The 57,671-nt window shown below is 41.1% G+C and carries 42 protein-coding genes and 1 tRNA gene (2 of these 43 running past the window's edge); 6 read left to right on the forward strand and 37 right to left on the reverse strand.

All coding sequences use genetic code 11. The annotated features are described in order from the left end of the window. The 3 genes from glgB to manA all read right to left on the reverse strand — a co-directional run. Nucleotides 1–967, reverse strand: partial view of a 1,4-alpha-glucan branching protein GlgB gene (glgB, locus tag RsY01_RS06905; protein ID WP_094784828.1) — the start only. It extends 1,235 nt beyond the left edge of the window; 967 of the gene's 2,202 nt are visible here — the first part of the coding sequence; its start codon is at nucleotides 965–967; its stop codon lies beyond the left edge, outside the window. Between the two features lie 126 nt (nucleotides 968–1,093). Further along, nucleotides 1,094–2,875: a glycoside hydrolase family 13 protein gene (locus RsY01_RS06910; protein ID WP_238594959.1), complete on the reverse strand. Its 1,782-nt coding sequence runs from the start codon at nucleotides 2,873–2,875 to the stop codon at nucleotides 1,094–1,096. A gap of 2 nt (nucleotides 2,876–2,877) precedes the next feature. Then, the gene (manA, locus tag RsY01_RS06915; protein WP_094784829.1) at nucleotides 2,878–3,822 is read right to left on the reverse strand and encodes a mannose-6-phosphate isomerase, class I; all 945 of its coding nucleotides are present in this window, start codon (nucleotides 3,820–3,822) and stop codon (nucleotides 2,878–2,880) included. Between the two features lie 161 nt (nucleotides 3,823–3,983). On the opposite strand from manA, the gene RsY01_RS06920 reads away from it, so the two are divergent. Both RsY01_RS06920 and RsY01_RS06925 read left to right on the forward strand, forming a co-directional pair. Further along, complete coding sequence (locus tag RsY01_RS06920) at nucleotides 3,984–4,322, forward strand: ArsR/SmtB family transcription factor (RefSeq protein ID WP_094784830.1); 339 nt, start codon at nucleotides 3,984–3,986, stop codon at nucleotides 4,320–4,322. Continuing rightward, entirely contained in the window at nucleotides 4,291–5,175 is an 885-nt protein-coding gene (locus RsY01_RS06925; protein ID WP_094784831.1) for a cation diffusion facilitator family transporter, read from the forward strand. Before RsY01_RS06920 ends, RsY01_RS06925 begins: the two co-directional genes overlap by 32 nt. Before the next feature lie 130 nt (nucleotides 5,176–5,305). Here RsY01_RS06925 and RsY01_RS06930 read toward each other — a convergent pair whose 3' ends face one another. The 10 genes from RsY01_RS06930 to recU form a co-directional block, all read right to left on the reverse strand. After that, a complete protein-coding gene (locus RsY01_RS06930) occupies nucleotides 5,306–5,788 on the reverse strand; it encodes an LURP-one-related/scramblase family protein (RefSeq protein ID WP_094784832.1) in 483 nt (160 codons plus the stop codon). 602 nt (nucleotides 5,789–6,390) lie between these two features. Further along, on the reverse strand, nucleotides 6,391–7,008 hold the full coding sequence (gene nusB, locus RsY01_RS06935) for a transcription antitermination factor NusB (protein WP_157905794.1): 618 nt from the start codon (nucleotides 7,006–7,008) through the stop codon (nucleotides 6,391–6,393). Then, a complete protein-coding gene (locus RsY01_RS06940) occupies nucleotides 6,998–7,408 on the reverse strand; it encodes an Asp23/Gls24 family envelope stress response protein (RefSeq protein WP_094784834.1) in 411 nt (136 codons plus the stop codon). The genes nusB and RsY01_RS06940 overlap by 11 nt, the downstream gene beginning before the upstream one ends. A 91-nt stretch (nucleotides 7,409–7,499) precedes the next feature. Continuing rightward, entirely contained in the window at nucleotides 7,500–8,057 is a 558-nt protein-coding gene (efp, locus tag RsY01_RS06945; RefSeq protein WP_094784835.1) for an elongation factor P, read from the reverse strand. Between the two features lie 99 nt (nucleotides 8,058–8,156). Further along, entirely contained in the window at nucleotides 8,157–9,215 is a 1,059-nt protein-coding gene (locus tag RsY01_RS06950; RefSeq protein WP_094784836.1) for a M24 family metallopeptidase, read from the reverse strand. Further along, nucleotides 9,208–11,727 carry a bifunctional lysylphosphatidylglycerol flippase/synthetase MprF gene (gene mprF / locus RsY01_RS06955; RefSeq protein WP_094784837.1) on the reverse strand — a complete coding sequence of 840 codons (2,520 nt, stop codon included), beginning with the start codon at nucleotides 11,725–11,727 and terminating at the stop codon, nucleotides 9,208–9,210. The genes RsY01_RS06950 and mprF overlap by 8 nt, the downstream gene beginning before the upstream one ends. Before the next feature lie 18 nt (nucleotides 11,728–11,745). Next, the gene (locus tag RsY01_RS06960; RefSeq protein ID WP_094784838.1) at nucleotides 11,746–12,507 is read right to left on the reverse strand and encodes an alpha/beta fold hydrolase; all 762 of its coding nucleotides are present in this window, start codon (nucleotides 12,505–12,507) and stop codon (nucleotides 11,746–11,748) included. Between the two features lie 295 nt (nucleotides 12,508–12,802). Next, a tRNA-Cys gene (locus tag RsY01_RS06965) sits at nucleotides 12,803–12,873 on the reverse strand. Nucleotides 12,874–12,940: 67 nt separating this feature from the next. Beyond that, a complete protein-coding gene (locus RsY01_RS06970; RefSeq protein ID WP_238594960.1) occupies nucleotides 12,941–14,953 on the reverse strand; it encodes a PBP1A family penicillin-binding protein in 2,013 nt (670 codons plus the stop codon). Then, complete coding sequence (gene recU / locus RsY01_RS06975; RefSeq protein WP_094784839.1) at nucleotides 14,937–15,536, reverse strand: Holliday junction resolvase RecU; 600 nt, start codon at nucleotides 15,534–15,536, stop codon at nucleotides 14,937–14,939. Before recU ends, RsY01_RS06970 begins: the two co-directional genes overlap by 17 nt. Before the next feature lie 266 nt (nucleotides 15,537–15,802). On the opposite strand from recU, the gene RsY01_RS06980 reads away from it, so the two are divergent. Beyond that, a complete protein-coding gene (locus RsY01_RS06980; protein WP_094784840.1) occupies nucleotides 15,803–16,330 on the forward strand; it encodes an SLOG family protein in 528 nt (175 codons plus the stop codon). Nucleotides 16,331–16,387: 57 nt separating this feature from the next. Here the strand turns inward: RsY01_RS06980 and RsY01_RS06985 are convergent, their stop codons facing one another. The 5 genes from RsY01_RS06985 to rpoB all read right to left on the reverse strand — a co-directional run bounded on the left by RsY01_RS06985 (nucleotide 16,388) and on the right by rpoB (nucleotide 27,461). Further along, the gene (locus RsY01_RS06985) at nucleotides 16,388–18,829 is read right to left on the reverse strand and encodes a lectin-like domain-containing protein (protein ID WP_094784841.1); all 2,442 of its coding nucleotides are present in this window, start codon (nucleotides 18,827–18,829) and stop codon (nucleotides 16,388–16,390) included. 600 nt (nucleotides 18,830–19,429) lie between these two features. Then, nucleotides 19,430–19,708, reverse strand: a complete 279-nt coding sequence (locus RsY01_RS06990; protein WP_094784842.1) for a hypothetical protein — start codon at nucleotides 19,706–19,708, stop codon at nucleotides 19,430–19,432. Next, nucleotides 19,683–20,042 (reverse strand): hypothetical protein, encoded by a 360-nt coding sequence (locus RsY01_RS06995; protein ID WP_094784843.1) that lies wholly within the window; start codon nucleotides 20,040–20,042, stop codon nucleotides 19,683–19,685. Before RsY01_RS06995 ends, RsY01_RS06990 begins: the two co-directional genes overlap by 26 nt. 64 nt (nucleotides 20,043–20,106) lie before the next feature. After that, complete coding sequence (gene rpoC / locus RsY01_RS07000) at nucleotides 20,107–23,724, reverse strand: DNA-directed RNA polymerase subunit beta' (protein WP_094784844.1); 3,618 nt, start codon at nucleotides 23,722–23,724, stop codon at nucleotides 20,107–20,109. Between the two features lie 149 nt (nucleotides 23,725–23,873). Further along, entirely contained in the window at nucleotides 23,874–27,461 is a 3,588-nt protein-coding gene (gene rpoB / locus RsY01_RS07005) for a DNA-directed RNA polymerase subunit beta (protein WP_094784845.1), read from the reverse strand. A gap of 716 nt (nucleotides 27,462–28,177) precedes the next feature. Between rpoB and RsY01_RS07010 the strand changes: the two genes are divergently transcribed. Next, the gene (locus tag RsY01_RS07010; protein ID WP_094784846.1) at nucleotides 28,178–29,647 is read left to right on the forward strand and encodes an ABC transporter permease; all 1,470 of its coding nucleotides are present in this window, start codon (nucleotides 28,178–28,180) and stop codon (nucleotides 29,645–29,647) included. Between the two features lie 33 nt (nucleotides 29,648–29,680). Beyond that, nucleotides 29,681–30,340: an ABC transporter ATP-binding protein gene (locus RsY01_RS07015; RefSeq protein WP_094784847.1), complete on the forward strand. Its 660-nt coding sequence runs from the start codon at nucleotides 29,681–29,683 to the stop codon at nucleotides 30,338–30,340. Between the two features lie 56 nt (nucleotides 30,341–30,396). On the opposite strand, the gene RsY01_RS07020 is transcribed toward RsY01_RS07015, so the two are convergent. The 18 genes from RsY01_RS07020 to RsY01_RS07100 form a co-directional block, all read right to left on the reverse strand. Continuing rightward, entirely contained in the window at nucleotides 30,397–32,049 is a 1,653-nt protein-coding gene (locus RsY01_RS07020) for a phosphoenolpyruvate carboxykinase (ATP) (RefSeq protein WP_167373241.1), read from the reverse strand. Nucleotides 32,050–32,222: 173 nt separating this feature from the next. Further along, nucleotides 32,223–34,106 (reverse strand): endopeptidase PepO, encoded by a 1,884-nt coding sequence (gene pepO / locus RsY01_RS07025; protein ID WP_094784848.1) that lies wholly within the window; start codon nucleotides 34,104–34,106, stop codon nucleotides 32,223–32,225. Then, nucleotides 34,099–35,130, reverse strand: a complete 1,032-nt coding sequence (locus tag RsY01_RS07030) for a Gfo/Idh/MocA family oxidoreductase (protein WP_094784849.1) — start codon at nucleotides 35,128–35,130, stop codon at nucleotides 34,099–34,101. The genes pepO and RsY01_RS07030 overlap by 8 nt, the downstream gene beginning before the upstream one ends. Nucleotides 35,131–35,180: 50 nt before the next feature. Next, a complete protein-coding gene (locus tag RsY01_RS07035) occupies nucleotides 35,181–35,687 on the reverse strand; it encodes a hypothetical protein (RefSeq protein ID WP_094784850.1) in 507 nt (168 codons plus the stop codon). A gap of 1 nt (nucleotide 35,688) precedes the next feature. After that, the gene (locus tag RsY01_RS07040) at nucleotides 35,689–35,994 is read right to left on the reverse strand and encodes a nucleotide pyrophosphohydrolase (RefSeq protein WP_094784851.1); all 306 of its coding nucleotides are present in this window, start codon (nucleotides 35,992–35,994) and stop codon (nucleotides 35,689–35,691) included. Nucleotides 35,995–36,049: 55 nt separating this feature from the next. Then, nucleotides 36,050–38,533, reverse strand: a complete 2,484-nt coding sequence (locus RsY01_RS07045; RefSeq protein ID WP_432205770.1) for a TOTE conflict system archaeo-eukaryotic primase domain-containing protein — start codon at nucleotides 38,531–38,533, stop codon at nucleotides 36,050–36,052. A gap of 98 nt (nucleotides 38,534–38,631) precedes the next feature. Next, complete coding sequence (locus RsY01_RS07050) at nucleotides 38,632–39,192, reverse strand: Fic family protein (protein ID WP_157905795.1); 561 nt, start codon at nucleotides 39,190–39,192, stop codon at nucleotides 38,632–38,634. A 187-nt stretch (nucleotides 39,193–39,379) separates the two neighbouring features. Continuing rightward, complete coding sequence (locus RsY01_RS07055; RefSeq protein ID WP_094784854.1) at nucleotides 39,380–40,699, reverse strand: carbohydrate-binding domain-containing protein; 1,320 nt, start codon at nucleotides 40,697–40,699, stop codon at nucleotides 39,380–39,382. Between the two features lie 15 nt (nucleotides 40,700–40,714). Next, on the reverse strand, nucleotides 40,715–41,395 hold the full coding sequence (locus RsY01_RS07060) for a DUF4956 domain-containing protein (RefSeq protein ID WP_094784855.1): 681 nt from the start codon (nucleotides 41,393–41,395) through the stop codon (nucleotides 40,715–40,717). Continuing rightward, nucleotides 41,373–42,158 carry a polyphosphate polymerase domain-containing protein gene (locus RsY01_RS07065; protein WP_094784856.1) on the reverse strand — a complete coding sequence of 262 codons (786 nt, stop codon included), beginning with the start codon at nucleotides 42,156–42,158 and terminating at the stop codon, nucleotides 41,373–41,375. Before RsY01_RS07065 ends, RsY01_RS07060 begins: the two co-directional genes overlap by 23 nt. Nucleotides 42,159–42,491: 333 nt before the next feature. Next, nucleotides 42,492–43,091 carry an anaerobic ribonucleoside-triphosphate reductase activating protein gene (gene nrdG, locus RsY01_RS07070; RefSeq protein WP_094784857.1) on the reverse strand — a complete coding sequence of 200 codons (600 nt, stop codon included), beginning with the start codon at nucleotides 43,089–43,091 and terminating at the stop codon, nucleotides 42,492–42,494. Next, nucleotides 43,088–43,231: a hypothetical protein gene (locus RsY01_RS11010; protein ID WP_167373242.1), complete on the reverse strand. Its 144-nt coding sequence runs from the start codon at nucleotides 43,229–43,231 to the stop codon at nucleotides 43,088–43,090. The genes nrdG and RsY01_RS11010 overlap by 4 nt, the downstream gene beginning before the upstream one ends. A gap of 29 nt (nucleotides 43,232–43,260) precedes the next feature. Beyond that, nucleotides 43,261–44,889, reverse strand: a complete 1,629-nt coding sequence (locus tag RsY01_RS07075) for a putative polysaccharide biosynthesis protein (protein WP_094784858.1) — start codon at nucleotides 44,887–44,889, stop codon at nucleotides 43,261–43,263. 15 nt (nucleotides 44,890–44,904) lie between these two features. Beyond that, entirely contained in the window at nucleotides 44,905–45,804 is a 900-nt protein-coding gene (gene era, locus RsY01_RS07080; RefSeq protein WP_094784859.1) for a GTPase Era, read from the reverse strand. Nucleotides 45,805–45,966: 162 nt separating this feature from the next. Then, nucleotides 45,967–47,967 (reverse strand): NACHT domain-containing protein, encoded by a 2,001-nt coding sequence (locus RsY01_RS07085; RefSeq protein ID WP_094784860.1) that lies wholly within the window; start codon nucleotides 47,965–47,967, stop codon nucleotides 45,967–45,969. A 131-nt stretch (nucleotides 47,968–48,098) separates the two neighbouring features. Further along, nucleotides 48,099–49,640: a degradosome RNA helicase CshA gene (gene cshA / locus RsY01_RS07090; protein ID WP_094784861.1), complete on the reverse strand. Its 1,542-nt coding sequence runs from the start codon at nucleotides 49,638–49,640 to the stop codon at nucleotides 48,099–48,101. Nucleotides 49,641–49,949: 309 nt separating this feature from the next. Next, entirely contained in the window at nucleotides 49,950–52,376 is a 2,427-nt protein-coding gene (locus RsY01_RS07095; RefSeq protein WP_157905796.1) for an nSTAND3 domain-containing NTPase, read from the reverse strand. Between the two features lie 203 nt (nucleotides 52,377–52,579). Continuing rightward, nucleotides 52,580–54,136, reverse strand: a complete 1,557-nt coding sequence (locus RsY01_RS07100; RefSeq protein ID WP_094784863.1) for a peptide chain release factor 3 — start codon at nucleotides 54,134–54,136, stop codon at nucleotides 52,580–52,582. A 206-nt stretch (nucleotides 54,137–54,342) separates the two neighbouring features. On the opposite strand from RsY01_RS07100, the gene apf reads away from it, so the two are divergent. After that, nucleotides 54,343–54,963 (forward strand): aggregation-promoting factor, encoded by a 621-nt coding sequence (gene apf, locus RsY01_RS07105; protein WP_094784864.1) that lies wholly within the window; start codon nucleotides 54,343–54,345, stop codon nucleotides 54,961–54,963. 130 nt (nucleotides 54,964–55,093) lie between these two features. Here apf and RsY01_RS07110 read toward each other — a convergent pair whose 3' ends face one another. Beyond that, nucleotides 55,094–57,671, reverse strand: the 3' portion of a protein-coding gene (locus RsY01_RS07110) for a beta strand repeat-containing protein (protein ID WP_274519420.1). Its footprint extends 1,034 nt past the window's final position; 2,578 of the gene's 3,612 nt are visible here — the last part of the coding sequence; the start codon falls outside the window, past its right edge — the gene reads right to left on this strand; the stop codon is at nucleotides 55,094–55,096.

Raw genomic sequence — 57,671 nt, forward strand, 5'->3', positions numbered from 1 at the left:
TGGGTGTCCAAGGGCCTTGATCGTAGTCCAGATAGAGCATGTTAGACACGGCGTCAATCCGAACCCCATCAATATGATAGAAGTCAATCCAAAATTTAAGTGATGAGATGAGGAAGGCTTGAACTTGTGGTTTAGATAAGTCAAAATTCAGGGCTTGCCACCCAACATTGCGGGCACGATTACCATCTTGATATTCATAAGTCGGTGTGCCATCGAAATAAGCGAGCGCATCATCATTTTGTGAGAAATGTCCCGGTACCCAATCAACGATAACGCCTAGGCCTGCCAAGTGTGCTGCCTCGACAAATGCCTGAAATTCTTCTGGTGTGCCATAGGTATGTTCCAAGGCGAAATAACCCGTCAACTGATAGCCCCAGCTCATGCCTAAAGGATGAGTCATCAGCGGCATAAACTCAATGTGGGTATAACCGAGTGATTTGACATAAGGGATAAGTGTTGTCGTCAAATCTGCAAAGGTATAAAGTCTGCCGTCTTCATGACGTTGCCACGAACCTGCATGCACTTCGTAAATATTTAAAGGCGCACGAAACATATCGGTCTTGCGACGCGTTGCCAACCAAGTTTCATCTTGCCAGTCTTTAGGTTTAACATCATAAATCTGTGCCGCTGTATCTGGTCGCTCACCAAAACGGATGGCATAAGGATCCATTTTTTCTATCACTTGCCCTGATGATCGCGTCACCAAATACTTGTAATAAAAACCTAACTGAGCTTGTTCATCTGGCAAAGTCACTTCCCAGACACCTTGGTCATTGCGTGACATCGGTATCGGATGCTCCCACCAATCTGTCATATCACCAATCAATTGGACTTGTTGCGCATGTGGTGCCCAAACTCGAAAAACACGGCCACTTTCGGTTTGATGACAACCTAAATAATGTTGCGCATGGAAGTTTTCCCCCGTCGTAAACGTCCTCAGCGCCTCATCTACTAATTTTTGATTCATACTTATCCCCCTTCTCGTCATTTATTTCTTAGTTTCTATACTTATCTTACCATATTATACTCGTTATGACAAAATATATAGCTAAAAATTAGAAAAGACTATCTATTCAGACAGTCTTCGTTTTTGTTATTTAAATTTATAGACACTTTCAAAAGCTCCCAAAAAGAAAGCGGGATAATCAACTTTTTTACTTAAAAAAGTTAACGCATCAAAATCAACCATCAGACCTTGATCTGATATATTAAATATAAAGACAGCTGTTTCATTCAAACTCTCCCTAATAAGTCCGAAAATTCTGTCAGAATAGAAGAGTGACAGATCGCCCGTCGCTAAAACAGGGGCAGATTGTCTAATTTTGATCCATTTCTGATAAATTTTGCTTGTCGTCTCATTGCTATTTTCCCAAGGGAAAAACGCCCGATTTTCAGGGTCTTTATGACCTGTTAGACCCGCTTCATCCCCATAATAAATGGTCGGCACACCCGGCAAAGTCATCAGTAAGCCAACTGCCAAATCTAATTTCGTCAGACTTTGATCTAATGTCGTCAAAATACGTTCGGTATCATGGGTGCCAATGTTGTTAAAGTTGTTTAAAAAGACATCTGCTGGATAGTTTTCAGACAGCTGCATGAGTTTTCTCGCAGCCGTTTCAGGCGTCATCTCTCCCATGACAAGACCTAAAATAATATCTCGGAAAGGATAGTTCATCGTGGCATGTAAGGCATCTCCATAGACATACTTACGATGTTGTTCATAGGCGACCTTACGTGACGCATCTTCCCAGACTTCACCGATTAAAACTTGCTCAGGATAGTTTTCAAGCGTATCGCGGATGCCTTTGATGAAATTATCCGGCAGCTCATCTGCGACATCCAAGCGCCAACCGTCAACCCCTAAACTGTTCCATTTGCTCAGCACACTATCACTTTCCCCATAGATATACTGCTGAAAGTTGGCGTTCGTTTTGTCAATGGTTGGTAAATCTTTAATCCCCCACCAAGATTTATAATCATCAGGATATTGATGAAATGTAAACCAATCAAAGTAAGGAGATTGAGCCGTTTGATAAGCGCCTTGACCGCCAGACTTGCCATCAAAATCAAAGTATTTGGAATTTCTACCGACATGGGAAAAAACGCCGTCCAAAATTAGGTGCATCCCCTCTTGGTGCAAGGTATCCACCAATTCTTTAAAGTCCGCTTCAGAGCCTAAAACAGGATCAATTTTCATGTAATCACTGGTATCATAGCGATGAGAACTTCTCGCTTCAAAAATCGGATTGAGATAAAGCGCCGTGACACCGAGCGATTTCAGATAAGGAATTTTATCAATAATCCCCGCTAAATTGCCACCATAATAAGTCCAATGTGTAATGTCGCCATTGGCTTCTCTGATATAGTAAGGGTCATCTGTTTCTTTTCCATAGAAGAAAATATTGTCCTTGGGATTTTCTAGATGACCTTTTCTAGCAAATGAATCCGGAAATATCTGATAGAAAATCGCTTGCCGATACCAGTCGGGAGCTGCTTCGCGTTTCAGAAAAACGGTTTGTGTATAGGGAATGACTGAGATTTCATCCACATAAGTCGTCCCTGGTCCACCACCAATGTCAGTAGCCCCATAAAAATAACGGTACTCATGTGCGTCGTCATACTCAGTAATTTGAAAATAATAATTATAATAGCCAATTTCTGACAAATTAGGCAAGGTCATGCGAAAAACGCCATCAGAAATAGCGGTCATTTTTTCATAGGATTTAAAGCCATTTTCAAACTGTAAAACAATATTAACTGCAACCTGATGATTGGTTTGAATTATCAAGTCAAATTCAACTGGTGTGCCAACAAGGACGGCACCAAATGGCCGTTTATAGTCCTGCAACCATGAATTGTAGGTGATTTCAGCCATCCTTATTCTCCATCATGACTGGCAATGATGCTGAGTTGTCCATCAAATTGCCAGTCTGAAATATCACTTGTTAGGATGAAGTGGTCGCCTTTTTTAACCGGATAACTTGCGCCTGCAACCGTCAAGCTACCTTGCCCCGCCAAAACAGAGCACAATGTATAAGGGGCAGTCTTAACAAAGGCTACCGGACCAGAAATCTCCCATTTTTCAACTGTGAAAAAGTCGTTCGACACATAAGATGTTTTGACAAGATTTGTCAACTCTGTCACGACTGGTGTCGTATTGGCAGGCGCACCAAAATTCAGCACATCGATTGATTTGTCGATATGTAGTTCACGCAGATTGCCCGCATCATCTTTCCGATCAAAGTCATAAACACGATAAGTCGTATCTGATGACTGCTGTGTTTCGAGGATTAAAATCCCTTTACCGATGGCATGCATCGTCCCGCTCGGCACGTAGAAGAAATCGCCCGCCTTGACTTTGACTTTCGTCAACAAATGCTCCCAGTCACCCGCCTCAATCATGGCACGTAACTCTGCCTTATCTTTGGCATGGTGGCCGTAGATGATTTCAGCATCAGGCTCCGCTGCGATAATGTACCAGCACTCCGTTTTCCCTAACTCGCCTTCATGGGCTAGACCATAGGCATCATCCGGATGGACTTGGACACTCAGCCAGTCATTGGCATCTAAAATTTTTGTTAGCAAAGGAAAAACTGCTTTTTTTGAGTTACCAAATAACTCCCGATGTTCAGCATAGAGCTTGTCAAGGCTTACCCCCGCATAGTTGCCATTTTTAATCGTTGAAACACCATTTGGGTGGGCTGAAATCGCCCAATACTCACCGATTTTGTCTGACGGCAAGTCATAACCGAAAGCTTTTAAGTGGTCGCCGCCCCAGATTTTTTCCTGAAAAACCGAGTTAAGAAATAGTGGTTGTGTCATGTCTATCTTCTTTCTATGTTACGCTTTATTGTGATTGAAAACGCTCTATTTCTATTTTAACAAATATCTCTGAAAAAATGGGAATTAATGCGAACTATTCTTACCATTTTTTAATGGGCTATCGACTTGCTTTCATTTCATACATATGATAAAATATTCATATGAAAAATATTTCAAATGAAGTCCTGACAGAAATTGTCCATATTCATAAAATTTTAGCCAATCCCTCTCGCGTTAAAATTTTATTACGCTTATCAGAGGGACAACAAAACGTCTCGCAAATTTCTGAGACTATCGGTTTAGAGCAATCTGCCGTTTCCCATCAGCTGAAAATTCTCAAAGCACATCATCTCGTAACCCAAGCCAGAGCCGGTAAAGCCATCAATTATCAGCTTGGCGATAGCCACATCTTACAACTCCTCCAACTCTCCATTGCCCATGCGCAAGAATTAGAAAGCGAGCATATCCATGACCCACAACCACCCGCACACAACACCTGACGCAGCATCTGGCAAACGGATTACGATTGTTTTTGTGCTCAACATCGTATTTGCCGTCCTCGAATTTATTTTTGGCGCCATGTTTGGCTCTGTCGCCATTCTCTCAGACGCCGTTCATGACACGGGCGATGCGATTGCTGTTGGTTTTGCCTGGTTTTTCGAGAAAATTTCCCGTAAAAAATCGAACCCATCCTATACGTTAGGCTACCGCCGTTTTTCCTTACTCGGCGCCTTGATTACCAGCGTTATCCTACTTGTCGGCTCCACCCTCGTCATCTTAGAGGCCATCCCCCGCTTGCTCCATCCGACACCTGTCCAAACGACAGGGATGTTCTGGCTTGCCATTGTTGCGATTATGGCTAATGGTTATGGCGCTTATTTGATGACACGTGGCACCTCTCGCAACGAAAGCATTCTCAACCTCCATATGTTAGAAGACGTCCTCGGATGGATTGCAGTGCTGATTTTGTCAATTGTCATGCACTTTCAACCCTGGTATTGGTTAGACCCACTTTTATCACTTTCCATTTCCATTTTTATCCTTACTCAGGCCGTTCCGAAATTTATTGGGACTTTACGGATCTTAATGGAAGCAGCACCTGAAACAGTCAACTACACTGCCTTGGTTGCTGAACTAGAAAATGCGCCTGAAATTGATCAGGCGACTGAACTCTGTATCTGGTCAATTGACGGTGAAAAACACGCAGCGATGTTGCATATGACTATTACCATCGCTGACCAAGCCCAGGCCAAAGCTGCAGCACGTGTCATTTTAGAAAAGCATAATGTCGCTTATTCTGCTATTGAAGTAGATGGGGATATACAGGAACATCAGGCCCATCAGGACAGTTGAGCATTAATTATACAAAAGATACTGTACAAATAATACTATATCCTAACATAGAATACTAATTCTTATAAACCCAAACTAGCAAATACACTAAACCGAGTAGTAAATTATTTCTATATTATAATGAATGGAGTTACACTCTAACAACATAGTGTTCATTTTCATAAATTAAAGCTAATATATAGATGAATCCAATGAGTAGCTCATCCATACCTTCATCACTTATATCTAGGTTAAATGTAAAGTCATTTCTATTTTTCTCAACTCTAACAGTCACATATTTTTTTTCTTTGATGTAAATGCTAAAAACATCGCCTAGAAATTCACCTTTAATAGAAATATATTGCCCATCTATCACATATTTGGAATGAAACTGCTCCATATCCTTTCTAACAGTCACTTCTTTTTTATTATCAAAACTTAATGTGTAGCGTGGTAAATCATAAAGGCCAAAGCTATTCCTCAAACGTTTAATTTCTCCAATTGTACGACTAGTCTCATATGTAATGATGTATTTTTCTCTAGTCGGAATCGTTGGTATCGCTTTCATTTTGCTGGAAATTTTACCTTCTTCGTTTTGTGCTAAAAACTCATCTCCAAGTTTTACAATTTTCATTTTTTCTTCCTCTCTCTACTATACTAGGAATCATGGCTAAGATATAAATACAGGACTGAGATGTTAGTGTATTTAAGATATATTTAAAATTAAAATATCATCGACTATATTACTCTCATTTCTTGCCTACATATTATCATTCTTTTATACATCTGTCAAGTTTTTATTAAAAATAATATATTTTTAATAAAAAGCTTGATATATATATATCCTTCTTTTAAACGTTAAATATCCAAACTAATGTTTTTATTTTTTTATAACATTTGAATTTAGAATCCAAATCTTTGATTTTTATAACTAAAGTATGTTGTAAGCATATCCTAAAAATTATCATAAAAGGTTCAAACGAATGTTTGGAAATTATGAATATGTAGACTATAGTTTTAACGACTTCAAGAGATACATTCCATTCATGAATAAAACTTTGAATAACTACAAGAGGAGCTAAGATAAAAGTCAAAATTTTTGCTAATTATAAAAATAAAAAAGCTTTCCCATACAATTTGATAAAAATCTACTCATACTGATTCACCATCATTAACAAAAAACCAGCACAAGTCACCTCAGACCTATACTGGTTTTATAGTATTTTTAATAAAGTATTAGTCACCGATTTTTGTCAAAATCGCATTGATAAACTTGGCATCTTTTTCATCATTAAAAGCTTTAGCCAATTCAATTGCTTCATTGATTGCCACGATACGTGGTGTTTCAGCAAATAAAATCTCAAAAGCGCCTAGTCTTAAAATCACACGATTGATTGGCGATAGACGTTTGACTGACCAATTTTTCGCTAAATAGGTCGTGATTTTTTCATCAAGATCTGATTTTTTAGCACGCACACCATAAACCAAGGCCATCATAAACTCTAGGTTAGGTTTATGCGCATCATCAAAGCGATCTGTTAAGATATAAGCTGATGCTGGAATTTCAACCGTTGGTTCTGGACTGACAACTGCACCATCTGAGCCCAAGGCTTGTTTCGTCACACCACCTTCGCGGTTGGGTGTGAACGAATAAGTCGTTCCTGGCCCTTTTCGCTTAGGTTTAACAGCTACTGGCGTTTCATCCACCAGTTCTTGACTTACAAGTCTATCGTCATTGGTCAAGGCAAAAACCATGGCATCTTCCACAGTTTCGTCTGGTGTCATTTCCAGTTGATAGAGGGTTTGCACAGCACGAATGCGAATTTCATGCTGGCTTAATGGCTTAGTCGACATCCAAAAAGTCCTCATCAAAGAGTTCTTTGAAGTCTGGTTTTGGTGTCTTTTCAGGTACAACACCCGCGACATGGATATTGACCTCGTCAATGACGATATCGCTCATGTCAAGGACGTTATCTTTGACCACACGTTGCATTTCCATAGCAACATTTGGCACAGAAACACCGTAAGTCAAGTAAACATAGATGTCGACAACAACTTTATCATCTTCTTGACGGACATAAACGCCACGACCGTCGGCTTTTTTGCCAATCCGGTCTGCAAACCGTTTATTGCGTAGGCCATAGACACCGTCAATTTTCGCTGCAGCAACTGCGACAATGGTTTCAACAACTTGTGGTGCGATGACGATTTCGCCAAGTGTTTCAGCATTTGTATTTATTTTTGTATCTGTCATAATTTTTCCCCGTTTCTTCAGGACATCGGTATCATGGTAGCGATTGGCTCAGGAAAGACCAAAAGTCACCAGTTGGCTCATCACAGTGTGATTAAGCACGTTTCAAGTAAGCACCTGTCTCAGTGTTAATTTCAAGTTTTTGCCCCACTTCGATAAAGTCTGGAACATTGACCACAAGACCTGTCTCCATCACAGCTGGTTTACCAGAACCTGTTACCGTTGCGCCTTTGATAGACGGTTGTGTTTCAGTTACAGTCAAAACAACTGTTGTTGGCACTTGAACACCAATCACTTCTGAGCCGAAGAATTGGATTTTCACTTCTTCATTTTCAAGGATAAATTTCAATTCGTCTGCCACATTTGCCACTGGAATTTCATATTGGTCGTAAGTTTCATTATCCATGAAATAAGCCGTGTCGTCCATTTGGTAGAGGTATTGTGCGTTATGTGTTTCGATAATCGCTTGGTCAAATTTTTCCTCAGGACGATAAGACGTATCAAAAGTCGAACCAGTCCGGACATCACGGAGTTTCATGCGCATGATGGTATTGCCTTTACCAGGTTTGTGGTGGCTGGCTTCCAAGACGCGCAAAAGTTTGCCGTCTGTTTCAAAAGTCATGCCCGCCTTAAGTTCGTTTGCTGCTACCATTTTTTATGTTCTCACTTTCATTTTTTACGTATTGATAGGTTCTCTCAATTTTATCATATTTTCAAGTATTTCGCTAGATTTTCAATCATTTCCTTGAATTTAGAGAATAATTAATGCTTTTGGCGCCTTCGTTAGCACTTCAACACCTTGTTTTGTGATGAGTAAATCGTCTTCGATTCGGACACCACCGATATTTTCGACATAGATGCCCGGTTCATTTGTGATAACCATGTTTTCAAGCAATCGGTCTTCCGATACCTTTGGAAAATACGGTAATTCATGCACATCAAGTCCTAGGCCATGACCGATACCATGTGAGAAAGCTTCACCGTAACCTGCCGCCTCGATGATGTCACGCGCCGCACGGTCATAGTCGCCATAAGTCAAGCCAGCTGAGCTGACATCGGTCACGGCTTGCTGGGCTTTTTGCACAATCTGATAAATGGCCCGCATTTGAGGACTGGCGCTACCGACAAAGAAAGTCCGTGTCATATCGCTGGCATAATGGTCATAATAACAACCAAAATCAACGGTCACAGTATCGCCAAATTCAATCGGCTTATGCGTTGCACGACCATGTGGCAGGGCACTGCGCTTGCCTGAGGCCACAATCGTATCAAAACTAATCCCTGATGCGCCTAAATCACGCATTTTAAAGTCTAGGAAGTTGGCGATTTCAATTTCTGTTTTACCCGGCTCTACAAATTTCAGCAAATCATTAAAAGCTTGATCTGAAATGGCACAGGCTTTTTTAATCGTTGCGATTTCGCTTGGATTTTTAATCTGTCTGAATACTTCGATGAAATTGCTCGTCGCTCTGAGCGTCAGACCCGCTAACTGCGTTTGCATGGCTTGAAACTCGGCATAAGTCACACCGTCTTCAAAACCGACTTGTGTCAATGCTTCTTTTTTCAGCAACTTGGCAATTTCGGTCAATGCTTCGCGGGTCTCAACGATGTCAAAATCCACCGCAACCTCACGCGCCGCAATACTATAGCGAGAATCCGTTAATAAATACTGAGCTTTTGCTGTTACCAAAATCGTGCCAGCAGTTCCCCAGAACCCACTCAAATAGTAGATATTTTTCAAATTTGTGATGATGACGGCATCCAAGTTTTCTGCTTGCATGCGTATTCTAACGTCTGATAGTCTAGTCATTTATTTCTTCCTTACCTGATGATTTAATACTTTGATTATCTTGGAGCAATAGGGCTAACATGACAAAAGCGATGTTAGAACTATGCGAGTAAGCAGTGTATCTTGACGCCCAAGAGGTCACATATTTTTTCTTATAGTTGCGTAAGCCTTCGAAATTGTAAAGGGAATCTCCAAACTGATAAATCAAATTGGCAATTCTTTCTGAGACGAAAGCGCTGCGAGCTGTTCCGACATTAGCAAGTGGTGTCATCCCTAAATCAAATTTAGCGATGCCTTCTGCTTGGAAATGTTCAAATAGCTTGATGAAAAGGAAATCCATCACCCCTTTGGGTGCCTGCTGACTATGGCGCATCAAGTCAATGGTAACGAAGTCCTTGGTGTAAGTCGGCATGATATTGGCAAAGGCAACAATTTCATCATCTGACCGCACAATCGCAATCGGCGCTTTCGAGAGATAAGTCTCATCAAAATACCCGAGAGAGAAACCTTTTTCACGTCTGCCATCTAACCATTCATCAGAAATCGCCCGTAATCTCGCAAAGAGCTCCGGGGTCAAATCTGCTTGTTCAATCATTTCCAATCTAAAGCCAGCTTTTTCAACTTGATTAACCGCTTGACGTTTGCTTTTATTTTTTGAGCCTGTCAACGTGAAATCAGTCAGATTAACATGACCTTCTTCGCCTTGCTTGATGAAATGATAGCCTAATTCATGCAAGATTAACGTTGTCTTTTTATCAATTTCATAAAAGACTGGTCGGTAACCTAAGCGGTCAGACTCTTTGATAAAAGCTGTCAAGGCAGCTAACAGACACGACCGATCACCAGATGGCGTCCCCATGACCAAAACCTTATCCTGACGAATGGCGAATTGAATAACTAAACGGTCATCATAGACCCACATCCGCTTGTCTCCCATGAAAATGAGTTGACTTTGCGTATTACCACCATAGGTCGTCAAAATATCGAGAGCAACCGCTTCATCTAATGCTGTGCCAATCCTTTGGAACTTTCCTTGCAAATAGTGCATGTAAAACATCCAGACGCCTGCGACGATAAAGATGGCAATCAAACCACTTGCCCACATTTTTTCCGATGGGAAAAAGAGAAACTCACTGACTTTATGGTGGAGATGATAAGCTGGGCGTGACATGGTACCGACAACGATATAAAGCACCATGAGAATAATGACAAAGAAACTATCAAACATAATCGTTTCATAACTCAAGACCAGTTGCTCACGATAAAGTTCACTTTTGATGAAAATGGTTAATAAGAGCAAGACCGTCAATAAAACAATCGAATACCAAGAGAAATCATCTAAGAAAATATAAACAACGGTCAATAATTCAATGATGAGTGTCGGGATATAGGCACGCGATACCCGATTTTTAACGGCCCGACTGGTAATAATCAAGAGGAAGCCGAGAATGATTTTGGGCGACTCAGCGATTAAGTTCGCATTCCACGGCGAAATCTGGCGTAACCATCGCAGTTCTAGAAAGGCTTCCGGCACTGTCGCTGTCAAAACAAGAAAGCCACCGGTTAGGGCAGTCATAAAAGTCACGACCTTATGCAGAATCTCCCGGCTCAGATTTATCGGTATCCCGCTGAAGCGGGCATCGAACTGGCGTCCAGCCGTCATGACCCAAGAAATCAGTGCAATCGCAAGTGGCAAGAGATAATAGGCGAGGCGGTAGAGCAGGAGCCAGACGAGGATGATTTCGCGCGGGACGCCGAGATGTAGGAGCCCGAGCATCATCATGACGTCGAAAGACCCGAGCGCGCCCGGAATCATCGACAAGATACCGATAACTGAGCTAGCTGTGATCAGGACGATTAGGCTCGCCACTGAAATTCTCACATCAAGAACATGGCCAATGACGATGAAAGTCAGCATAACGCCACTCCACTCGAGGAAACTGGTCAGTAATAGTTCTGCTTGGAGACGTTTTTTGAGCCCACCTAGATTTTTCCGCGTGAAAAGGATGACAAGGACGAAATAAACGGCTGCACCAATGAGCCAAATCGTGTATTGGCTGAGGAATTGGTCGACCTGTCCCAACTGCACCAAAATAAAACCAATCAGACCGTAAATTGACAGACCCGAAAGGGCGAAGAAAAAGACTTTTGAAATGTTGGCAAGGAGCTTTTCTTTAACGTTTTTACCGTAATAATGACTGCGCAGACCAACAGAAACTGCACCGCCAAAACCTGCGATATTATTGAGCGTATTAATCAACCACGACATTTTAATCAGCTTGGAGAGTGGATAATCCGTGCCAACAAGCTGATTGAGCACGCGATCGTAATTGAGCATTGGCACGACGCTGATTAAGCCTGTGATAATCACCAGTACAATATCAAATAGGTTCAGCCGATCAAAAATCAGGCTGATTTTATCAGGTTGGACTTGTTTGAGTAGGCCAGTGATTTGGGTCACTGCGATGAAAGCCACTGCTATCACAAAAATGAGTTTGAAATACTTTTGATTTTTCTTTAAAAACTGGATCATTCCGGTCTCTTTCTATTTTTAGGGATTAGGATGAGCGTTTAAGGTTTCGTGTGTCTCTTGCAAAAATGTGGTCACCACGGCATTAAAGGTTTTAGGTCGCGTTTGAGAGACCTTATGAAAGGCATCTGGTATCTCTATAAATTCACCATGACAGGCTTTGGCAATCTTTCTTGACGACGATAGCTTAATCAAATCGTATTGCCCTGCAATCACGAGAACTGGCATTTTGAACTTTTTGAGGTCAGCCGTTGTCACACCGACATCTTTCACCAGCAATTCCGAAACAGGCGTATTAAAAAAAATATTTTGTAAAATAGAGGTCAGTCTCGGGAAAAAATGGAGGTCTGATAGGGATAGATTACCTGAATTTAAGATGAGTTTATCAACCCGTTCAGGATGATGTTTGGCAAAGACCATGGCTAAATTGGCACCGTCTGAAAAGCCTAAAATATCAGCCTTTTGTATGTTGAGCTGATCCATAACCTCTAAGACATCCTGCGCCATCAGTTCAAAATTTAATTTCTGCGAACTACTGGATTTGCCATGATTTCTCGAATCAATAGCAATCACATCAAAAGGCAAATCCATCTGTGGCTTGAAATATCGAGCGCTCTGACCATTGCCATGCAGCAAAATCAGCGGTGTTCCTGTTCCTTTGCGGACATAATGTATTTTTTCGCCATCATGGGTCTTGATATAGCCCGATGTCACGCTATTGGCTTTCACTTGTGTTGCCATCAGACTTACTCCTAAAATAAAAAGTGCGATTAACCGTTTCATATCTCTATTTTACACCTTTTTCTTAAAATGTTGCAGCTTGACTGTGAGGTATTGCGCTCATTATCAACATATTAAATAAGCTATATATGAGTTTTTTATGATATTCCTGTCCTCTTTATTATACCATAGATAGCTTATATCTTGCAGTTTCCTATGTCTATCAGCTGAGAATTTAGAAATTAAAAACTTTAAAGTCATTTATTTCTATTTTTCGAAGTTATCCAAATATAAACAAAGAAAAACCGCACTGTTATGCGGTTTTAACTTTATGTCACTTCATGTAAATTCAAATACAAGGCGGTAGACGGATTTGAACCGACGATCAAGCTTTTGCAGAGCCGTGCCTTACCACTTGGCTATACCGCCACAACCATTCCATTATATAATAGAATGATAGGTTTTGTCAAGATAATTTGGGAGATATTTCCATCCTTTAGTTGGTAATCGTTAATTCATTACCGACTTTTTGGACGCCGTCTGGCATGGGCCAATCTGGATTGTCTGTCGTTGACGCCAAATAGGTCATCATTTCACGGTAGACATCAAGGGCTAGATAGAGTTTAGCCCCCCAGACTGGTGTCATCCGATTATCATAACCTGACCAGACTGCCATCGAATACTTCGGTGTATAGCCGACGAAATTTTCATCTGGCGCGAGTGAACTGCCATCATAAGGACCATCAATGTTAGCCAAAGCCTGATCATATAAGTTATCATCATAGTTTGATGTTCCTGTTTTACCGGCTTGATTAAGCCCTGGAATGACACCATTCGTCATTGTCCCATTGGTAATCACGCCTTTGAGGATATCAGTGATTACATAGGCTGTCGATGCTTTCATCGCCCGTGTCCGCTCAGGTTTCATAAGCGTTTCCTTACCTTCTGCATCAACGATTTTATTAACATAGTAAGGTTTAGTATAAATGCCACCAGCACTAAAGGCAGCATAAGCAGCCGCCATCTTCTCAGAGCTTGCGCCCCATTGATTGCCGTCACCATTATTATAACTTGAAATCGCATTTGAATATTGCATATTCGGATAATCAATGCCCAGACCCTCTAGGAAGGCTTGAGACTTATCCAGACCAACAGCCGCTAGAGTTTTAACCGCTGGGATATTTCTCGACCCCCAGACCGCCTTACGCACAGTAATATTACCTTGATACTGTCTGTCCCAGTCATAGACCGGTGTATTGCCACCGTCGGGGTAAACATACCACGTATCGCCAATGATATCACCCGTTGATTTATAAACGCCATATTCAAAAGCAGGCGCATAATCTGTCGGTGGTTTCATGGTTGAACCCCAATCTCGGTTGGTCTGAACGGCTTGGTTGAGCCCAAACGTGACATCTGTTGGCAGTTTACGACCGCCGAGCTGGGCAATAACCGCGCCAGAATTGACATCAACGATGGTTGAGGCCACTTGGAACAAATCATCTGGGAAAGCCACGTATTGGTCTGTATTAAAGATATCCCAAAGTCTTTGTTGCGCCGCATTGTCTAATGGTGTATAGATTTTAAGACCGGCTTTATTGACATCAAGACCTGTTTTATTTTCGACTTCTATGATCACTTGCTTGATATAGTTATCAAGATAGCTTGGCACTGCTTTGGTGCTTGGTGGTGCTTGCAAGCCATCGTTAATCGGTTCTGCGAGGGCTTGTACCATCTGCTTCTTAGAAATCTTTTGGTAGCGATACATGGCACGTAGTACCATATCGCGACGTTCTTTTGCTGCTTTCGGATGGGCATACGGATCGTAGGAATTAGGCGCCTGTGGCATCCCTGCAAGGAGAGCAATCTGTGCCAAATCCAGAGACTTGAGGTCTTTACCAAAATAACTTTTAGCCGCTGTCAACATTCCATAGTAACCATTGCCCAAATAGGTTTTGTTAATATAGTAGGTAATGATTTCTTCTTTGGTGTTCTGGCGCTCAAGATTGACCGCCATCCAAGCTTCCTGCGCTTTACGTTTAATCGTCGCATCTTTCGCCTTGGTCGAGAAGAAAGAGAGCTTAATCAGCTGCTGGGTCAGGGTCGAGCCGCCCTGCATGCTATCATTTTGCGTGTTATGGATAACCGACGAAATAATCCGAACCGGATCAACCCCACGGTGCTGGAAGAAACGGTGATCCTCAATCGAAGTAATCGCATCAACCAATTCCAAAGGAATATCTTTCGTATCGGCTAATTCTCGCTTCTCAATGCCCAGGTCAACTAAGATTTGCCCTTCTTTGTCATAAATGACTGAGGAGGGCTTCGATTGTAACTTAGATTCCTCCAATTTTGGCGCATCTTTGGCATAATAAACAAATACGCCAACACCAGCGGCAAAACCGAGAATAATGAGCATAAAAACTGTGATGAGACACCATTTAATAACTCTGATGACACGAAGATTGATTTTCCGCTTACTTTGTCGTGGATTAGAAATGTGAATCACCTCCTAAAATTTTTTGAATACAGTCGAGATAAGGGATGCTGGGTAATTGATTGGTCGGCAGTTCATAGCCTTTTGTTTCAATGAATGCTAGTGCGATTGATTTTTGACCGGCTTTTTCTTTAAAAAATGGTATCAGATCGCTTGCCTTGAGCAAAAAAGTCCTTGAAAGCGTCGAAAAATGAAGCAAAACAAAGGCAATGCCGTTTTGACTTAAAACATTTTCCATGTGCACGATTTGATGCTCGTGAAAGTTTTTCAGTGGGAAGCTTGTTTTATTCTGCGTCTCTTTTGCTTCAAAGTCAAGATAGTGACCTTGGTAAACACCCGAGTAATCAGTTGTTGACGCTTGACGGAAATAGGCTTCTGTAATTTTAGCCCGGCTCCGTTGCGGGTAATCAACTTTGACAATCTGAATCGGTGTCGGCTTCTTATGGATGACTGCCAGCCCATGCGTTAAATAATAATCATTCGTGGCATTAATCTCAGCTTCAAAATTCATCCCACGTTTGCCAAATCTAACCGTCTTGGGCTGTTTGATTTGCTGTTTTCGTGCAACCGCAACACCACCTGGATATTTAACCATGATGTTCCTCTCTCATACTTTAGATTATTTTATCAAAAGTACCTTTTCTTACCCACTTTTAATAAAATACAGTTATAATTAGTTTACAGTATTATAGTAGAATATACAAGCATCTTGCTGTATAATGCGGTAAAAGTGGCATTTATAGGCCTGTTTTTCCGACTTAAACTAAATAAAACGTGGCGAAAGACGGCTTGCCTCCAAAAAAACAGGCTATTGCGGTATAATCAATCATAGGACGATTTAGAAATGGATAGATAGAAAATATGAAAACACTCCTCATTGTCGGCTACAGTGCCTTTGATTTAGGCATTTTTGACGAAAAAGATCTGAAATTAACCGTCATTAAGAGAGCCATTCGCAAAAATCTGGAAGCTTTTGCAGCTGATGGTCTAGAATGGCTAATCTTTAGTGGTAACCTAGGCTTTGAATACTGGGTACTTGAAGTTGCGAGTGAGATGAAAGCCGATTATCACTTTAAATTTGCGACGATTTTCCCGTTTAAAACACATGGTCAGAATTGGAATGAGGCCAATCAGGCAAAACTTGCGCTGTTTAAGCAGGTTGACTTTATCCAATACGCCTATGATGCCTATCAAAATGCAGGTCAATTTCGCGAGTATCATCACTTCTTAATCAGCAATGCGGATGGCGCTTTTGTCTTTTACGATGAAGAGAATGAGACTAAATTAAAATATTTAGTCGCCCAGTTACAGCAGACTGACAATTTTCCAGTCCGCATGTTGCGGTTTGATGCTTTGCAAGATATGGCAGATGAAATGAATCAAGACTAACATTAAAAAGCCTGACACATCTCAGATGGGTGTGTCAGGCTTTTTCTTAGTGATGTTTTATTTGACATTACTCACATCTTTTTTTCTTTTTTTCCAAAATGTTAGGACACCAAGTGCAGCAACAACTGCTGTCAAAATAACACCTGTCGTTTTGATAGCTTGTTCTTTACTTTCGCCTGTAACAGGGAGTAAAATCTTGTCATCCACGATACCTGCTGTCTGTTTGTCACTTTGATTATTTTTATGTGCTAAGGGATGTACAACAGTTTTAGGTGTTTTTGGCGTATTAGGTGTGTTCGGAACATTTGGTGTTTCTGGTGTATTGGGTGTGTTCGGAACATTTGGTGTTTCTGGTGTATTGGGTGTGTTAGGGACATTTGGTGTTTCTGGCGTGTTCGGTGTGTTAGGCGTATTGGGTGTTTCAGGGGTAACCGGTGGTTCTGGAATGTCAGTAAAGGCTTCTTCTTGCCAGTTAACTTGGTATGTGTTGGTGTTCAGTTGTAAACTTTGTTGATGAACAACTGGTGTTTCTTTCCAAGTTGTCACGACTGATTTTGTGATTTCTTCCCATGCTTGTTCAGGACTTGAGGTGTAAACCAAGGAATTGATTTTTACTTGTTGCAAATTAGACGCATAGCCTGTTGAACCTGATACCATAAATTTCACATTGGTTCCAGCTTCTTTGAGCCATTCTGAAATATTTTGTGTCCAGGTATGTCCTTGGTAGCTAATGGTCATAGTTTGGCTTGCAGCGTCATAATGGATTTGAATCGTTTGCCATGGTGTTGTTTGACCATTATCACCACTGATGACATCGGCAAGTTGACTTTCTTTATTTACATCGCCATTAATGGTATTAATGTCCATTTGTCCAATCCCTTTATTTTGACCTTGACTTGGGTCATCAATAAAGTAAGGATTGCCACCGATGCCATCATAAGTATCCCCATAGGTATGGACTGTCCCATGCGCATCGGTGTAAATAAAGGCGCCGAAGCTGCGACCGTTCATGTTATCTTGAGGTGTCCCATCTGCCTTGGTTTGAAGTGGGTCGGCATTATATGGTAAAGCACCGTGAGCTTCAGCAAGTTTTTTATTGTTATATTGACTGGCATTATCTGCCTGAACATCTTTGATGTTGTTGTAGTAAGTATCCAGTTTAAAGCCAAAGGAGTGATTGAGATAGCCTAAACCAAAGGAATTACCCCAATGTCCAACATCCGCATTACCGATTGGATTGAAACCAAAAGAAATGCCGTCGCCACCTTTTTCAGAGCCGGTATGGACTTGCACCCATTTGCCATCTTTTTCTTTGATCCATTTGGTCGCACCGCCGCCGCTTTTTTCGACACTGTGGCTACCCAGATTGACACTGGCATTCAAATCAAAATCTTGTGATAAGTCAATGCCTTTATCACTGCCTAAAATCGCAGTGCCCGCTTGGTCGTTTTTATCTGGTGTCAGCTGAATAACATTATTGACATGATCAAGCGTCGCATTGTTGCCGATTTTTTGACCTGTCACAGTATCATTGATATTGTCAGGGATCCTAAAGCCTTTTGTTTCGTCTACAATTTTGCCTTGTTTATTTTTCGTGAAGATGATTTTTTTCGTTTGTTGGGCATCCGTATAGTAAGTTTGACCCACTTTGACAGCTTCTAGTTGGACTGAATTGCCATTTTCGTCATAAACAGTATTTGGCGCAACATCACCTTTTATTGTGGCATGCGATGTTTTTTCCCCATCTTTTGGCGTTGTGACGACATTTGAAACAAGCGTTTGACCATCCGCTGTTTTGCCAGTGGTCGCGTCGTAAGTTGGTAAAGTATTGCCTTGTTCAGTTGATTTTTGAACAGGCGTACCAGTCGTTGTCGTCACATCACCAACAATGGCTGTCTTTGATTTGTCCGCAGATGTATAGGTGCCACTTGTGACATTGCCGTTGACATCTGTTGTCACACCGTCAAAATCTGATACAGCATTTTTAACTTGGTCTGGTGTTTTATTAGCGATAGCACCTGTTTGAGAACCTGTCACATCGCTAGTGACGGCTGCGCCGTTTGCTTGTGCAAGTTGTTCTGCTTGCGCATAAGTTAAATTGGTTTCATTGTGATTGTCACTTGATACTTTTTTGACATTTGTCACGCCATCAGGTGTTGTCGCAGCTGCTGTTTGAGCATTTCCGGTTTGCGCTGAGGCTGTTTCTGGGGTTACTTCATCTGCATAAGCAAGATTTTCAGCTGTTGTGCTGGATGCGACAGCTTTTTCAGTCGTTCTAATGTCATCCGCATTGACGTTATCAAAGTTTTTAATGGTACAAGTGAATTGGTTCACCTCGGAAACTACCTTGTCTGGGGCATCGTTTGTTTCCTTCGCCTGACAGTCATTTTCATCAATAAAACCTGCCCTGAGTGTGCCTGCAACAATTGCAAAAAAAGCCCCAGCTTGTACTAAAAGTTTATGTTCTCTTAGTAACTTTTTCTTTTCTTTTTGTGTCATCCTCTGCCTCCATCTACTTTAGGTTCGATTTTTCCACGATTTTTCAACTATGAAGCCTTGTGGTATCAACCCCTATATCCACCACCTATTGTACTCCTTCCTCACAGATATATCTAATAAAAAGCCTTTTTTTATTTCGCTTTTTATATGTTATTAAATTTTTATGAAACACCTTTTCTAGCCATTGAAAACCAATTATCCCAAGAATAGTCCCTGCTATTTTATGCGATAAAAGACAAAACAAAAGTCAAAATAAGGCGATTTCAGCGCAACTAATTGACAGATGAGCTGACTGACACACGGTGTAACAACATTTTTTTGCTACTGCTCATACAATTTTCTGTTACTGCTCGTGCAATTTTTTGTTACTGCTCCTACAACAATTTTTTACTGCTCGTGCAATTTTTTGTTACTGCTCCTGCAACAATTTTTTACTGCTCGTGCAATATTTTTTTACTGCTACTGTAACAATCTTTTACTGCTCCTGTAACAATTTTTTACTGCTCCTGTAATAGATGTGTATCAAAAAAACAGCCTTTTCAGCAAGAAAGCCTGTTTTTGGGAGGGCGATTTAAGGGCTCAAATAGACTGTTTCATCTGCTATTTCATTTCTTTCCCAAATTTCTTACCAAGTTTGACCCATGACAGAAAGCTGACCAAGGCGACTAAGAGGAAACCAAGGATGAGATGGAACACATTTTGACAGTCACCTGTTCTAGGCAACTGTTGACCTGTCGTTGGTAATGTTTGACCAGTTGTTGGCAACTGTTGGCCTGCTTGCCCAGGATTAGTCGGTTTATAGACAAAGCTGAAGGTTTGGAGGCTGCTGAAAAACTCAATTTCTCGTAAATTTTCAAAATATAAATCGCTTAACCACACACTTCCATTTTTGAAAAAACATTAAATATGTTAGTTTTTCAGCAGCCTTGAAAGTTTGGGCTTGATCTGTAATCATGGCAGTAATTTTATACGTAAAGTGTTCACCGTTTGGTAATTCCAAATTATTCTGAACTGTGACAGGAGGCTCCGGAATTACCTCTCCCACGGTCACTTTCTCGGTATGGAGCACGGTACGTTGACCCGCAACATCCTGCGCAAAGCTGATGGTATAGTCATTGCTGAATTTGGCGACAAGCGTTAAGTCCGTGTGGACATTCTGGATTGGAAATGCGACATCCTCTCCATTCTCTTCTGTTTTGATGATTGACAGCAAAGCAAAAAATCACAGGAGCCTACGTTTGAACAAGGCTCTCCTGTGATTTTTGTATTTTTAACGCTTATTCAGTGACTTCTGCCACAACTTCTGGTGTTTCAGTTTCAGCAACTTTTGCTAATGGTTCAAGGTTACGGTAACGTGCCATACCAGTACCAGCTGGGATGATTTTACCGATGATAACATTTTCCTTAAGGCCAAGCAATGGATCTTTCTTGCCACGAATGGCAGCATCAGTCAAGACACGCGTTGTTTCTTGGAAAGATGCAGCAGACAAGAATGAGTTGGTTTCAAGCGAAGCTTTAGTGATCCCCATGAGGACTGGACGAGATGTCGCAGGCACGCCACCATCAAAGAGAATTTGTTGGTTGGCTTGCTCGAAATCAGCGATGTCCATAAGGGTACCCGGCAAGAGATCTGTATCACCAGCATCCATGACGCGGACTTTACGGAGCATTTGACGGACCATGACCTCAACGTGCTTGTCGCCAATTTCAACCCCTTGGCTTCTATAGACTTTTTGCACTTCGGCAAGCAAGTAGGTTTCAACTGAAAGTGTATCGCGAACTTGAAGCAAGTGTTTAGGCTGAATAGACCCCTCAGTCAACGGTGTCCCACGGTGAATGAAATCGCCAACTTCAACATGCATACGCGCTGTAAATGGCACTTCGTATGTCCGTGTATCCGTTTCGCCTTTGACCGTTACTTCTTTCTTACGTGTCGCAGCTTCTTCAGTGATTTCGATGACTTCGCCTGTTACTTCAGTGATGACCGCTTCCCCTTTAGGGTTACGGGCTTCAAAGATTTCTTGGATACGAGGGAGACCTTGGGTGATATCTTCAGATGACGCCACACCACCCGTGTGGAAGGTCCGCATGGTCAACTGTGTACCTGGCTCACCGATGGATTGGGCAGCGATTGTGCCGACTGCTTCACCCACTTCAACTGCATCACCAGTTGCCAAGTTGACACCATAACAATGTTTGCAGACACCATGACGTGTTTTACATGTAAAGACTGAACGGATTGTTACTTCTTTGATGCCAGCTGCAACGATTTGCGCTGCAATGGCTTCTGTAATCAGCTCATCTTCACCGATGAGTTGTTCACCTGTTTCAGGATGAACAACCGTTTTACGTGTGTAACGACCATTGAGACGTTCGGCTAATGGTTCAACCATTTCCTTACCAGTCGCAATATCGCTAATCACAAGACCACGGTCAGAACCACAGTCATCTTCACGGATAATCACATCTTGGGCCACGTCAACGAGACGACGTGTCAAGTAACCAGAATCGGCTGTTTTAAGGGCCGTATCAGTCATCCCTTTACGGGCACCATGGGTCGAGAAGAACATTTCCAAAACGGACAAGCCTTCACGGAAGTTGGAGATGATTGGGAGCTCCATGATTTTACCATTTGGCGCTGCCATCAAGCCACGCATACCCGCGAGCTGTGAGAAGTTGGAAATATTACCACGGGCACCTGAGTCCATCATCATGACGATTGGATTCGACATATCTTGGGCATCAATCAGGCGACGTTCAAGTTCTTCTTTGGCACCACGCCAAACGTCTGTTACCATGGTATAACGTTCATCATCCGTCATAGCACCACGACGGAATTTCTTGGTGATTTGCGCTACTTTATCATGGGCTTCTTCGATAATTAAGTTTTTATCTGCAACGACAGGAATATCTGCGATCCCTACAGTCAAACCAGCCTTAGTTGAATGGTGGTAACCGAGGTCTTTGAGACGGTCAAGCATTTCAGATGTCAAAGTCGTGCGGAAGCGTTTGAAGACTTCTGCGATGATGTTACCCAAATGTTTTTTCTTGAATGGTGGCACCAAGTCAAGCTTTTGGATAAATTCTGCAACATTGTCACCAGGCGCCATGAAGAAACGGTCGTCTGTTTGTGAGGTCAAGTTTTCTTGCGTGGGTTCATTCAGATAAGGGAACTCTTCTGGCATAATCGCATTGAACAAGATTTTACCAACAGTCGTTGCCATAACCTTATCTTTTTGGTCTGCCGTCCAAGGTTTGTTGAGTGATTTCGTTGCAATCCCGACACGTGTGTGCAGGTGAACGTAACCATTGCGCCAAGCCAATTCAGCTTCATTAGCGTCAGCAAAGACCATGCCTTCACCTTCGCGACCTGCTTCTTCCATGGTGATGTAGTAGTTACCCAAGACCATATCCTGTGACGGTGTGACAACTGGTTTACCATCTTTCGGGTTCAGAATGTGCTCAGCAGCTAGCATCAAGATACGCGCTTCTGCTTGGGCTTCTTCAGAAAGTGGCAAGTGAATCGCCATTTGGTCACCATCGAAATCGGCATTGTAGGCCTCACACACAAGTGGGTGAAGACGAATAGCACGACCATCGATCAAGACGGGTTCAAAAGCTTGGATACCGAGACGGTGAAGGGTCGGTGCGCGGTTAAGCAACACTGGGTGTTCTTTAATCACATCTTCAAGGACATCCCAAACATCTGGATCTTGACGTTCAACCTTACGTTTGGCAGCACGGATATTCGGTGCCATGTCACGTTTGACAACTTCACTCATAACGAATGGTTTGAAGAGCTCAATCGCCATTTCACGTGGCACACCACATTGGTACATTTTAAGGGTTGGTCCCACGACGATAACCGAACGACCAGAGTAGTCGACACGTTTACCGAGCAAGTTTTGACGGAAACGGCCTTGTTTCCCTTTCAGCATATGGCTGAGAGATTTAAGTGGCCGGTTACCTGGACCAGTAATCGGACGACCACGACGACCATTATCGACAAGCGCATCTACAGCTTCTTGCAACATCCGTTTTTCGTTTTGAACGATGATATTGGGTGCGTTTAATTCCATCAAACGTTTCAAACGGTTGTTTCGGTTGATGACACGACGGTACAAGTCATTCAAGTCAGAAGTCGCAAATCGACCACCGTCAAGTTGCACCATTGGCCGCAAATCAGGTGGGATGACTGGTAAAACATTAAGTACCATCCACTCTAATTTGTTGTTTGATTTGTTGAAAGCATCCAAGACATCCAAGCGACGGATGGCTTTGACACGTTTTTGACCAGTTGCAGTTTGCAACTCTTCTTTAAGGGCTGAGATTTCAACATCCAAATTAACATTTTTCAGCAAATCTTGGATGGCCTCAGCCCCCATTTTCGCCACAAATGACCCAAAACCATTTTTGAGCATTTGTTCGCGATATTCGCGCTCCGTCAATAATTGTTTTTTCTCAAGTGCCGTATCTTTGGGGTCAATGACCACATAGCTTGCAAAATAGATGATTTCTTCGAGGGAGCGAGGACTCATGTCTAAGGCTAAGCCCATCCGTGATGGAATTCCTTTGAAGTACCAGATGTGTGAGGTTGGCGCTGCGAGTTCGATATGCCCCATGCGTTCACGGCGAACTTTGGCACGTGTGACTTGGACGCCACAAATTTCACAGACTTGGTTTTTATAGAAAACGCCTTTGAGCTTACCACAGCTACATTCCCAGTCTTTTGATGGGCCGAAAATACGTTCATCAAAGAGACCTTCGCGTTCTGGTTTTTGTGTACGATAGTTGATTGTTTCTGGTTTTTTGACTTCACCAAAAGACCAAAAACGGATTTTTTGAGGAGAGGCAATCCCAATTTGCATGCTCTCAAATTTATTTACATCGACCATTTTTTCTCCTGTAAATTGAGTTTATCTTTAATCAGGATTAAAGATAAACTCGGCAAGATTGACGTCAAAATTGCTTCCATTCTGACGTCAATCTTTTGTTTTCGATTTCCTGTTCTGACACCAAGATTAAACGTATTGGCACGGCAAGCTTATTGGCCTGATTCTTCAATCTCTAATTCTTCCGCCTCAACTGCCGCAGCAACTACTGCCTCTTGCGCCTCCAACATTTCCACAGTCACTTCGACTTTGTCATTGTGGTGTGGCTCTGTATCATCGTCCAGTTCCCGAAGTTCGAGGACATGATCATCAACGTCCAAGACTTTCATATCTAAACCGAGTGATTGGAGTTCTTTTACCAAGACGCGGAATGACTCAGGCAGACCTGGTGCAGGAATTTTTTCGCCTTTGACAATTGCTTCATAGGCTTTGGTACGACCAACAACGTCATCAGATTTATAAGTCAGGATTTCTTGCAGAATATTGGCAGCACCATAGGCTTCCAGTGCCCAAACTTCCATTTCCCCAAAACGTTGACCACCAAACTGTGCTTTACCACCGAGTGGTTGTTGGGTAACGAGTGAGTACGGTCCGACTGAACGGGCATGGAGTTTATCGTCAACCATGTGGTGAAGTTTGATCATGTACATGACACCAACTGATACACGGTTATCAAAGGCTTCACCTGTCCGACCATCATAGAGGACAGTCTTAGCATCATCTGCCATACCTGCTTCTTTAACAGTATTCCAGATGTCTTCGTCACGCGCCCCATCAAAGACAGGTGTGGCGATATGGATGCCAAGTGTGCGAGCTGCCATCCCAAGATGAAGCTCCATAACTTGTCCAATATTCATCCGTGATGGGACACCCAGTGGGTTCAACATGATGTCGACTGGTGTGCCATCTGGCAAGTAAGGCATGTCTTCTACTGGCAAGATGCGGGATACAACCCCTTTATTACCATGACGACCGGCCATTTTATCCCCAACATGAATTTTACGTTTTTGAACGATGAAGACACGAACCAGTGTATTGACACCAGTTTGGAGTTCATCGCCATTTTCACGACGGAAAATCTTGACATCATGGACGATACCATCGGCACCATGTGGGACACGAAGTGAGGTATCACGAACTTCACGCGCTTTCTCACCGAAAATCGCACGGAGCAAGCGTTCTTCTGGTGTTGGATCCGTTTCACCTTTAGGGGTCACTTTACCAACGAGAATGTCGCCTTCTTTGACTTCAGCACCAATCCGGATGATCCCGAACTCGTCCAAATGACGCATGGCTTCTTCACCCACGTTTGGAATTTCGCGTGTGATTTCTTCTGGGCCAAGCTTTGTATCGCGTGTTTCAGATTCATATTCTTCGATCGCAATAGAGGTATAAACGTCATCTTTAACGAGACGTTCACTCATAATCACGGCATCCTCGAAGTTGTACCCTTCCCAAGTCATGTAAGCAACGAGTGGGTTTTGGCCAAGCGCCATTTCCCCACCTTCCATAGAAGGCCCGTTACCGATGATTTCATCTTTGTCAACCTTGTCGCCAACTTGAACAAGTGGGCGTTGGTTGTAAGACGTCCCTGAGTTTGAACGACGGTATTTTGTGACTGTATATTTGTCTAATTCGCCAGTTGTACGACGGATACGGATTTCGCCACCGTCAACAAATTCAACTGTTCCTTCATGTTTGGCAAGGATGGCAGCACCTGAATCATGCGCTGCTTGATGTTCCATACCGGTTCCGACAAATGGTGCATGCGGATCAATCAACGGCACTGCTTGACGTTGCATGTTGGCACCCATGAGGGCACGGTTGGAGTCATCGTTTTCCAAGAAAGGAATACAAGCTGTTGCGACTGCGACTACCTGTTTAGGCGAGACATCCATGAAGTCAGCCTTATCTGCTTCCACTTCGATATTGTTACCACGTGTCCGCGCCATCACTGTGTCACCAGAGAATTGATTATCTGCTGTCAATGGTGAGTTAGCTTGCGCCACGATATAGTTATCTTCTTCATCAGCAGTCAAATAATGGATTTCGCTGGTGACGACACCATTCGCACGGTCAATCCGACGGTAAGGTGACATGATGAAACCATATTCATTGATTTTACCAAATGATGACAAGTTATTGATCAACCCGATATTTGGTCCCTCAGGTGTTTCAATCGGACACATCCGGCCATAGTGGGTGTAATGCACGTCACGGACTTCATAGCCGGCACGGTCACGTGTCAAACCACCAGGTCCGAGGGCTGACAAACGGCGTTTGTGAGATAACTCAGAGAGCGGATTATGTTGGTCCATGAACTGTGACAACTGTGAGCTACCGAAAAATTCTTTGATGGCTGCCGTTACAGGACGGATGTTAATCAAAGATTGGGGTGTCATATTTTCGTCATCAGCTGAACTCATCCGTTCACGAATGACACGTTCCATACGGCTCAAACCGATACGGACTTGGTTTTGGAGCAATTCGCCAACTGAGCGAATCCGACGGTTACCCAAGTGGTCAATATCATCCACACGACCGATACCTTCGTTAAGTGCCAACCAGTAGTTGACGTTGGCGATAATATCAGCAGGTGTTAAATGACGGACTTCTGGTGCGATTTGACCGTTTGAAATCACGTTGATGACTTTTTCTGGATCTTTTGGTGAGTAAACTTTAACAACTTGGATGTCGATAGGTTCTGTGATGACCGCATCATCTGACGGATAAAGTGTCACAGTGTTCAGACCATTATCAAGTTCAGTCTCGATACTATCCAAGACATCACGTGTCAATTCTGTGTCTTTGTCAACTAAGATTTCGCCAGTTTCACCGCTGACTAAGGGTTCTGCAAGCATGAGTCCCAAAAGACGATTTTTAAGCGCTAATTTTTTGTTGACTTTATAACGACCAACTGGTGCAAAGTCGTAACGGCGTGGGTCAAAGAAACGCGCTGTCAGTAAGCTACGTGAGCTGTCAGCTGTTTTAGGTTCGCCAGGACGCAGGCGGTCATAGATGTCTTTAAGGGCTTCTTCTGTCCGTGTGTCGCCAGCATATTTGTGAATATCTTTTTCGATTGTGGCGCGCGTCAATTCGCTATCGCCAAGGATTTCGAAGATGTCATCATCAGAGCCGAAACCGAGGGCACGCATAATCGTCGTAAATGGTAATTTACGCGTGCGGTCGATGCGGACATACCCGATACCTTTGGCATCAGTGTCTAACTCAAACCAAGCACCACGGTTAGGAATGGTTGTATGACCATATGATTCCAAACCATTTTTATCAACTTTTGGATGGAAATAAGTCCCCGGTGAGCGAACCAACTGAGAAACGATGATCCGTTCCGCACCATTGATGATGAAGGTCCCCATTTCTGTCATGAGTGGGAAATCGCCGAAGAATACTTCTTGTGTTTTCAACTCGCCAGATTCTTTGTCAACCAGACGGAAAGTCACAAACAATGGTGCTGAGTAGTTGGCGTCATGTGCACGCGCTTCCTCGATTGTGTATTTAGGTTCTTTCATTTCATAACCGACAAACTCCAGATCTTTTGTACCTGCGAAGTTATCGATTGGTAACATTTCTTTAAATACATCAGCCAACGACTGGTCTAAGAAACGTTGATAAGAGTCGGTTTGAATTTCGATCAGATTCGGCAAATCAAGTACTTCTTTGATTCGCGAAAAGCTGCGTCTAGTACGGTGTTTACCGTATGCTACGTCATGTCCTGCCAAGATCTTCTCCTCTAAATTAGTTCAAGTGGATGTGTGCAATGCGGTCAATTTATCGTAGAAAATAAGTTGACCATTTTTTAGTTTGTCATAGCTTCTTTTTGTAAAATGAAATTTTCAGAAAGATTTTTTTTGCGTTACAGTTTGCAATTTTCACTGCTTCAGACGTCAAAAAAAGCAACGAAAATACAACTTCTCGCTGCTCACAAAGCACTAGGGACAATATTTCCTAGCATTTTGCCGACAAACTCTTTAGAGTATTATAGCATATTTTAGTATTGCTTTCAAGGGGGGCTTTATCTCGACTACCGTTTCGTAAATTTGATTTTTCCGAAAAATACTTAAAATCAATGGTTTAAATTTAAAATTTGTATGTTTCATAAGTTATTTTCGTAAAAGTATTCAAAAAAGAACACTAATTAGGGAGTATATTGTTCCAATATTAAAATAATAATTAATTTTATCTGCTATTTCTTTTGAAAACTTGATATTCTTTTAGAATATTCAGGGAAATATATTTTGGACCAAATTTATGAAACGGCCGTGCTATATCTCGACTGCCTTTCGTCTCCCACTTCATACGCCATCAATCACAAAAATTAGCTGAAGATTATCAACTATTTCTAAATCTTTAGTCTACTTTAAGCTGTATCGCTTACACTTAGACTTGTAATCATTTATAAAACAGCTCAAGGGAGCTAAATCGAAAGGTAGGGTCAATGAATTTTTTCAAGAGAGCATGGCTGTATTTAACAGCAAAAGTGGGGAAAACGGCGATTTTAATGCTCGTTTTTACAGCAATTATGGTATTTGTTTTAGCAGGTTTGACCATTCGGCAAGCCGCTATTAAGGCGACAGAAAATGCTAAAAAAGAAGTTGGCGCCTCTGTCACGTTATCAGTAGACCGTGACAAGATGCTACGAAAATCATTAGAAACGGCAAGCGCTGACGGATCGCCTGTGCGGATAAGGGAAACACCTGTCCCGCTTAGCCAAGCAGAAAAAGTAGCCAAGATGGCGAATGTCAAAAGTTATTCCTTTTCTACTTCTGCAAGTGCTGCGGCAGATTCAGGTATTGAACCAATTATGGGGAATTCAGAGGCAGCCGAGCAACAAAATTCTGCGGGGGGTAGACTAGGCGAGAACTATGATACTAAGAGCACCGTTGCCATGAATCCGGACTTTCACATGACGGGCGTCAACGATTTGTTAAGTCTCCCAACATTTAAGGACGGGACTGCTAAGATTGTTTCTGGACGTCCGATTGGTGAACAGGACAAGGGGACGAACCATGTTGTGATTGAGAGTCAGTTAGCAACCGCTAACAAATTAACCGTTGGCAAAACGTTTACCTTGCAAGACGAAGATGGCAAAAAACGCGAGGTCGAAATTGTTGGTATTTATAAAACAAGCCAAGTTGCTGATGCTGTTGCACAAAGAATGCGGTCTTTGAATCCTGCGAACACCATCTATGCTAACTATGTCCTGACCAATAGTTTTAAAGAGGATAGTATTGAGAGTAGCAAGCAAACCATTGATAGCGCCGTCTATTATTTAAAAGATCCAGCAAAAATAGACCAATTTGTAACGGCAGCCAGCAAAAAACTGGATACTGATACCATGACCTTGTCTGCCAACGACCAAGCCTATCAACAAATGCTGACACCATTGAACAATGTCGCGAGCTTTGCAACCAATATCGTGATTCTGGTTGCGGTGGCTGGTGTGATTATTCTCAGTTTAATCGTCATTTTAAGCATTCGTGAACGGCGCTTTGAGATTGGTGTTTTGATGAGTCTAGGTGAAAACAAGGCAAAGATTATCAGTCAATTTTTCATTGAACTTTTCATCATCATGCTGGTCAGTGTTGGTCTTGCGGGCTTGACAGGCAACGTGATTGGCAATGCCATCGGCAATCAACTTTTAAGTCAACAAAATACAAGCCAACAAGAACAGGCACAAAATAATGCTGAGCCCCAAGACAGGGGTGGTTTCATGGGTGATATTGGCGGACCGTTTAAGCCTAGTGAGCAAGAGGCCAAACAGATTGAGCGGATGAATGTCAAAATGACAGCGAAAACGATTTATCTACTCGGCGCTCTAGCCTTGGGCATCGTTTTGATTGCGATTTGCGTCGCCTCTGTCGGTATTTTGAGGCTGGAACCCAAAGCTATACTGACGACCAACTAAAAAATAGCCAAGCGAATCACTGGAGGAAAAGACATGTTAGAAACAAAAAATCTTGGTTTTTGGTATCAAAACCAAGCAGACACCTTATTTAAAGAGGTCAATTTACAATTTGAAGCAGGCAAAATGTATGCCATTCTGGGCAAAAGCGGGAGCGGCAAGACAACCTTTCTGTCGCTCATCTCTGCCCTTGAATCCCCAAAAGAAGGCGAGATTCTCTACAATACGGAAAACTTAGACAAAATCGGTCTGACACGTTTTAGAAGACACCACCTTGCCATTGTCTTTCAAGCCTATAATCTCTTGACTTATATGACTGCCTATCAAAATGTCAGCAGCGCACTTGACATCAGCGGTGTCAAAAAAGAAAACAAGCGCACTTTCATTACTGAAAGTCTCAAATCAGTTGGGATTACTGAGGATTTATGTCACAAAAAAGTTGCCCAACTGTCTGGTGGGCAACAACAGCGGGTCGCCATTGTCCGTGCCATGATTACTGGCGCTGATATTATCGTCGCTGATGAGCCAACGGGCAATCTTGACGCAGAAACAGGACGCGAGATGATTGCCTTATTTGAAAAAATTGCGCATGAACAAGGTAAAATCGTGATTTTAGTTACCCACGATAGTGATATTGCCAAACGCAGCGATGTGACCTATGAATTGAAGGATAAAGTCTTTCATGTTCGCAGTTAAAAACTAATAAAAAAGCAGGATAAACATGTTCAAACGTTGTCATCCTGCTTTTTTACTTAGCCAAGCGCTGCTAAAATTTTCTTGACCGCATCTTCTGTCCCTAATGGCAAAGCATGGTAGGCATTCATTTCCAGTTTCTTAGCCTCAATGAACCGCAAACGCTCTGTCATACTGGCTTTTAAGGATGCCACATAGCCTTCGTGCTCAAAATCAGGATTGAGATGTTTAATTGGCAGATAGGACAAGCCTGCAATCGGGCCAAACGGCACGAAACTGCCGATACCATCAATAATCGCCTCAATCGCACCGAGTGTGTGATGGGGTTTGACTTTAGCCCCATTGAAATAGCCAGTATTCAAGATATAGCAGTCAATCTCTTGATCTTCAAATAACTTTTTAAAGGCTGTGAAATCTTCCCCCAAGGCATAAGACCTGAAGGGATTAGCGAAAGGTTCAATGACAATTTCATTGACATCAATATCCCCCACGATATTTTCAGCGGTCGACCGCTTGGTCGCAAGGGTCAAGCCAAAGATAGAGGCTAATTCTGGATCACTGACCTTGACAACTGGTGGCAGGCTCTCATCTTGCATAATCCAATAAACCGCGTTGATTTTCTCTTGGATATGATCGACACGATTGGGCGTGACCAGTTTAGACTTGACCGTTCGACCGTTACCATTTCGGATGTCTGCTGTGACGAGGACTTTTTTGCCATTTTCATCCAGCGTGACCCCGACATTTTGGCAAGTCAGGAAATATTTGACCATGTCACTGGTCATGGGATAGTCCTGTGTTTTATCGAAATAAGCAGGCTCTAAGGCTGTGGTTGACCCATCCTCATGATTGATGATAAAGGCATCATCATGCAGGACAGTCACTTGATACTTACTGTCATTTTTAGCCAGCGTAATCGTTGACTTGCCTGAACCCGATAGCCCAAAAGCTGCCATGGTGTATTTTTTGCCGTCGCTCAGGGTGTACTGCTTCATGCCACCATGGCAGGCGATATAGTTGTTGTCATGCGCTGTTGCCCATGCCAGCGTCAAAGTTGCCTTCTTATACTCGCCAAAATACCGCAGCCCCAAAATCACAGCGACATTATGCTTGGGATCAAAAAGGGCTAGACCATTCGGATAATCTGGATGTTGCCAGTCCGGATCGCCAAAAACGTATAAATCGCCAGTCGAATAGGCTTTAGACTGGGCATACATCTCTTGGTAGGCTGTCGTTTCCCGCTGGAAATTCAGTAGGTAATTTAAGATGGTATTGGCATACGCGGCGGGCAACAAGAGATGACTTTTGAGCATAAACTCGGGATCCAGCCCGACATAAACTTCGGTGGTATAAACTTTTCTTTGACTGATGCCAAAGACCGCTTCACGAACGAGGCGTGCAAAATAAGCGCTATCTACGCCTGGTTGACCGATAATTTTTCTCGCGGCTGAGGTGCGGCCGACGACTTCGCCATCGTTAAAGACTAGCACCTGGCTGTCTTCTGGAAAGCCATGAATTTCTGGCTCATGGATAGGCAAATCAGTGACAATCGTTCCCGATGTATCTTTGGCTAAGTTGTAGGCTTGGGCAACCGTCTCAATTTTTTCGACGTTATTGGCATAAAAAGCCGTTTCGACTGTCGTTCTAATCGCCGAAAATAAGGGATTCTTTTTTTGAATGTCTTTGATTTTATATTTTCCGATAGATGTCATCTGGTCGCCTCCTTGATAGCTCATCCTCATCACATGTTTATGGTTTTATTATACGCCTTTTATCGAAATTTTCAAAAAATTTGTAAAACTTTTTAGCCGTCTTCATATCGATAGAAAAAAACTTGCTATTCTCTTAAATAGAGAGAAAGCAAGTTTTTTTGAGCTATCCTGATTTACCAAATCTTAACACGGTCGCTTGGCTCACGCCACATGCCGTCACCTTTTTGAATATCAAAAGTGGCAAAGAATTCATCTAAGTTACTAGCTTGCACATTGGCACGGAGTTTACCCGGTGCATGGACGTCCATTGAGAGCAACATTTGTTGGTATTCTTCCGAGGCTTTGAGGCGCCAGATTTCTCCCCACTGGGTAAAAAAGGCTTTCAAATCTGTGTCAGATTCTCTGAGCGCTACGGTCATGGCAGCTGTCAAGCCGCCGGCATCGGCGATATTTTCCGAAACGACCAGTTGACCATTAACCTTGCCACCAGCGATTTCTAGACCGTCAAACTCAGCAATCATCAGCTCTTGCTTGGCTTCAAAAGCTTTGAAATCCTCATCTGTCCACCAGTTGTTCATGTTGCCAAACTCGTCGAAAAGAGCGCCGTTATTATCAAAGGCATGAGAGATTTCGTGGGCAATCACTGCGCCAATCCCGCCGTAATTTTGGCTCGGCGTTTGCTCCGTCGCTGAGTAAAAGGGCTTTTGCAAAATGGCTGCAGGGAAGACGATGGTGTTGCTATCTGGGCTAAAGTAGGCATTGACCATGTGGGCTGGCATGTGCCACTCCGTTTTATCGACATCTTCATTGAATTTGGCATAATGGCGATGGCTGCGCGCGACATCAAAACGTGTGATATTCGTATAAAGACTGTCATGCGACACGGTAAATTGTTGATAAATTTCTGGTAATTGATCAGGAAAACCGATAAAGACCGTCATGGCATCCAATTTCTTGATGGCTTTATCAATCGTCACACGGCTCAACCAAGTATTTTTATCCAATCGTTCTTGATAGACTTTAATCATCTCAGAGGTCATGTGTTTCACATCTGCCTTGGCTGCTTCGCCAAAATATTTGTGACCATAGTAAAGCCCAACAGCTTGTGAATACTGCCCCGTCGCCAAGTCAAAGGCATGTTTTTCTTGACTGCGCGCTTCAGATGTACCAGATAATTTGCGGGAAAATTCACTGCCCAAAATCCGCAGATCATCAGACAAATACTGAGTTGAACCTCTCAGTAATTTGACCAACATCCATGATTTGATCAGCTCAAAATTGTCAGCATTGACGATTTGATCAAAGTTTTCATAGAAGCGTTTTTCATAGACAACGATTTTTTCAGGTAACTTTCCGATTAAACTATCGATAATTTTGGCAAATGGGACAGACTTGATGTGTGATGTGAAATCACTGATAGCGATAGGATTATAAAGTTCCGCATACTTTGCCCATTCTTCAGATGTATTGACGTACTGGGCTAAGATGGCATCGAATTTGACCGTGTTCTCAGCTTGTTGCTGTGCGTCTTCTGCTGAATAGCCAAACTCACGCAAAATGGCAACCGTGTTGCTCGCATAAAAGTCAAGCAACTCAGCTTTACGTGGGTGTTCCGCCGCATAGTAAGTCGTGTCTGGCAAAATCAAGCCAGCACCAGAAAAAGTCAAGGCATAATGCACAGCGTCTTTCATATCGGTATCGACTGATAATCCAAAGGGTACAGGCACCTGTGAGTTTAAAATCAAGTCCGAAAATTTCCCTGTCAATTCATCAAAATCTGAAATGCCTAAAATTTTGTCTAACTCAGGTTGAACAGGTTCAGTCCCAAACTCGAAACGCTCGATAAAATCGCCTGCTTTTTTGTAGAATTTCGCAAATTCAGTCATGACAGGTTCGTCAAACTCATGAATGGTTGCAAAATCGTGCATTAATGTTTTTTCGTTGTTAATCACCAGCTCATCAAAGGCTGCAATCCGTGGGCGGTCTGACGGAATTTCCGTTTCTGCCAGCCACTCAGCATTGACCGCTTCAAATAAATCGTCCTGAATTCTAACCATTTTTAAAACCACCTTCTAAAATGTCAATCACGCGCAACATCTGCGCATCTGTAATTAATTTTTCTGCTCCATTGACCAAGGTCTCATAGGCCGCATCGTAAATCCGACCATAGTCGCCAAGCTCTGACGGGATGTATTTCTCGATACGGTCGCCGTTTTGGTTGAGATAGGTCAGATGCCCGTAAGCTTGCGGACTATCCTCGCCAAATCCTGATACCCCTGGCATGATGCCAGCTTTCAAGTCATTTTCCTGCTGATCAACCTCTTGCTTGATAAACGTGCCTTTTGTGCCTTGAATCAACCATTTTGGATAGGGCACAAGGGCTAACTCCGTCGCATGGACGCTAGCTTTTAAGTGGTCAGGATAGAATAAATCTACAGCAAAATGGTCATCGAGCGTGCTCAAAGGCTGGCGGGTACTCCTAATATCGTACTGAACTTTTTCAGGACTGCCAAATAGACTGACCATTTGGTCAACGAGATGGACACCATGACCGTAAAAAGCGCCATCAAAATTCGAGCCTGTGACGACCGTCTCATCAGGTCGAAAATGATCCATGTGAACCTGAATATCAATCACGCGCCCCAGATACCCCGTCTCAATCACTTTTTTAACCGTCAAAAAGTCACTATCGAACCGACGATTTTGGAAAGGCATGAAAAAGAGATTGGCGGCATTGGCAAGCGCTATTAGCTCTTGCATTTCAGACAATTTCTCAACAGCTGGCTTGTCTAGCAAGACATTTTTACCCGCCTGCAATAATTGTTTCGCCAAGGCGAAATGCGATTTGGCTGGTGTCACGATAATAACTAGGTCAATGGTCGTGTCTTGAATAATATCCTGAATATCTGTCGAAAAACGCGTACCAGTCGCTTCCAAAGCAAGTTGCGCCTCAGGATTTTTCATCAAAGTTGGCGTGACGACTCTAGCAATCTCAAAATTGTCACGTATTTGCAAATAAGGAATGTGGTAACGGTTGGTTGATTTGCCAAAACCAACATAGGCTATTTTCAATTTTTTCATGTCTATATTGTATCAGAAAATTGGTGTTTTTCCTTTATTTAGCTATATACTCATTTAATATTCTCAGCGACAAAGTGGTCTTTCCCTTTTGTCGGCTCAAAAAATCGCCAAACCTCACCTTGAGTCCTTGAAATAAATGCCTGTAAGCACCAACCATTTGAAAACGTGATGCAGATATCAAAATGGTCATTTACCGTTACATCCAAAACACGACTATCGTTCTCTGATAAATTCATATTTTCAGCGCGTTCATCATAAAGATTTCCACCTTGAATATCCCAATCAAATGTATCCCAGTCAAACGTTTTAGCATTAGTATCAGTATCTGATATCGGATAGTACATATCTCCTGAAGCAATAACAATTCGATCTGACTGATTATCAATGATTCGCCAAGATGTTTGCAGATGCAAGGCAAACTCATGTACGATTCGGTCCCTTCCTTTCCAGTCAGTCGCCTGCACTTCCTTCCCAAAACCAAGCCACGCCATATCTGCTGCCCTACCAATGGTTGAAAATTTTTGTCCAATGATATCCTGAATATAAGTTTTATCCATCCTACTCCCGACACTTTTCAACGGGATATTTCTTCCCGTTCTTAATCATCTTATTTTGAATTATTTCAGTGACATCTAATCCTAAATCACTTGACAATATCAAAGTGTAAATCATGACATCAGAGATTTCGTCTTTGATATTGTCTATATTTTCTCGGATGGCTTCTTCACTTGATAGCCATTGGAAGTTTTCCAGTAACTCTGCCGCTTCCAGTGAAATTGACAAGGCAATATCTTTCTCGTTATGCGCTTGCCGCCAATTTCTGTCGTCTCTGAATTGGTTGATGGCTTTGATTAATGCTTCCATGTTGTCGCTCCTCTATTTTTTATTTATATAATTGATTAAACCACATATCTTGCAATCAAGATAAGGGATAATCCGCCAGTAATTCTTTGCCTAAGCGATCACTCACAAATCGGATACTTGTCGCTGAAAGATCCTTATACCCCCAAAACTGAATGCTACCATACCAACAAATTTCATCATCAATGATTAAGATTGACTGTTGAATTTTGGCATTGAAGATGACTTGAATCGCTTGATGTGTGAGCAATTCAATCAAACTCTTCTGTGTTTCTCTTGCCTTCCCTCGCAAAATTTCGGGATTTTTTGTGATGATTTGAACTTTTCCTTTGACATGTTCAAGTCGTCTAATCAACTGCAGATTGAGTTTTGGTACGATGATTTCCACACTGTTTTTAGCATTTAACAGATCATTTTCAAGCGTTTGCTGATAATTATGGCTATCAAACACTTTGGATTGGTAGGCACTGGTCAATTCGTCTTCCGCCAATCGATAGTCTTGCTTACGATAAGTTGTAAGCCTTTTTTGGTACATTTTGGCAAATCGAGGCACTGAAATGTCCACATAATCATAGACACGTAATTCTGTTTTCTCAGATAAATTTCGTTGTAATCTACCTAAATACTGTTGCTGATTTCCTTTCCAAGAAAATGGCAAAGCAAATATCAAAGTATCAAGCTGAGGTAAATCAAAGCCTTCCCCTGCAAATTTGCTGGTAGATAGCAAGACGAAAGGCGTTTTCATTTGACTCATTTGGGCAATCTTATCACGATTTTCAGCCCTCTTCCCTTGTCCTGTCATTTCAAACAAAGGGATTTCATCAAGTTCCTCACGCATCATTTCTGACAAAATCTTTAAATGTGCAACCCTTTCACTGAGTAATAATACCGTTCTACCTAATTTTGCTTGCGCAAGAACATCCTGAACGATTTGTTTGTTCCGATTTTTCGACTGCGACAATCGTTTTAGCTGGTTGGTGTAAGTATCATGTAAAAATTCAGAAGAGATTTCACCAATGGACGTGTAGCGTGGGTAAACATATTGTTGAATCAAAAGATTTTCTGACTGCATCCTTTGACTTTCAAAAACAATCTGCCCACATCGCATCAAAATAATCGCCTCTAAGCCGTCTTTTCGTTGTGGTGTCGCACTCAAACCATAAAGAAATTTAACACTTGCATATCTAATAACTGCCTCAAAAGAAGGCGCCGCAATATGGTGACACTCGTCCACAATGACCATGCCGTAATCCTTGAAGAAATCAGCCAAATTTGCCATTTTAGCAAGTTTGCCAATTGTGACAATATCAACAACTTTCGACTGTTTATTTTTTTGACCTGATAAGATGCCAACTTTTTCTTTTTTCCGCTTTCGCCCTGTTTTTGTCAATTCTTCAAAGGGTTCTGTTTCAATGGTTAAAAATTCATCTAGTCTGCTTTTCCATTGATTGACCAAATTATCCAAATGCACAATGATTAACGTACTCGTCTTGCGCTCAGCAATCAGCTTGGCGCTCACAACTGTTTTACCAAAACCAGTTCTAGCAGATAAAATCCCTAAGTCCGTTTGACTTAAAGCCTCAAATCCCTCTTCCTGTTCTGGACGCAAGCTACCATTAAATTTGACAATAATTTCTTGACCAGCAGATTTCATATCTTGCCATTTAATGTCATCGATGACAGACTTTAATTTGGCAGTCAAACCACGTGGTAAATAAATATTGTGCTCATCTTCTCTTGCACTGGTGATAAACTGTGGAATATTATCCTGCCAAATCGGCGCTCTCATCCGTTGTCGTTTGACAAATTCTGGATTTCTAAATGTCGCCAGATACATTAGTTGAATTTGTTCTTTTCTGGATAAATTTTCTTTAGCAATTATCAACTCACCCGCAGCAATACATCGGATTGCTTTCGGATAAGCTACTTCTCTTTTTGAAACTTTTGGTTGAAAATGCTTATCAAAAAGTTCATACCCCGCCTTGCTTTCAGTCACCTCTGTAAAATCTAGAATCTCTTTTTCAGAATAGTGTTTTTTGACAAGCAAATGTTCCCAGAGATTCATAATCGGTTGAAAAGTGTTAGTTAGAAAAGTTGACCGTCCCTCTTGAACATTTTTGAACTGCAAAGGCAGGGCAATCAAATTACCGAAACCACCAGTTGGTAAGGTATCTTGCATGGGAATCATCCGATCATAACTCGAAAAATCAATGCCTGGTTGCTGCATCAATGTTGTTGTCAATATCGCACTACCAAATCGTCTTGCAAGCCTCGCTGGTATATTTGATGCAAAGAAAAACCAGAGATGAATCCCTTTGCCACTCCGTGAGCGTTCAATCAGGCAATCAATGCCTTCACGTTCACAAGTTGTCACAACCGCTTGAGCTGACTTGATCGCATCTGCCTTATCAAAATCCATGACCAACAAATAAGTCGTATCATCTATCAGCATCGGATAAATCCCATAAAAACTCCGCTCATCATCGCCAAATTCTAAGGCTTTTTTTCTATTTTTAGGCAGGGGTTGAGAAAAATCTTTTATTTCCTGCGAAGCAACATAGGCAAAAGCCTTATATCTGTCAACTTCAAATTCAGATAATTCTTCTAGCCATTCTCCTAGTTCTTTAGCGTTTTCTGCTTTTAAATACTGTAAATATCTTCCCTTACAAGTCGATCATGTTTAAGTGCTACTAAGGCATTTAACATTCTGCCTGTACGACCGTTACCATCAGAAAAAGGATGAATTTTTTCAAATTTAATATGATATTCAGCGATTGTTTCAAAGAGCTGCCCTGTTTCTTTAAGAGCTTTGTTGTAATCCACAACAAACTCTGCCATTACTTCGGCTGTCTCGCTAGCTTTAGCTGTTTGAAATTCAGCACCTACAATATAATTGTTTAACTTTTTGTATTCACCCGCAAAAGTTACAGTGCTCTCGCCAATAAAGTAATCAATCTTCTTTATGATAAATTCCGTCAATTCAGTTGGTTCATTTAATTCTTGCAAAACTACTTCTAAGGTACGTGCATTACTTTCAATTTCGAAAATTTCACGCTTATGAACGCTTCTACTCGGCGTTATACCCTCTAACAGCAAAACTGCTGTCTCTGCCAATGTCAGCGTATTCCCCTCTAAAGCCGTTGAATGGTGGCTAAATCGGATGGCTAAATCTTTGATATAATCTTCTGGTATTTCACGCATCATACTCTCCATAGTTAATCCTTTACAGTCTAGGTCTACCTAAGCGAATAACCTTTGTCCTACCATCATTATAAAAAATACCATTTTCCCATCCTATTTATTTTAACATATTTATGATAATACAGCTGATATAGGCCTAGCATAATGTTTTTCTTTTTAAACAAAAAAAGCGCCGTTGCACGCTCCTTTAATGCCCTCTAGGACCACCTTTACCGCCACCCATACCGCCTTGCATACCACTAAAGGTTGCAATCGTATCTTGGGTAATAGCTGTTGTCGTGCCATCTGCTGCAACTTCTACTACCGTTGCGTTGCTCTGTTTATAAGTACCATCAAAGTCAATCGTTGACCAATCACGAGCTGATTTCGGCACATGGACCGTTATCATACCTCCCGTTATCGTCAAATCACCATTAGAGTCCAGACCGTCACCAGAACCAGAAAGTCCCGCATAAACAACCAGCTTACCACCCGAAATCGTTACCTTACCTGTGCTTGAATTAAAATTATCTTGTTTTGTCCCAGTCTCGCTATCATTGCCACCAGCACCATTAATCCCGTCATCTTGCGCTTTGACTGTGATGTCGCCACCCTTGATTTGAAGATCCGCCGCCTCAAGCCCTTCGTATGAGTTATCAATTTTGATTGTCCCGTTATTGACCTCTAAAATACCATCTGCGTGCATACCATCATCTTCAACATCAAGCGTTATATCACCCTGATTGATGACAATGTTGGTGCTGGCATGGAAACCGTCGCTTATTGCCTTGATATTGAACGTCCCACCATTCACCGTAATCACGCCTTGATTCGCCTCTTCGGTATTGGTCGTTTTAACCGCATTACTTTCAGAAGTTAGGATAAACTCACCACCATCAAAAGTCACACTGTCTTTACCTTTGATGGTTTCATTTTTCGCAGTCAATTCGTAAGTGCCACTGCTAAAAGTCAAATCATTTTTAGATTGAATGGCATTTTGAGCTGCTGAAGTCACTACTAATTTTCCTTTGCCTGTGAAGCTCAAATCATCTTTTGAATAAATCGTTGCTGTATTCTCTGCATCTTCACCTGTGCTTGAAATTGTATTGGTCGTGCCCTCTACCGTTTCAATCGTGACTTTTTTACCATTGGTAATAGCAATGGGAGCCGTTGTCGTGTTTGCCAAGTCAACATTGTTTAAAACAATCGTGACTTGATCCGTATCGCCCACATTGATGGCAATTTGACCATTCTTGGTCTGCCCTGTGATTTCATAAGTACCTGCTTGCGTAATGGACAAGTTGGCGTTTTGTGACAAATCTACTTTTGTCGCATTTTCAAGTGCTGTTGCGGTGACTGTTTCACTACTTTTAGCTGTACTCGCCTTGCTTGCATCAGTGCTTTTACTAGTCGAAGTTGCCGAGATAGCAGAAGTCTGCTTGCCTTTATTTAAGACCACAACCATTCCAAGAATGACGGCTAATCCTACGATAATTGAGACAATACTTATTATTTTTTTATGTTTCATATTAAACACTCTTTCTTATAAATCATTTAACCCAAGCTTGTTGTGTTGGATTGTTATCGGCAGATTACCATTGACTTCGCGCAATTTATCGAGGAAAATCTTTTGTTGGGCGCTATCTTTTTCTGTAATCGAAAAAGTGACTTCTAATAAGCTCCCGAGATTGGTCGTTTTGACTTGCTCAATCTTGTAACCATTGGTAAATTCTGCAAAAATGGGATTAAATTCTGAGTTGTAATCTGTATATTCTGGCAGGGTAATTTTAACTTGTTTCTGCGTTGAGGCTGTTTCACCAAATTTCATTTGCGTGTAGGCAAGCATGGCAAGGCTAACAATAATGACAAAAATAAAAGCATAAACGACATAACCCATTCCGATCGCAAGACCAGACGCCATTGAGAAAAAAATCGTCGTAATTTCACGCGCATTCCCCGGAGCTGAACGGAAACGAACCAGTGTGAAAGCACCAGCCACGGTAATGCCTGCACCCAGATTGCCGTTCACAACCATGATAACTGCAGAAACGAGCACCGGCAACAAGGCAATGGTAAACACAAAATTTTTGCTGTAATGATTGCGGTACATATGAATTTTAGCAATGACGAAGCCAGCTAAAAGACTGGCAAAAATCGTCGTCAGCAAGACCGGCAAGCTGACTGAGAGTGTGTTGGTTGAACTAGGTAGAATACTTGATAGCATATGTTTTATTTTCCTTTTCTTGAGAAGTTAAATTTGATATTTTTTTCTGATAATAATGCGGGGCAATGGCTAGATGATAGATATTACCATACTTCGTGAATTTACTTTGATAAATGTCAAGTTCTGATAAAATGCGGGAAATTTCCAACGGAAAACTTTCTGAGACTTTAATTTCCATGAGTATAGTATCATCGTCTGTCAACGCGTTTTGAGCAATCAAGTTCGCCTGCATCAAATCAAATTCTGTCAGACTGTATCTGATATTTTGGTCAAAAGTAATCCGAAAATCTGCATCCTTCTTGTGAAACATAGCTAGTCTATCGTAGCTAATCAACGCCTTGGGTTGGAGTACTTCTTGTTGTTGATAATAGGCTATTTCCCTTAAAATTTGACTTTCTTTATTAATTTCTTGTCCTTGAAGAAAGTCTAGCGCTTGATCATAGGCTAACTTTTCTCGTCGCTTATAGGTAATACCAGCCACTTTTTTTTTGAGTTCCAGAAAAACTTGACTATCTACCGTTGCTTGACCATAACTACGCAAGCGCAATTTTTCTTTAAACTTCGGTTTAGAAACTGAATGCCTGATAACATCAAAGTCAGATGTATCGTAATAAATCGTATGAATGGAATGTAGACCATAATCATCAAAACACATAACTGTCTGCAACATCTCAACTAATTTCTCAAATTTTTGACGCGTTAGCAGATATTTCTTTTCCTTACGTTCAAAAATTTGTCCATTTTTCACTTTACTTTTCGCCATTTACTCCTCCTTGTTCTAATGTATACTTTATTTTACAACCAAATACTTAACTACTCCTTAATTATAAAAAAGCAGTAAATTAGAAAAGAGGTTGGGACAAAAAGTCCTCTAAAAAATAGGCTATGAACCATTTCCGATGTTAATCGAAAACGGTTCATAGCCTATTTTGTGTGAAATGGGTATTGTTTTGTCAAAACAATACCAAAATAGTAAGAAAAGCGCTGCTACCATTGAAAAAATCAAGAAGCTGTGAAAAGTCGAAAGTTAGCATCATTTTAGTCTAGCCATTTTTGAAGCCTTTTGTCCCAATCTATCGCTATTAATAGTACTATTTTAGATTAATTTTTCTTTATGAAACTGTTCCACGACTTGATCGCCGTCATTGAGTTTTTCCCAGATGACAACTTCTCCTGCTTTCAGGGATTTTTGGACATCAATAATCCGTTGATTGCTTGAGCCACGGAATTGTAGCAAGAGATTTTTCTTAGAGAGGTCAAAACGACCGTCAACCAAGATGTCGATATGCGCTAACAACTCGAGTTTATCTGGCGTTTCTAGCATCAGTTCATCCCAAGTATAGCCCGTCCATGACCAAATATCTTTATCAGGTAGCTCAGACTTGATTCTTTTCACCAGCGGTAAAACCGTGCCAGTGTTGAGAAACGGCTCGCCACCCAGCAAGGTCAAACCTTGCACATAGGACAAAGCCATATCTGCCATGATGCGTTCTTCCAACTCAGGCGTATAAGGCGTGCCAAATCTAAAATTCCAAGTCGCTTCATTGTAGCAGCCCTCACACTGGAACGGACAGCCACTGACATAGAGACTATTGCGCACACCTTCACCGTCAACGAAATTGAGCGGTTTATAGTCTGCGATATAGCCCTGAGATAAGTCTTCAGCTCGCCATTCTTGGGGTTTGGGATTATTCATTTCTTGCCTGATTTCTTTTTGTCGAGATATTGTGCTTTAATCGCTTCTAATTTTAATTGCTTATCGGATTTCCCGATATTTTTTTCATGAAACTTCTGGACACTTTGTTGTCCTTTATAGTCTAATTGATATTTACCCATTTTTTACCTCATTTACTAACTTATAAACTTTAAATATGCAATCTTCGGCGAAGAGATGTGCCTTTTTCGCCCAATAATTTTTCTAAGTACCCTAGTTTCGCTGCCATAACTAGGTATGCCGCGAATCCAAGACCTCCCGCTATCACTGTTTCCAGCAGGACGTGATCTGGCAGTAGCCATTTGACCACGCTCACGACGACCGCCATAATCAAGGTCATCGTCGCAATGCCTAAGAACCCACGGAATGTCACTTTGACCGAAAACTCAGAGACTTGCTGGACTTTTCGCAAGAAGAGGAAGACCCCGATGCCAAAGGCTATCGTCGTTGCAATCATCGGCCCGTAAGCTTCATAAAGCAAAATCGCAGGCACTTGAAGGACAAGCTTGATGCCTAGCGTCAAAGCAAAGTAGCGCATTGCGACGCGACTATGGCGCAAGGCTTGGAGCATCGGTGATAACATGGCATAACTAGCCAGAAGGAAACTCTGGAGAAAGGCAAAGACAAACAAATTCAGCTGGAGTTGGCTTGGCGACACATAGAAAATCGTGTAGATTTGACGCGCCAAAATACTCATGCCAACAACAGCTGGAAGCATGAAAACAGCAAATAATTGAAGACTATAACTAATCAAATGTGCCGTCTCTTTTTTATTCCCCTTGACATAAGACGACGTGATGACGGGAATGCTGACCCCTCCCAACGTCGTTGCCACACCAATCAACACCATGGTCAACTTATCGGTATTGGCAGAAAAGTAAGAGAAGAAAATCGCCAACTGCGCATCCGTGTAATTGGCAATCAGCCGCATGACGTGCGGAAAAGTTGTTTGGTCAATCAGTTTGAAAATCTGAATCGCCGACCCAATCACGATAAAGGGAATGGCCTGCGTGAGGGTTTGCGTGAGGAGGTTAACCGCATTGATCTGGTGTTTAGATGGCCCAGGATTGGCAATGTTAGCAATGTCGCCTTGTTTCATCAAAGCCAAAACCAAAACAACAGAACTGGCAATCATGCCGATAAAAGCGGCAGTTGTTGACTGCGTCACTGCTGCCACCCAGTCGCCTGAGCCAATTTTCATAATGGTAAAGGCTGTGACCAACATCCAAATGACGCGTACAATCTGCTCAAAAAGCTGACTGAGGGCATAGGGTTTCATATTGCTCAAACCTTGGAAATAGCCGCGAATGACCGACATGGCAGGAAAAACGAGAACAGCCAGTGACAGAGATTTCATGACCGGAATCAAGTCCTTACCACCACCTGATAGCGCCGCGAAAAATGGCGCAAGCAGATACATCACCCCTGCAAAAACGGCGCCCAAGATGACCATAAAAACCAACATTTGGCGCACCAGACGATAGGACATATTGCGATCGCCGAGCGCATTGTACTTGGCGACTTCCCGAGAAATGGCGACTGGAATCCCAGCCGTCGAAATCAGGAGAAAGAGGGCGTAGACATTGTAGCCCATGGAAAATAGGGCGTTGGCCTGATCGCCATGACTGCCCATCCACGCATACCAAGGAATGATATAGATGGCACCCAAAATCTTCGACAGGAAATCGCCTGCCGTCATCCAAAAAGTGCCCGCCAGCATTTTATTTTGCTGATTTTGTGAGCTAGAAATTTCTGCTTCTATAAACTCTGCATTTTCCATTTTAGACAGCCACCCTTAAAAATCATCCTTACGATAACCCATTGCCTGAATATCAATTTTTTTATCCCGCCAGTTAGATTTGATTTTGACCCAAGTTTCGAGGTAAACTTTATCGCCTAGCATGACTTCGATGTCACGACGTGCCATTTTCCCGACCTTGCGAATCATATCGCCGCCTTTTCCGAGGATAATCCCTTTTTGACTCTTGCGCTCAACGTAAATCGTTGCCATAATATGGATTTTCCCTGTCTCTTCATCACGTTTCATCGAATCAACCGTTACAGCGATTGAATGTGGCACTTCTTCACGTGTCAAAATCAGAACTTTTTCACGAATCATTTCACCAACCAGAAAACGTTCAGGATGATCCGTAATCATATCATCTGGGAAGTATTTAAAACCTTCCTCGAGATTGCTTTTGAGAATTTCAAGGAGTTTTTCGGTGTTATTGCCTTCAAGGGCAGAAATCGGCACGACTTCTTTAAAGTCCATCTGTGTGCGGAAATCATCGATTTGTGCCAAGAGTTGGTCGGGATGCACTTTATCGATTTTATTGACAACCAAAATCACGGGGACATTGGCTTGTTTGAGACGCTCAATAATCATATTGTCGCCCTTGCCACGCGCTTCATCAGCCGGCACCATGAATAAAACGGTATCGACTTCGCGCAAAGTAGAATAGGCAGACTCGACCATGTAGTCGCCCAAAGCGTTGTGTGGTTTATGGATACCCGGCGTGTCAATAAAAACGATTTGCTCGTTTTCAGTCGTATAAATCCCTTGGATTTTATTACGCGTGGTTTGCGCTTTATCACTCATGATGGCGATTTTTTGCCCCATCACATGGTTAAGCAAGGTTGATTTCCCGACATTTGGTCGGCCGATAATTGAAACGAATCCTGATTTAAAGGTCATATTTTTTCTTTCTGTTTGAGGTAATCTTGATATACTTATCAACGACTGCATTTGTTCGATAACTGCCCATTTCGGACAGACTTATTTTATTATAACATAAAAAGCCGTTGCCGACTTTTCAGTTTTATCTTATATCACTTTTATATGCTTTCCCATATACACTCAATAGTTAACTAACCCTAATAGAAAGTCTATTTCTTTTTGTTCTTCTTTTTTCTCATTTTCAATCTTATTCCGATATAGTGATAATTTTTCTATATTTCTATACAAATTGGCTATCTTAAACACTTGATTTAACAATTCATCCTTCACTATTTCTGATGTAGGAATCTTAACCAATCTATATTCTACTCCTGATTCTGGATTCTCTTCTTCTCTAGTTACAATAAATATCTCACGTCTAACATTTTTTTCGAAAAATTTTCCACCATTATTCCAAAAATAAGATACCCTTTTCCTAAAAAGTCCTCTATCAGACGTATTTAATTTATCAAATTCAGAAAAATATTCTTTTTCATTATCTGAACTAATATAATAAAGAAATCTTGATTTAATTTTAGCATTGTACAATTCAAAACCAAAAGGAAAATAGACTAAAGTTCCAGGATTATTACCATATTTATTATTGATTAATTTATAATAATAAAATTCTGACAATTCATACTCATATCCTAAAAAATTTGGAGCAGTCTCTATTTCTTCCAAAATAGGCAACACCACATTTTCATCAAAATATCTGTTTTTATGAATGTTATCAAGTTCTTTATAATATTCAAAAGTAGTCAAATATACTCTCCAATTGTATGCTCTTCCCTCAGTTTTACTATCGAGTAAACTTTTAGTAAAAAATTTTTTCTGTTCTTCTTGTTTAAATCCATATAAACAATATGCAGCATAAAATTCTTGAAAAATATTATGAACAAAATAGTACTTTTCACCTTCTTTATATATCAAACATAAGCAAACAGAAAAATCATACAATATTTTTGAAATATCAACATCAATTTTTTCCGATGATATTATTTTATCCAATATATCCTTTATCTCAGAAATGCTAAACTCTTTTTTCTCACCTTTATACTTAAAATACGTCACATAACAAAATTTAGAAAACAACTTTCTAATCTCTGCTTCACTACAATTTGTCTTTAATTCTCTTTTAAATCCTCCCAATTTACTACCATCATGCTCTTCATATAGTACAATAAAGACCTTCAATAAAAAACTACTCTTCTCCTTTGGAAAATTGGAATTTTTTGCAAAAGTTCTAAGCATCAACATCAAAAGAATTGGGTTCTGAGCCAAACTCTCATATTCTAAAAATAGACTTTCTGATAATTTTTCTTTGAATATGTTTCTCAAATCATTAGGATAAAACTTCAGTTTTTCTATCAAAGATACTGCTTGTTCTAAAGTCAAACCTTTAGTACTAAAATTTTTTAGTCCATCTACTGTATCAATATTTCCTTTGGGCATATTTCGACTGCTAATAATAAAGCTATTGTCACAATTACTAGTCATACACTCATCAAGTTCAATAAGAAATTTTGTCATATATGAAGAATTTATCTCATCAAATGCATCTAATAAAAATAAAAATCTACCTTTTGATACCATATTTTCAAAATACTTATATTCTAAGTCAAAATTTAAAACCTTCATTTCTTCATATATGAATTTTAGTAACCCTCTTCTCTCTCTAGGATCATAATTATACTTTCTTAGTTCTATGTATACAGGTATCTTACTTTTTTCACTACTATTAATTATTGATGTTAAAAAGAAATATTTTAACATTGTTGATTTCCCAATACCTCCATATCCTGTTATCCAACAATAATTTGATATGCTCAATAAATTTTCAACACTTGAAGATAACACTCTGTCTTTGTCTACTATATGTTCATTATTATCTTCTATTTTCTTATACTCTAAATAACTCTCTTGATATATAGACAACAATTCTTGTCTGTCATCATTCAATACTGTCGGAACTTTATTATACTTTTCAATAGAAGTTTCAAAATACTTCTTAAAATTTTTATTATAATTTGTATCAAACTTCTCCCAAGAATCAACCGCTATCTTTAAACCTTCTTTAACTAAAATTTTCCAATTAAAATCCAATAAATTGTCAATCCCTTTGTCAAATACTTTATTCATGATTATTCATTTCCTTTTTATTTTATATAAATTTTATTATAACAAATTCAATAACATTTGTCCTGAATTAATCATAGGTTATAAACGATAAAAAAATGATGCTAACCAATTTGGTTAACATCACTCTCGTCTTATTTATCGCCCTTATTGCGAATCACGAAACCAGGTTTCTTTTCAGTCGCTTTAGGGTGAACTTTTTGTTTATCTTTTTTGTAGTAGTCTTTTTTGTTGCGGTCATCACGATTGCGACCGCCACCGCCACCTCGACGATCACGGTTATAGTTACCACGACGTTTGTTGCCACCGCCACGATTGCCACCACGTCCGCCACCTTCACCGTTAAATGGTAGTGGTTTTTCAGCAGCGATTTCTACTTTAGGACGTGTATCAGGATCATTAACCTTGGCTTGCAATAAAAGTGAAACCAAAAGTTTGGCATCATATTCAGCAAGTAAGTTTTCGGCATCTTCATCAAATTTTTCCAATTTGGCTGAGATTTTTGGATCAGTCAAATCACGTTTGATGTCGTCGAAAGCAACAGCGAGACTAGCTTGGTAAGCTTCTTCACGTGTTGGTGGCTTCATGCCTTTCATTTCTTTCTTGGTCAAACGCTCAATGGCACGCAAGTAACCCATTTCATTGTTAGACACGAAAGTGATAGACAAACCAGATTTACCAGCACGACCTGTCCGGCCGATACGGTGAACATATGATTCTTGGTCTTGTGTGATATCGTAGTTATAAACGTGCGTTACGCCAGAAATATCCAGACCACGTGCCGCAACGTCAGTTGCAACCAAAACATCAAGGTTATCATTTTTGAAATCGCGCAAGACAGCCAACCGCTTTTGTTGCGCCAAATCGCCATGAATCCCCTCAGCACGGTAGCCAAGCAATTTCAAACCACGTGTGATTTCGTCAACACGACGTTTAGTCCGACCAAAGATAATCGCTAATTCAGGTCTTTGCACATCGATCAAACGAGTCAAGACATCAAATTTCTCGAATTCTTTTGTCTTAATGTAGTATTGGTCAATCAAATCAGACGTCATTTCTTTCGAAACGATTTTGATGTGTTGCGGATCTTTCATGAATTTCACGCCGATTTTCTTGATGGCGTCAGGCATGGTTGCCGAGAACAAGAGCGTTTGACGCTCAGCAGGTGTCGCTTTGATGATGAATTCAAGGTCATCAATAAAGCCCATGTTCAGCATTTCATCTGCTTCGTCGAGAATCAATGTCTCAATATCGCCAAGTTTCAAGGCACGACGCTTAATCAAGTCAACCATTCGACCAGGCGTGCCAACCACGACATGCGCGCCAGATTTAAGGGCGTTAATTTGCTTTTCAATGCTGGCACCACCAAAGACTGAACGCACTTTGATGCCTTTATCGCGACCAAAACGGAAAAGTTCTTCTTGTGATTGGACTGCTAATTCACGTGTCGGTGCGATGACAATCGCTTGTAAACCACCATTAACGTCAATTTTATTCAAGGTTGGTAGACCAAAGGCGGCTGTTTTACCAGTACCTGTTTGGGCTTGACCAATCACATCTTTGCCATCAAGGGCGAGCATGATGGTTTGTTCCTGAATCGGTGTTGGTGTTTCGTAGCCAGCTTTAGAGATGGCCGATAGGATGTCTTCTGACAATCCGAGTTCTGAAAATTTCAAGTGTTTCTCCATTCATATAGAAGTGGAGTTTTCGGTTATTTTTTCTAGTTTTCTGTGTCAAAATGCTGTTAAATCGACATTTCCGATAGCTGAGATGCCTTCAAAATGCGACACCTCACAACTATCACGATATAAAAACTTATCTGCATTTCAAGCAAACAAGCTCAAAACGCTAAATCCAAATACTCCATCGAGTTACGGTTGCCCCAATTGGACAACTTAATCAGTATAGCACATTTTTGGGGGAAATGGTAGGGATGTACTCAAGAATACGTTTTCATATTAAATGTAGAATTTGCTCGATTTTTATTAATTTTCAAGTGGTCTATCTAAAATTTCATCAACTTTGTTTAAATTATCCTCTTTATAATAGCTTTCGTCATCACCTTCATCATCTGGAATTGAATAATTTTCTATAACGTTCTCTACTTCTTCTCTGAAAAAACTATCATCAAGATTACTCAATAAATAGTCTTCATATTCCTTAAAAAATATATTTAATTCTAAGGATAGATACTCAATTTTTTCCTCTAAGTATTCTTCAACAATCACCTCAATCCCTTCTTCTGCCACTCTACGTAGAAGATTACTATCAAAATCAAAATACTCCCAAACCATATCATCAAACTCATTTTGAAAACTTAAACTTTTCCACTCTAGTAACTCAGAAAAAACATTTACTCCAATTATTTCTTCGCTAGATTCAATCAGCTCATTTTGCTCTAAATTTTCTCCATAGATATCCTTTATCATCATATCTAATTTTACGGCAATATCATCAATATATCTGTCGTCAGAGTAAGAGAATATATTTTTTGCCAATTTTTTATTGTGAAATAATAATTCAAAGGTAAATTTTTTCTTCAAAACATCCGAATTATTAATGTAAGTCAATATTGAATTCCAATCTCCTCTTTTTCCAGCATCATTAAAAAATAAATAAGTTTGTCCATCAATAAGTAAGTCCTCACCATATTTTCTAACTGTATCTGTTTTAGCATAATATTTACCTTCAAAATTATTAAGAACTTTTTCAAACCCTAACTCATCGTTTCTTTCTGCAAAACAATTTATATATTCTCCTGAAAAATTTTTAGAATCCCTATATATTTCATAACTTCCATTTTTCAAAATCACTTCATATAATTTGGGGACACCAAATAATTTGAGAATAACCGTTAAATGGTCTACTTTTTCTAAAATTTCTTTTTTTATACTTGGTAAATTTTCTATCTTTTTCGATAGGTAATCAATAATTGAAGGATTAGCAAAATCAACATACCTACCTTTTTTAGGATAATCAATGATTTTTATCCAAGAATTAGATAATTTAAATATTATGTTGTGCACATCACTTGTTGAATTCAATTTCAAAGAATTGTAGACGTCCACTAACGTCTCAATTTCAAATGGATAATCCTCAAAAGAGTACAACAAAACTAGTAAGTATTTTTCTTCATCAAGTAATTTTTCAAATGGTTCATCATAAACATCGTTTGGTGTATCAAACATCCTAAGAACATATTCAAAATAAGTTTCCGAGTTTCTACCTTTTTGAAAATTCCTTGCAACCATTTCTACCAAACGAGGATTGAAATTTTTGTGTTCTATAATAAGCCGATAATTTTTATTATCTCTCAATGTTTCATAATCAATGCTAAGTTTTTTCATCTCATCATTTGGTAACTTATCATATACTTTTTTGATATTATTCCATAGAATGTATGCTTTTTCTTCATCAGTGTACATTGATAAATCAATATTGACAATTCGATTTCCAAAACCATCTGAAATTGTCTTTTCAAACTCGATATTTTGACTAGTTGCAGTTTTTAAAATCTGAGTTCTTGTATTGTAGATAATATATAAATTGTTAGATGGATTTCCAATCCTTTTCAATCTTTCAACAAGCTTAAAATCAGATTCTCCCGAATCCAAAGAATTCCGTCCTAGAAAGTCATCTAGAACGACCAATAATTTATTTTCTGGAGTATCTTTATTAAATTCCGTTTGATAATCTATCACTTTATCAATTTCACCAACGTTTCGCTCAATAACGGTAAACTTTTCATCTTTTCGCGCCAAAAACGCAAGCGCTAACATTCTTGAATTTGTACTTTTCCCAACACCTGGCTCACCAGTTATCATGATTTGTTTTTCCATCATGAGAGCAGAATATGCTTTTTCAAAAGCATGAGTTTCAACAAAATATTTGGCATCGTTTTGTACATCCGAAAAAAAATAGTTTGATTCCACATCAAGTCCTGACAATTTTACATCAGCAATAACTTGAGTAATATCCCTTTCTACTAATCCAAATTTATCAAATATTGGTTTGTATTTTTCTTCAGTGTAAATTCTATCAAAATCAGACTTTGAAAGAATACTTTCCTCAGAAATAAGTATAGCCTTACCAAGTTCTCTTATTCTTTTTCTCATATCAGGCGTCATCGGAGAACTAGTCGCTATGATATAATTGAAATTTTTCCAATTATTTTTTTTAGCCACTGCTTTTATTTTTGTTATTTCGTTTTCAACAGTAGCATAATTTAAATATTTATATCGTTTTGACTGCACGATAATACTAGGATTAAGCGAATCGTCTATACCATCAATACCATCATCTGTTCCTTCTTCAAAAGAGTGTATCTTTTTCTCGAATTTCAAAGAAATAATTTCATTCACAAAATGTTCAAACTCAGTTGAACTTAAATCCTCTAAATGTATTTTCTTCACATCGCTTACTCCAAATATTTAATATTAATCTCGTATTCTTAATTATACCCCATAATATGTTTCTAAAACAAAAAATTTGATAAATTTAGCAAATTTTTCCTTTTCTTTTGTATGGCTTAGTAACTCATTACAAATAGAAGAAAGAATTTTTTTTAGAGAAAAATCCCGACACACAAGTATCGGAATTTCAGGTACTTACTCTATTATCTCTCAACAAACGGTGTATCACTCAAGACAACATCCGGATATTTGTCCGCAAACCAGCGTTCTGCAAACTGATTTTCAAACAAGAATAAAGGATTGTCAAACCGGTCTTTAGCCAAAATATTACGTGAGCTAGACATGCGCTCATCCAAATCTTCTGGCTTAATCCAGCGCACCGTCTTTTTGCCCATTGGCGTCATGACCACTTCGGCATTGTACTCGCCCACCATGCGGTGTTGGAAGACTTCAAACTGGAGCTGACCGACAGCACCTAGCATGTACTCGCCAGTCTGGTAATTTTTATAAAGCTGAATCGCGCCCTCTTGCACCAACTGCTCAATGCCTTTATGGAAAGATTTTTGTTTCATGACATTTTTCGCTGAAACTTTCATGAAAAGTTCCGGCGTAAAGGTTGGCAGTGGCTCAAATGTCACTTTAAGCTGCCCCGTTGTCAGCGTATCGCCAACCTGATAAGTCCCCGTATCATACACCCCGATAATGTCACCAGCCACGGCATTTTCCACGTTCTCACGCGCCTCCGCCATAAACTGGGTCACATTACTCAGCTTCACGGCCTTACCCGTCCGCGCCAGCTTGACCGACATCCCACGCTCGAACTCGCCCGAAATAATCCGAACAAAAGCGATGCGGTCACGGTGGCGTGGGTCCATGTTGGCTTGAATTTTAAAGACGAACCCTGAAAACTCAGGAGTCGTAGGTGACACCACCTCATCAGTTGTGGTCTTGTGTCCCTGCGGCTCAGGCGCGTAATCTAAAAATGAATCAAGGAAAGTTTGCACCCCAAAATTCGTCAAGGCTGACCCGAAAAAGACAGGTGTCAACTCACCAGCGAGAACCGCCTCAGCATCAAAAGGATTGCCCGCTTCCGTCATCAGCTCAATATCATCTTTGGCTTGTTGATAGAAAGGATTCTGTGCGAAAACTTGCTCGCCCTGCGCAAAATCAACAAAACGTTCATCTCCCCGATAGAGTTCCAGACGTTTATTGTGCATGTCATAAAGACCCTCAAAGTTTTTACCCATACCAATCGGCCAGTTCATCGGTGTTGAGAGAATGCCTAAGACATCTTCCAACTCTGCAAGCAAATCAAGTGGCTCACGCCCATCACGATCAAGTTTATTGATGAAAGTAAAGACTGGAATACCACGTTGTTTGACAACCTGGAAAAGTTTTTTGGTCTGTGCCTCAATACCCTTGGCACTGTCAATCACCATGACCGCAGCATCTACCGCCATCAACGTTCGGTAAGTATCTTCTGAAAAATCCTCATGCCCGGGTGTATCTAGGATGTTGACGCGCTTGCCGGCATAGTCAAACTGCATGACAGATGAGGTTACCGAAATCCCACGCTGTTTCTCAATATCCATCCAGTCAGACTTGGCAAAATGACCGGTTTTCTTGCCTTTAACCGTGCCTGCTTCCCGAATTTCACCACCAAAATAGAGCAATTGCTCAGTAATCGTCGTTTTCCCTGCATCTGGGTGACTGATGATGGCGAAGGTGCGTCTGCGTTTAATATCTGTTTCTAATGTCATTGTTCTTCCTTTAAGTGATGATAGCGACTGTTACCACAGCTGGATTAGCACGGGGTCGCAGATCATTTATAAGCTCATATTTTTACTCAATTACCTCTATTATACCATATTTACAAAAGGTCTTTTGTAATAAACTGTCATATTCGTCATTAAAAATTCATGAATCTTTCATATGATAGCCACGCTTATCTGTTAAAATGAACAACATGAAAACTTATAATCGCAACACAAACAACACAACAGCTAAATTGTCGCTTAAAACAATGGCACTTTTAGCTGGTCTACTCTTTACCGGCAGTCTCTTAGTGGCAAACCAAACTGCTAACGCTGACCAAGTCACTTACACCGTTCAATCTGGTGATACCCTATCAAGCATTTCAGATGACTTCTTCCATGATCAAGCACACATTCAAACGATTGCAACAAATAATCATATCGATAATATCAGCCTAATTTATGTCGGACAAGAACTCAAATTCGATACAAGTACTAAGACTGATGGTAAAACACCTACTAAACCAAATGCAGCGCCTAGTTCCCCTGCTGTTGCACCAATCACTAACGCGACACAATCTACAGCGAGCATTGCAACCAATAATGGCTTTACCGCAACCTCTGCCAAAGAGGCGATTGCCATGACTGAGTCTGGCGGCTCCTACACCGCGCAAAATGGGCAATACTACGGCCGTTACCAACTGACAGCATCCTACCTCGGTGGCGACTTTTCCCCTGAAAATCAAGAACGTGTCGCCGACGCCTATGTCGCTGACCGCTACGGTTCATGGGAAGCTGCTTGGCAGTTCCACCTCGCCAATGGTTGGTATTGATTGTGCAACACCTATCACTTCATTTAAGGAAAGCGTTCGAGAAGCGCTTTTTTTGTTGCAACGGTTCACCCAAAAAACAAGCATATCTGCTGACATACTTGTCTTTTAATCTTTTGACGCTGTTACTTTCTTAATTTACTTTACGGCGGTGATCAATAAACCATAACATCAAACCAGAAAGGGCTAGGCCAATAAGCGAGATTAGTAAATCAATCGGTTTACCGATGTCGCCTGTCGTTGGTAAGACACCTGTTGCTGTTTTTTCACTATCGTTAGGTGCTCCAGTCTCCGGCAAGCTGTTAATCGCTACGCCTTTATCTGAGCCTTTATCCCCTGCTTTCGCTTGTGTAACATCAAGTCTTATCCGTTCACTTCTACCATCTGAAAACTCTGCCACAAACCAATGTGTCCCAGCGGCATAATTTTTTAGATGTGTTTCTTTCAAAGTGATGATGGTACTTCCGTGCGTAATCGTATAATTAGCCGCATCGATTTCTTTTCCGTCATACATCAGTCGGAAGAATTTAGTCTCGTCGGCATCGACACGCGCTGCTACCGTCCCAGTGCCAGACCAGTTGCCGAAATGACTAAGAACTGTATAAATCGTCTGGTCAACCGTCACCTTGCGACTTGTCGTTGACACGGCATGATAATTGTTGTCCCCCGCTAGGGTCGCAGTCACCGTGAAATCACCTGCACCGACAATGGTCAAGATATTACCAGCAATCGTCGCAACGCTCGTGTTACTAGACGTATACGTCACAACACCATTCGTCGTGCCGCCCGTCACACCAAGAGTCACAGGAGCATCACTAGTTAGATAAATCGTGTCAAGACCCGTAATTTTCAGTTCGTCTTGCTCAGCTTGGCTAATGTCCGCTGTGTTGACCTGAATCGCACCGAGCACGTAGTTGCTCACGTCATTTCCCGCCAAGGTGTACGGCTGATCGACGCTAACCGTTTTAACCTCGCCTGCATCTGCATCGTCGAACTGGATGCTACCACCATTGATTTCGACCTGATCACCAATCAGGATACCTGTATAGCTAATCGTGTCAACTTCAGAAGTTACCAAACCATCGTAGACTTTGTTTTTCGGTGTAATTGTCGCATCCAAAGTTGCGGGATTGACCGTCACTTTAAAACTTGTGACGGAAACAGCGTTATAGTCCACATCGCCTGCCATCTCAGCTGTGACTGTGAACTCACCTACACCAACGATGGTCAAGATATTACCGTTGATAACTGCTGCATTAGGATTATTAGAACTATAAGTCACCGCACCATCGGTCGTGCCACCAGTCGTGCCGAGCGTAATAGAACCAGTGCCATAGGTGTAGTTAGCGTCAAGTCCAGAGAGAGCAAGCGCTTCTTGTTCTCCTTTGATAAAACTATGATCGACTATATTGCTTGTTGAAGTCTCATAGTTTGTGTCACCACTATAGACAGCTGTAAAATTATAATCATTAACCGCAGTGACTGGAGTGAAATCAATCTGCGCCGAACCCGCTACCACACTTACAGGGAGTCCGACTGGTATAGAGCTGCCGTAGTAAAACATTACTGTTCCAGTCGCATCACCTGGTAAAGTTGCTGTCAAAGACACACTGCCCGGTCTGGTCTTTCCGCTAGCGGAAAGAATAATGCTTGGTGTTGCTTGATTTATAGTGAAAGTTTTTCTTCCTTTACTGCCTGCGTAATTCCCCTCTCCAACTATATCAACTACTGCCGTTCCATGATTGACGTTATTCTTATAGTCAACTTTATAATCCTTATCAAGCATCAATGTCTTACTGCCAGCCTTGACCGTCACCGTCGGCGTATGCGCTAATCCAGTATAGTAAACAGGGGTAAGATCAGCAACCTTAAAAGACGTCTTCCGGGGAATCACGGTCAGAGTCGCAGTTACCTTTTCTCCCGCTATCGCGTTTGCCGTTTCTGCTGTCTCAAGCCCAATGATAAATGTTCCAACAGTGGTAACATTAAGTGTCTTATTGTCTTCATCCATTGTCCCTTGACCAGAACCACCAGTATCAAGTGTGTATGTCCTCACACCTGCATTTGCATCTATATTGAACAAAGAATCTAAGGCACTTAGGTCTAACTTATTGTCGTTAAAAAAAGCATCACCGTATATAACCGTAGTTGCGCCACCACCGTTCGTAATGGTGGCTTTGTTAATCGTTAGTGTCCCAGTATCCAACCCGTTCCCCATTAAGTAGAGTATCCCACTATCCCATACTCCCTCCGTTGCGTCTATGGTTACGGTATATGTGCCCGCATCACTAGGCGCAGTGGTAGTTGTATCATAAATCGTACTACCAACGCCAGTATAGTATGATGTTATGGTTCCTATGCCTTTTTGTGGCGTAATAGTTACTGCTTTTGGTTTACCATCATATACTACTGTATTAGTCGATAAAGAAAAATCTTCAGCGGTTGTGGTTTTATAATTCAGTGTTCCAATGTTATTGCTAGCAATGGATACGCCAGTATTGGCCGAACTATCATAAACGTCAAATGGACCTGTAAGGAAACTGTAGAGCGTCGCCGTTTCGCTTACTGCATTTTTCAAAGTAGCGTGTGGACTAGTGAGAGATCGGCCATGCTTGTGCCAAGAGGTACCATCTTTTTTTACGTTCAACGTAGCATTAGAAAGCACATGACTACTGCTATTACCTAGCGTACCTGTTGCACCTGATGTGGTT

The sequence above is a fragment of the Pseudolactococcus reticulitermitis genome (assembly GCF_002260845.1).
GTDB classification, from domain to species: Bacteria; Bacillota; Bacilli; order Lactobacillales; family Streptococcaceae; genus Pseudolactococcus; species Pseudolactococcus reticulitermitis.

Bases quoted from the DNA above. Each gene is read 5' to 3' on its own strand.
- RsY01_RS06910 (WP_238594959.1), bottom strand. From the start codon at position 2,875: ATGGCTGAAATCACCTACAATTCATGGTTGCAGGACTATAAACGGCCA.
- manA (WP_094784829.1), bottom strand. From the start codon at position 3,822: ATGACACAACCACTATTTCTTAACTCGGTTTTTCAGGAAAAAATCTGG.
- RsY01_RS06920 (WP_094784830.1), top strand. From the start codon at position 3,984: ATGAAAAATATTTCAAATGAAGTCCTGACAGAAATTGTCCATATTCAT.
- RsY01_RS06925 (WP_094784831.1), top strand. From the start codon at position 4,291: ATGACCCACAACCACCCGCACACAACACCTGACGCAGCATCTGGCAAA.
- RsY01_RS06930 (WP_094784832.1), bottom strand. From the start codon at position 5,788: ATGAAAATTGTAAAACTTGGAGATGAGTTTTTAGCACAAAACGAAGAA.
- nusB (WP_157905794.1), bottom strand. From the start codon at position 7,008: ATGTCGACTAAGCCATTAAGCCAGCATGAAATTCGCATTCGTGCTGTG.
- RsY01_RS06940 (WP_094784834.1), bottom strand. From the start codon at position 7,408: ATGACAGATACAAAAATAAATACAAATGCTGAAACACTTGGCGAAATC.
- efp (WP_094784835.1), bottom strand. From the start codon at position 8,057: ATGGTAGCAGCAAACGAACTTAAGGCGGGCATGACTTTTGAAACAGAC.
- RsY01_RS06950 (WP_094784836.1), bottom strand. From the start codon at position 9,215: ATGACTAGACTATCAGACGTTAGAATACGCATGCAAGCAGAAAACTTG.
- mprF (WP_094784837.1), bottom strand. From the start codon at position 11,727: ATGATCCAGTTTTTAAAGAAAAATCAAAAGTATTTCAAACTCATTTTT.
- RsY01_RS06960 (WP_094784838.1), bottom strand. From the start codon at position 12,507: ATGAAACGGTTAATCGCACTTTTTATTTTAGGAGTAAGTCTGATGGCA.
- recU (WP_094784839.1), bottom strand. From the start codon at position 15,536: ATGGTTAAATATCCAGGTGGTGTTGCGGTTGCACGAAAACAGCAAATC.
- RsY01_RS06980 (WP_094784840.1), top strand. From the start codon at position 15,803: ATGAAAACACTCCTCATTGTCGGCTACAGTGCCTTTGATTTAGGCATT.
- RsY01_RS06985 (WP_094784841.1), bottom strand. From the start codon at position 18,829: ATGACACAAAAAGAAAAGAAAAAGTTACTAAGAGAACATAAACTTTTA.
- rpoC (WP_094784844.1), bottom strand. From the start codon at position 23,724: ATGGTCGATGTAAATAAATTTGAGAGCATGCAAATTGGGATTGCCTCT.
- RsY01_RS07010 (WP_094784846.1), top strand. From the start codon at position 28,178: ATGAATTTTTTCAAGAGAGCATGGCTGTATTTAACAGCAAAAGTGGGG.
- RsY01_RS07015 (WP_094784847.1), top strand. From the start codon at position 29,681: ATGTTAGAAACAAAAAATCTTGGTTTTTGGTATCAAAACCAAGCAGAC.
- RsY01_RS07020 (WP_167373241.1), bottom strand. From the start codon at position 32,049: ATGACATCTATCGGAAAATATAAAATCAAAGACATTCAAAAAAAGAAT.
- pepO (WP_094784848.1), bottom strand. From the start codon at position 34,106: ATGGTTAGAATTCAGGACGATTTATTTGAAGCGGTCAATGCTGAGTGG.
- RsY01_RS07030 (WP_094784849.1), bottom strand. From the start codon at position 35,130: ATGAAAAAATTGAAAATAGCCTATGTTGGTTTTGGCAAATCAACCAAC.
- RsY01_RS07035 (WP_094784850.1), bottom strand. From the start codon at position 35,687: ATGGATAAAACTTATATTCAGGATATCATTGGACAAAAATTTTCAACC.
- RsY01_RS07040 (WP_094784851.1), bottom strand. From the start codon at position 35,994: ATGGAAGCATTAATCAAAGCCATCAACCAATTCAGAGACGACAGAAAT.
- RsY01_RS07050 (WP_157905795.1), bottom strand. From the start codon at position 39,192: ATGCGTGAAATACCAGAAGATTATATCAAAGATTTAGCCATCCGATTT.
- RsY01_RS07055 (WP_094784854.1), bottom strand. From the start codon at position 40,699: ATGAAACATAAAAAAATAATAAGTATTGTCTCAATTATCGTAGGATTA.
- RsY01_RS07060 (WP_094784855.1), bottom strand. From the start codon at position 41,395: ATGCTATCAAGTATTCTACCTAGTTCAACCAACACACTCTCAGTCAGC.
- RsY01_RS07065 (WP_094784856.1), bottom strand. From the start codon at position 42,158: ATGGCGAAAAGTAAAGTGAAAAATGGACAAATTTTTGAACGTAAGGAA.
- nrdG (WP_094784857.1), bottom strand. From the start codon at position 43,091: ATGAATAATCCCAAACCCCAAGAATGGCGAGCTGAAGACTTATCTCAG.
- RsY01_RS11010 (WP_167373242.1), bottom strand. From the start codon at position 43,231: ATGGGTAAATATCAATTAGACTATAAAGGACAACAAAGTGTCCAGAAG.
- RsY01_RS07075 (WP_094784858.1), bottom strand. From the start codon at position 44,889: ATGGAAAATGCAGAGTTTATAGAAGCAGAAATTTCTAGCTCACAAAAT.
- era (WP_094784859.1), bottom strand. From the start codon at position 45,804: ATGACCTTTAAATCAGGATTCGTTTCAATTATCGGCCGACCAAATGTC.
- RsY01_RS07085 (WP_094784860.1), bottom strand. From the start codon at position 47,967: ATGAATAAAGTATTTGACAAAGGGATTGACAATTTATTGGATTTTAAT.
- RsY01_RS07100 (WP_094784863.1), bottom strand. From the start codon at position 54,136: ATGACATTAGAAACAGATATTAAACGCAGACGCACCTTCGCCATCATC.
- apf (WP_094784864.1), top strand. From the start codon at position 54,343: ATGAAAACTTATAATCGCAACACAAACAACACAACAGCTAAATTGTCG.